The sequence below is a fragment of the Shinella curvata genome (genome assembly GCF_022899935.1).
Classification (GTDB): Bacteria; Pseudomonadota; Alphaproteobacteria; order Rhizobiales; family Rhizobiaceae; genus Shinella; species Shinella curvata.
In genome coordinates this window covers 110949-168619 of sequence record NZ_JALJCJ010000007.1, presented here as the reverse complement: position 1 = coordinate 168619, position 57671 = coordinate 110949, and the positions used below count along the sequence as shown (strand labels likewise).

The window sequence follows — 57671 nt, the reverse complement described above, 5'->3', positions numbered from 1 at the left end:
CGATCTGCGCCGTGCTCGACATGCTGGCCGATGGCTCGCTGCGCGCCGAAGGTTTCGTCCGCCAGGAAGAAATCGCCCTCGACGCCTTCCTCGCGAACCGCTTCGGTCACTACTACGCCCAGGAAAACCGCGGCGCCCACGCCGCCTGATCCTTTAAAGACCTTCGACGCCCCGGCTGAAAAGACCGGGGCGTTTTCGCATCTGTGGCCCAAGGCTGCGGGGAAGCAGAGAACGCCAGAAGGCGCGGACACATAAAAATGGGGCCTCTTTCGAGGCCCCTTTTCTTTTGCCGGATTGTCTTTTGCGGGGCTCAGGCGAGCTTGGCACAGGCGTCAGCGATGCGCTTCAGCGCTTCCGTCAGTTCCGCTTCCGACGTGGCGTAGGAGATGCGGAAATAGGGGGAGAGGCCGAAGGCGGAGCCGGGTACGACGGCGACGTTGGCGTCTTCGAGGAGGTAATCCGTGAAGTCGCTGTCGGCTTCGATGCGCTTGCCCTTGGGCGTCGTCTTGCCGATCACGCCGGCGCAACCGGAGAAGGTGTAGAAGGCACCTTCCGGGGTGCGGCAGGCAAGGCCGGGGATGGCGTTCAAGGCCGAGACGACGAGATCGCGGCGGTGCTTGAAGCTCGCCTGGCGGTCCTTCAAAAACGCCTGAGGACCGTTCAGCGCTTCGACCGAAGCGGCCTGGCTGACGGAGGACGGGCAGGAGGTCGCCTGGCTCTGGATCACGGCCATGGCCTTGATCAGCGCCTTGGGGCCGCCGGCATAGCCGATACGCCAGCCGGTCATGGCATAGGCCTTCGAGACGCCGTTGATTGTCAGCGCGCGGCTTTTCAGGCGCGGCTCGATGGCGACGGGGGTCACGAACTTGAAGCCGTCATAGACGATGTGCTCGTACATGTCGTCGACCATCAGCCAGACATGCGGGTGCTTCAGCAGCACGTCGAGCAGCGGACGGTAGTCGGCCTCGCTGTAGGCGGCACCCGACGGGTTCGACGGCGAGTTGAACAGTACCCAGCGCGTCTTCGGCGTGATCGCCTTTTCCAGCTGCTCGGCCTTCAGGCGGAAGCCGGCCTCGGCATCGCAGGGGATCAGCACCGGCACGCCGCCGCAGATCTCCACGATGTCGGAATAGGAGGTCCAGTAGGGCGTCGGGATGATGACCTCGTCGCCCGGATTGACCGTCGCCATAAAGGCGTTGAACAGGATCTGCTTGGCGCCCGTCGCGACGGTGACTTCGTCGACGGCATAGTCGACGTTGTTTTCGCGCCGAAACTTCTCGGAAATCGCTTTCTTCAGCTCCGGGGTGCCGTCGAGGGCGGTGTATTTCGTGTCGCCACGGTCGATGGCAGCCTTGGCGGCGGCCTTGACGTTGTCGGGCGTATCGAAATCAGGCTCGCCGGCGCCGAGGATGATGACCGGCAGGCCTTCCTTCTTCATGACAGAGGCGCGCGCGCCGATCTGCAGGATTTTTGAGACGCCGATGGCGGCGATGCGCGAGGCGGGCTGAAAGCCCGCCTCCTCTATCTTGGTCTGGTTATTCATAGCGGTTTACTCGATATCGCCCTTATTCGATGTCAAACGAGACGCCCTGGGCGAGCGGCAGGGCCTTCGAGTAGTTCACCGTGTTGGTGGCGCGGCGCATATAGGCCTTCCAGGCGTCGGAGCCGGATTCGCGGCCGCCGCCGGTTTCCTTTTCGCCGCCGAACGCGCCGCCGATTTCAGCGCCGGACGTGCCGATGTTGACATTGGCGATACCGCAGTCCGAACCGTCGGCCGACAGGAAGCGCTCGGCTTCCTGAACGTTGAGCGTGAAGATCGACGAGGAGAGACCGGCCGAAACGGCGTTGTGGTCGTCCAGAACGGCTTCGAAGTCGGAATACTTCATGACGTAGAGGATCGGCGCGAAGGTCTCTTCGAGAACCGGGCCGGCCTGCTTCGGCATTTCGACGATCGCCGGCTTGACGTAATAGGCCGTATCCTTGCCGGCATCGGCAACGCGGTCACCACCGGTGACGGAACCGCCTTCGGCCTTGGCTGCGGCCAGAGCCTTCTGCATGCCGTCGAAGGCCTGCTTATCGACGAGCGGGCCGACGAGGGCCGAGGTTTCCAGCGGGTTGCCGACGGAAACGCTGGTATAGGCCTTCTTCAGGCGCGGCACGAGCTGGTCGTAGACGCTGTCATGCACGAAGAGGCGGCGCAGCGTCGTGCAGCGCTGGCCGGCGGTGCCCATGGCGCCGAAGGCAATGGCGCGCAGCGCCATGTCGAGATCGGCCGAGGGGCAGACGATGCCGGCATTGTTGCCGCCGAGCTCGAGGATCGAGCGGGCGAAACGCTTGGCCAGACGCGGGCCGACTTCCTTGCCCATGCGGGTGGAGCCGGTGGCCGAGACGAGTGCGACTTTGTGGTTGTCGACGAGGGCTTCGCCGATGGTGCGGTCACCGATGAGGACCTGGCTGAGGTTTGCCGGAGCGTCGCCGAAGCGGGCGAGCGCGCGATCGAGGATCGCCTGGCAGGCGAGGCCGGTCAGCGGGGTCTTTTCAGAGGGCTTCCAGACGATGGAGTTGCCGGCGACGAGCGCGAGCGCTGCGTTCCACGACCAGACGGCGACCGGGAAGTTGAAGGCGGAGATGATGCCGACGACGCCGAGCGGATGCCAGGTTTCCATCATGCGGTGGCCGGGACGCTCGGTGGCGATGGTGAGGCCGTAGAGCTGGCGGGAGAGACCGACGGCGAAATCGCAGATGTCGATCATTTCCTGCACTTCGCCGAGGCCTTCGGACGTGATCTTGCCGGCTTCAATGGACACGAGACGGCCGAGATCGGCCTTGGAAGCACGCAGCTCTTCGCCGAGCAGGCGTACGAGTTCGCCGCGCTTGGGAGCCGGCACGAGGCGCCAGGCCTTGAAGGCTTCATGGGCGGCATCGATGGCCTTGTCGGTCTCGGCACCCGAAACGGTCTTCAGCTTGCCGATCTCTTCGCCGCTGACCGGGCTGAAGGAGGCCATGTCGCCACCCTGCCACAGGGCGCGGGCAACGCCGAGCTTGTCGAGAAGGGCCTCGGTTTCCTTTTTCACGTCGACTTTCGTCATGGGGTATCTCCCTGATGTTTATTAGAAGGTGATAGTGCCGAGCGGACCCGGCGAGGTGATGGTTTTCAGCCCGGCCGCCAGCTCGCGGATTTTTTCCGGGGTGTATTGGTCGTAGAAGGCCTGGTTCTTGCGGCCGATGGCGTGTTCCGCGCTGAAGCTGCCGCCGAAGTTTTCGACCGCGACGGTGAAGACCCATTCGCGCAGGTCCGCCTCGAAATCGGGATCGGCCAGGCGCGGATCGTCCTTGGCGACGACGAGATTGAAGTGCACGCCGCCATCGCCGATATGGCCGAAATCGCAGATCGTCACGTCTTCGAAGTGGTCAGGCATGTCCGCCTTCATATGGGCGAGGAAGGGCATGATGTCACCCCGGCGGAAGGACAGATCGAAGGCGATCAATCGCCCGCTATGTTTCACGCCCTCGGAGAGTGCATGGCGCAGCGCCCAGATCTCGTGCGGCGGGCCGACGAAGGCGTCGGCGAGCGGCGCATCCTCGCGTTCCCAGATGGCGGCCAGAACCTCTTCCAGCACCGCATCGAGCGGCTGCTCGCCCTCACGCGGCGGGGTCGAGCGGGAGATTTCGGCGAGGATGACGAAATCGGGCACGATGCCGCCCTGGAAGGGATTGCGCAGCGAGGGAACGTGGTCGAGCGCGGCGCTGATGGCATTGCCGGACATGCCCTCGAAGGCCGAGAGATAGCTGCCGAGCGCATCTTCCATGGCAACCAGCAGCGTCGCGACCTCAGCGGGCGAGGAGGGGACGAGCAGTGCGGTCGCCGACTGTTTCGGCGCGGGCTCGAGATTCAGCACGCACTCGGTGACGATGCCGAAGGCGCCCGACGTGCCGATGAACAGCTGCTTCCAGTCGACGCCGGTATTGTTCTTGCGCAAATCCGAGGACAGGTCGAGCACGGTGCCGGTCTCGTCGGCAAGGACGACCGTAAGACCCAGCGTGTTGCGGCGCACGTCGCCGTAGCGCAGGAAGCGTGAGCCACCGGTGTTCGTCGCGATCATGCCGCCGAGGCGCGGGTCGGCGCCGAGGTCGATCGGGAAGAACAGGCCGGTGTCCTCGAGTTTGCCGTTGAGGTCGGAGAGGCGAACGCCTGCGCCGGCCTTGATGGTGCGGTTGACGCGGTCGAGCGCGAAGGGGGCGGTCAGGCGGTCGAGGCTCAGAATGCCCTGGCTGCCGCTGTCATCGGGCGTCGAGCCGGAGACGAGGCCGGTATTACCGGATTGGGGAATGAGCGCGATGCCGTTCTTCACGCAGTAGGCGACGACAGTAGAGGCCTCGGCGGTCGTTGCCGGACGCGCGACGAAGGCGGCGCGGCCCTTGTCGTAGCGCGCGCCGATCTCGTAGGCGGCCAGATCGGTAGGCTCGGTGAGAAGACCCTTCTCGCCGAGCAGGCTTTTCAAGACCTCGATGTGGCTTGCCTCGATCATGCTTTCGTCCGTCACTCCGCGGCGGCCGCCATGTTGACGATGCCGAGGCACATTTCAAGCGAGGCGCGCTGGATGCCGGCATAATGGGCGAATTCATCCAGAACCGTCGCGCCCAGATCGCGCTCGAACATCACCTGGTTGGGGCTGGCGACGAAATCCTGCGTCGCGTCGTCACCGAGGTTCGACTGGAAGATACCCGCGGCGCTGACCGGCAGGAAGTCTTCATAGACGATCGGGTCGAACTGGATGAGGCCGGCTTCGATGGCGGTTTCCAGATCGGCGTTGCGGCCGGTGACGGACTGGCCCTTTTCCGTCAGCGAATAACGGAAATAGCCGAGGCCGGCCTGGCGAATACCGTTCCACGTATCGGGGAAGGTCTTGAAGACATCGGCAAGTGCAGCCTCGTATTCGGCGGCATTGGAGCCGTCGGCGGCCGGGCGTACACGGGCGCGGGTGTCGTTCAGGAGCTTGTCGTAGAGCGCGCGGCCCTTCGGCGTCACGGCCACGCCGCGCTGTTCGATTTCGCCGAAGCGGGCAGTGTGCGAACCCTTCTGCCAGCTGCCGTCGCTGCCTACGAAGGACACGGCCTCTTCCAGCGCCTTGAACGAGGTCTGGCGCAGCAGGATCGGGCAGTTGCGGGTCGGCGGCCCCTCGACGATGGCCTTGGGCGCGATGCCTTCTTCCGGCATGCGGGCCTGCACCTTGTCGATATCGAGCGTGCGCGGCGTCAGGTGGTTGATGTGCGGGCCCTTGAAGGAGACGACGTCGGCGATCAGGCGATGCGCATCGTGCAGGCGCTTGTACATGTCCGTGCTGACGATGGCATGGTCGTGCCAGCGGAAGGTTTCGAGCACTTCGGTCACGAAACGGGCGGCATCGGCGACATCGAGGCCGCCGTCACGCTCGGCCTTCTCGACCAGCCGGACGGCTTCATCGGTGAAAATCTTGCGGGCGGCCAGCACTTCCGCTGCCTCTTCACGCAGCGCTTCGTCGGCGATCAGGTCGAGACGCAGCAGCGAGGTGAAAACGCGGAAGGGGTTGTGGCTGAGGCTTGCGGCGCCGACCGGACGGAAGGCGGTCGAATGAACTGGAACGCCGGCCGTCGAGAGATCGTAATAGCCGACCGGAAACATGCCCATGACGGCGAAGGCGCGACGCATCATGGAGAGTTCTTCGGGCGTGCCGAGGCGGATGGCGCCGTGGCGCTCTTCCGAGATGCGATCGAGAGAATCGGTGGCTTCGAGGCGCGTCTTCAGGTGCGGGTCGGCGGCGAGCGTCTCGTCGTTGACCTTGGCGACCAGCGCCATCAGCGTGCCATAGGCCGGAACCTCGTCGCGATACATGGCGGACATGGCGGCGGAGAAATCCGAGCGGATCTTGTCGGCGGAAACGTACGAATTTGCTTTCATGGGAAGCGGTCTCATCTTACAAGGGTGGGAGGGCCCTGTTCATTCTCAAAACGGATCATACTGGATCGTTTCCCCAAGCGATTGCGACCGTTCTGACTATGTTGATGCGAGGAAAGAATGAAGCTCAGTCGAAGGCTGATCCCTGACGTCACCACGCTGCAAGCGTTCGAATGCGCCGCGCGCCACGGCTCCTTCACGCAGGCCGCGCATGAGCTGAACCTCACGCAGAGCGCTGTCAGCCGCCAGATAAAAGACCTTGAGGAGCAGCTCGGCGTGCTGCTCTTCGAGCGCGTGCGCCAGCGCGTGGTGCTCTCAGACGACGGCCGGCGTTTTCTGCCGGAGGTGCGCAAGTTGCTGCACCAAACGGAAGAGACCATGCTGCGGGCCATGGCGTCCGCCTCCTCCGAGCACAGCCTCGCCATCGCGACGCTGCCGACCTTCGGCAGCCGCTGGCTGACGCCGCGCATTCCCGGCTTCCTCGCGGAAAACCCCGGCACGATCATCAACATCGCCTCGCGTTCCGCGCCGTTCGATTTCGACGAAGAGAATTTCGATCTCGCGATCCACTATGGCCAGCCCGTCTGGGCGCGCGCGGCCTGCTCCTATCTCTGCAGCGAGATCATCCTGCCGGCGGCCAGCCCGGACCTACTGAAATCCTGGAATCTGACCGACCCCAAGGATCTGGAAAAAGCGCCGTTGCTCCATCTCGCGACGCGCCCGAAATTGTGGGCGCAGTGGTTCGAGCTGAACGGTGCTTCGGCGGATACGGCCTATCGCGGCCATCGCTTCGACCAGTTCTCCATGGTTATCGAATCGGCGGTTGCCGGCCTCGGTTTCGCACTCTTGCCGCAGTATCTCATCGAGCAGGAGCTTGAGAGTGGCCGTCTTGCGCTGGTCTTCGACCGGCCGATGGAGACGGAGAACAGCTATTATCTCGTCGTGCCCGAGGGCAAGCTGGAAAACCCGCTCAGCCAGGCGTTCCGCGCCTGGATTGCCAAGCAGGTTCCGGCGTAGGGTCGAGCGCCCGATCATGCGGACGGGGCATGACCCCGTTCTGATTTTTTGCTTTAGTCGGCGGGCCGCATGGCCGATTGTGCGGCGACTTTCCTCCTATTCCGAAAAGACAGACCACCATGCTCAACGACCCGCGCTCCCATGGCCTCTGGGAGATGACCGCTCCGCCTGCCCCTGAAACGGTCGCCTTTTCGGGCAAGGCCGAGGCGGATGTCGTCATCGTCGGCGGCGGCTACACCGGTTTTTCGACGGCGCTGCATCTCGCCGAGCGCGGCACGCGCGTCATCCTGCTGGAGGGCGCCGAAATCGGCTATGGCGGCTCAGGCCGCAATGTCGGTCTCGTCAATGCGGGCATGTGGGTGATGCCGGACGAGCTGCCGGGCGTTCTGGGAGACCTGCATGGCAGCCGCCTGCTCGAACTGCTCGGCAATGCGCCCCGCGCCGTGTTCGACCTTGTCGCGAAACACGCCATCGATTGTGAGATCAACCCGGTCGGCACCCTGCATTGCGCCGTCGGCCAGTCCGGTCTCGACGAGCTGAAGCAGCGCGCCGAACAGTGGGCGCGCCGTGGTGCGCCGGTGCGTTTGCTCGATGCGGCGGAAACCGCGGTCAAGGTCGGTACGGATGCCTATGCCGGTTCGCTTCTCGACATGCGCGCCGGCACGATCCAGCCGCTCGCCTATGCGCGCGGCCTTGCCCGCGCGGCGATTGCGGCGGGTGCACAGGTCTTCACGGCAAGCCCGGTGACGGGTGCGGAGCGCAACGGCAAACGCTGGACGGTCAACACCGCCCGCGGTTCCGTGACGGCCAACTGGGTGGTGGTCGCGACCAATGCCTATACGGTGGCGCCGTGGAACGAGGTGCGCGCCGAGCTCGTGCACTTGCCCTATTTCAACTTCGCCACGGTGCCGCTTTCGCCGGAGCTTCAGGCGAAGATCCTGCCCGAGAAGCAGGGCGCCTGGGATACCAAGGAAGTGCTGACGTCTTTCCGCTTCGACAAGCGTGGCCGTCTCGTGTTCGGCAGCGTCGGCGCCTTGCGCGGCACCGGCACCGGCATCCACAAGGCCTGGGCACGTCGCGCGCTGAAGAAGCTTTTCCCCGCCATCGGCGATGTCGCCTTCGAGGCGGAATGGTACGGCAAGATCGGTATGACCACCGACAACCTGCCGCGCTTCCATCGCCTCGCCGAAAACGTCATCGGCTTTTCCGGCTACAACGGCCGCGGCATTGCGCCGGGCACCGTCTTCGGCCGCACGCTGGCCGAACTGATTTCCGGCGCAATCGCCGAAAAGGACCTGCCGCTGCCGGTCACCGACCCAGAGGCCCAGTCCTTCCGCTCGGCGCGCGAAGGCTATTACGAACTCGGCGCCCAGATCGCCCATTTCGCGGGCGCGCGGCTTTAAAAAAGCAAAATGCTCCAAACGAAAACGCCCGGCATCGCTGCCGGGCGTTTTCGTTTGCTGGAGGCAAATGGCTCAGTGCTTGGCCGGCAGGCGCGGCAGGAAGATCGTGAGGATGCCGAGCAGCGGCATGTACGAGCAGACCTGGAAGACGAAGTCGATGCCGTGGCTGTCGGCAACGCCGCCAAGCAAAGCGGCACCCAGGCCACCGGCGCCGAAGGCGAAGCCGAAGAAGATGCCGGCGATCATGCCGACGCGGCCCGGTACCAGTTCCTGCGCGAAGACGACGATGTTGGAAAAGGCCGAGGAGAAGATCAGGCCGATCATCACCGTCATCACGCCTGTCCAGAACAGGTTGGCATAGGGCAGCATTAGCGCGAAGGGAATGACGCCGAGGATCGAGAACCAGATGACGAAGCGCGTGCCGAAGCGGTCGCCGATGGGGCCGCCGAGGAAGACGCCGACCGCCGAGGCACCGAGGAAGAGGAACAGCATCAGCTGCGCCTGCTGCACGTCGAGGCCGAAGCGCTCGATGGTGTAGAAGGTGAAATAGCTCGAAATGCTGGCGAGATAGGCGTTCTTGGTGGTGGTCAGCAGCACGAGCACGGCCAGCGCCCAGGCGACTTTTCCACGCGGCAGGGGAAGCGTGCGGCTGGCAGCGGGGCGACCGGCCGAAGAGCGGCGCTCGCCGGCATACCAGTTGCCGACCCAGGTCAGGATGACCATGCCGACGAGAGCGACCGCCGAGAACCACGCGACGCTCGTCTGGCCGAAGGGCAGCACGATGAAGGCGGCGAGCAGCGGCCCGAGCGCCGAGCCGGCATTGCCGCCGACCTGGAACAGCGACTGCGCAAGGCCATGGCGGCCGCCCGAGGCAAGGCGCGCGACGCGCGAGGATTCCGGATGGAAGATCGCTGAACCCAGGCCGATCAGGCAGGCACCGAAGACCAGAACCGGGAAGGAATGCGCGTAAGCCAGCATGATGAGGCCGACAAAGGTGCTGCCCATGCCGACGGGCAGCGAGAAGGGCATTGGCCAACGGTCCGTGACGAGGCCGACAGCCGGCTGCAGCAGCGATGCCGTGACCTGGAAGGCCATGGTCAAGAGGCCGATCTGGACGAAATCGAGCGCGTAGTTTTCCTTGAGCAGCGGATAGAGCGACGTCAGCAGCGACTGCATGATGTCGTTCAGCATGTGGCAGGCGCTGACCGCGACGATGATGGAATAGGTGGTGGTGGCGGCGCGGGACGGCGCGGCCGGGACGACTGTCGACATGGGGAGCCTCGAAATGTTCGCCGCAAGCGGCGCGATTTGTCGTTTCCATACAAGGGTTGCGGGCGGCCTGCTTTTGTGCTGAGGTCCATTTCTTACGCAAGTGGGCCAAAGATGGAAAAATTGACGCCGGCGCGCCTGAAAGCGCTCGATGATGACCACCTCCGCAATCTTTCGCGTATGGAACAGTCGAACGAGGACGTGCTGGTCCACAGTTCGGATATTCCGGGCGGGTATACGGTGCCGCCGCATCGCCATCGCCGCACGCAATTTCTTTGCGTTTTCGCCGGCGTGGTGCTGGTGGAAACCAATCGCGGGCGTTGGATGATCCCGCCCGGCCATGCGCTGCTCATCCCGCGCGGCCTGGAACATTCCGTCGACATGGTGAGCGATGTCAGCATGCGATCGGTCTACATCTATTCGCCGGAAGGGCGTGCGGCGTCGCTGGAGCCGACGGTTCTTGAGGTGACGGATCTGGCGCGCCAGTTGATCGCGGAGGCTCTGAAGAAGGGCGATGATAACGGACGGACGGATCTGGCGCGCCAGTTGATCGCGGAGGCTCTGAAGAAGGGCGATGATAACGGACGGACGGAGCTGGTCATGGCGCTGTTGCTCGACGAGATCGGGCGTCTGGAGGAGCGCCGGCTGGGGCTGCCGTTTCCGGCCAGCGGGCGGCTGGCCGGCCTTTGCCGCGATTTCGTCGAAACGCCGTCGCCGGCTGCGAAGATCGATGATTGGGCAAAGCGCCTCAACATGAGCCGGCGAACGTTTACGCGGTTTTTCCGCGAGGAGATGGGCATCAGCTTCGTCACCTGGCGTCAGCAGGCCTGTCTTTTCGCCTGCCTGCCGCGGCTTGCCGCCGGTGAACCGGTGACGCGCGTGGCGCTCGACGCCGGCTATGAGAGCGTGCCGGCCTTCACCACCATGTTCAAGCGCATGCTCGGCACCTCGCCGCGCGCCTACCTCACCAGCCGCAAAGCGGCGTGAGGCGTCTCAAACAGACCGGCAAAGGACGCGATCCGGGGACTGTTTTCCTGTCGCATTTGAGATTAGGAAGAGATGCGGGACCCACACCGGGCCGCAAACCGGGAGCGCGAGCCGCACGGGAGACGGATTTTGAGAAAGATACTGGTCATCGGGATTGGCGCGGGCAATCCCGAGCACATGACCGTTCAGGCGATCAACGCACTGAACCGGGCGGATGTGCTGCTGATCCCCACCAAGGGTGCTGAGAAGGCCTTTCTCGCCGACGCGCGTCGCGATATCTGCGATCGTTTCCTCAGCAATGACGCCTGCCGTATCCTCGATTATGCCGTGCCGGTGCGCCGCGCCGACGGGTCCTACGAGGACGGCGTTCACGACTGGCACCACGCCATCGCCGCGATCTACGAGCGCACGCTCGCAAACGAGGTGGGTGAGGATCAGACGCTGGGTCTGCTCGTCTGGGGTGATCCGATGCTCTATGACAGCACGCTGCGCATCGTCGAGCATGTGCGCGCCGCCGGGCGCGTGGCCTTCGAGATGGAGGTCATTCCCGGCATCACCAGCGTGCAGGCGCTCTGCGCCGGCCATGGTATTGCGCTCAACCGCATCGGCCTTCCCGTCGAGATCACGACAGGCCGTCGGCTGTCCGAGGGCTGGCCGGAGGGCGCGCGCGATGCGCTCGTCATGCTTGATGGCGTGCAGGCGTTCCGCACCGTGGAGGATCCGGAAGCGGAGATCTGGTGGGGCGCCTATCTCGGCACGCCGCACGAAATCCTGCTCTCCGGCCGTCTTTCCGAAATGGCCGAAACCATTGCCGAGACCCGCCGCACGGCGCGTGAGGAACACGGCTGGATCATGGACACCTACCTGATCCGCCGCCCTGCGTCCGAAAGCGAAGAGGGCGCGGCATGACGACGGCGCTCGCCTGCGATCCCGGTACGTTTCGGCGCGGCGCCTGCCCGTCGCTTGCCGCGCCCATGCGGACCGGCGACGGTTTTCTGGTGCGCCTGCGCCCGGTCGCGGCGGCCCTGACGGCGAATGATCTTCTCGCAATTGCCAGCCTTGCCCGCGAAACCGGCAATGGCCTCATCGAAATCACGGCACGCGGCAATATCCAGCTGCGCGGTCTTACGCTGGAGATGGTGCCGCGTCTTGCCGAGGGGCTCGCGGCCGCCGGCATCCTGCCGCAGACGGGCGTCGCCATCGAAACGCCTGTGCTGTCAGGCATCGATCCCTCCGAGATCACCGACGCCACGCCGGTTGCCGATGCCTTGCGCAACGCTATCGCTGCCGCCGCGCTGACGCTTGCGCCAAAACTCGCTATCGTCGTCGATGGCGGCGGCGTGCTGTCGCTTGCCGATATGGTCGCCGATATCAGGCTCGATGCTGTCGAGGTCGGTGGGGCGGTGGCCTGGCGCCTGTCTGTAGGCGGCGACCGGGAAACGGCGCAGCCTATCGCTTTGCTATCGTCCGAAACGGTGGTTGAAGGCGCGATGACCGTCGTGGCGGCGCTGGCTGCGGCCGGTGCGGGCACACGCGGACGCGATCTCGATGTCGCAGCGCTGGTCGCGTGCTTCAACGCGCCGGCATTGCCCATTGCGGCCACCATTCCGCCCCATCTGATCGGCGTCCACGTCATCGGCGGCCAGTTCGTTCTCGGTGTCTCACCGGCCTATGGTCAGGTGCATGCTGATCGTCTTGCTGCCCTCGTGCACAGCCTCTCGGCCTGCGGTGCCACGGAATTTCGTCTTGCACCACACCGCACGCTGCTGGTGCGCGGCCTGTCCGAGCCTGCGCTTGCCGCCGCGCAGGATGCGGCGCAGCGCGAAGGTTTCTGGTGCACGGACAAGGCGCCCGGCCGCTCCGTTTCGATCTGTGCCGGCGCTGCCGGTTGCGCCTCCGCCAGCTTCGATACCCACGCCGCCGCCGATGCTCTTGTCGCGCATGCAGCCGAATTGCTTGACGGCTCCGCCGATGTGCATGTTTCCGGTTGCCCCAAGGGCTGCGCCCATCCGGCCCGCGCCGCCGTCACGCTGTGCGGCACGGCCGAGGGCGTTGGCCTTGTCCTCAACGGCAAGGCGTCCGACCCGGCGCTGTCCACCATTCCCGCCGACGGCCTCGTGCCGGCGATCCAGCGTCTCGGCAACCTCTCGCGCAATCGCCGTGGCGACCACGAAACGGCGAAAAGCCTGATCGACCGCACCGCGCCCGCCCTTTTTGTTTCCGCATATCAAGGCCAACAATGACCGATTACGACTACATCAAGGATGGCACGGCCATCTATGAAAAATCCTTCGCGATCATCCGCGCCGAGGCCGACCTTGCGCGCTTTTCCGAAGAAGAGGCGGATGTCGCCGTGCGCATGATCCATGCTGCCGGTCTCGTCGAGGCCGCGCCGCATTTCGTCTTCTCGCCGGATTTCGTCGCCTCGGCCCGCAGCGCCCTTCAGGCCGGCGCACCGATCTTCTGCGATGCCGAAATGGTGTCGCGCGGCGTCACCGCCGCCCGCCTGCCGGCCAACAACGATGTCATCTGCACGCTGCGCGATCCGCGCACGCCCGACATCGCCAGGGAGATCGACAACACGCGCTCGGCGGCCGCCATCCGTCTGTGGCTCGAGCGCATGGCTGGCTCCGTCGTCGCCATCGGCAATGCGCCGACTGCGCTGTTCTACCTGCTCGAACTCCTGCGCGACGGCGCGCCGAAACCGGCGGCGATCCTCGGCATGCCCGTCGGTTTCGTCGGCGCGGCGGAATCCAAGGATGCGCTGGCGGACAATTCCTACGGCGTGCCCTTCGCCATCGTGCGTGGCCGCCTCGGCGGCAGCGCCATGACGGCCGCCGCCCTCAATTCGCTCGCACGGCCGGGAGTATGACGATGACGACAGGACGACTTTACGGCGTGGGCACGGGGCCGGGCGATCCGGAGCTTCTGACCCTCAAGGCGGTGCGGGCGATCGGCGAGGCCGATGTGCTTGCCTATTTCGCCAAGGCTGGCCGCTCGGGCAATGGCCGGGCGATCGTCGAAGGCCTGCTGAAGCCCGGCATGGCGGAGCTGCCGCTCTACTATCCCGTGACGACGGAAATCGACAGGGATCACGACGACTACAAGAACCAGATCGCCGCCTTCTACGATGCCTCCGCCGCTGCCGTGGCGGTGCATCTTGCGGCCGGCCGCACGGTCGCGATCCTCTCCGAGGGCGATCCGATGTTCTATGGCTCCTACATGCATCTGCATGTGCGGCTTGCCGATCGTTTCCCGACAGAGGTCATTCCCGGCATCACGGCGATGTCCGGCTGCTGGTCGCTGTCGGGCCTGCCCATCGTGCAGGGCGACGACGTGCTCTCCGTGCTGCCGGGCACGATGCGCGAGGAAGAGCTGTCGCGCCGGCTTGGCGACACCGAGGCGGCCGTCATCATGAAGGTCGGCCGTAACCTGCCAAAAATCCGCCGGGCACTTTCGGACGCCGGCCGCCTCGGTGAGGCCATCTATGTCGAGCGCGGGACCATGGCGACGAGCAAATCCATGCGCCTTTCGGAAAAGCTCGATGACACCGCGCCCTATTTCTCGCTCGTGCTCGTGCCGGGCTGGAGCGAACGGGCATGACCGGCAAACTCTTCGTCATCGGCACCGGCCCCGGCAATCCAGACCAGCTGACGCCGGAAGCGCTTGCTGCCGTTGCCGCATCGACCGAATTCTTCGGCTACTTTCCCTATATCGACCGGCTGAATCTTCGGCCGGGCCAGATCAAGGTCGCCTCCGACAACCGTGAGGAGCTGAACCGGGCGCAGGCCGCGCTGATGCGGGCGGCCGAGGGTGTGAATGTCTGTGTCGTCTCGGGCGGCGATCCCGGCGTCTTCGCCATGGCGGCTGCCGTCTGCGAGGCGATCGATGCCGGGCCGGAGGAATGGAAATCGGTCGATCTGACCGTCGTGCCGGGTGTGACCGCCATGCTCGCCGTCGCCGCCCGCATCGGCGCGCCGCTCGGGCATGATTTCTGCGCCATCTCGCTGTCGGACAATCTGAAGCCCTGGGATATCATCGAGAAGCGCCTGCGTCTGGTGTCCGAGGCGGGCCTGGTGATCGCGCTCTACAACCCGATCAGCAAGGCAAGGCCCTGGCAGCTCGGCCGGGCCTTCGAGATCCTGCGCGAGACCTTGCCGGCCACGACGCCCGTCATCTTCGGCCGCGCCGCCGGCCGGCCGGATGAGCGCATGCTGGTCATGCCGCTGGGCGAGGCCGAAGCTGAGCGCGCGGACATGGCGACCTGCGTCGTCATCGGCTCGCCGGAAACCCGTATCATCGCCCGGCCCGGCTTGGCCGACCTGGTCTATACGCCGCGTTTCCTGAAGGACGCGAGCAAATGATCGGCGAGCCGCACCGCATCCTCGACCGTTTCGGCGCGGTGGTCATCCGCGACCGCCGCCCGCTCGATGAGCAGGACGGGCAGGCCGAGCGCGCGTGCGGCGGTGATTTTCCCCTGCGTGGCCTCGCCACCGGAATTTTTGCTGACGATCACATCGATCCCGTGGGCGCGCAGCAAGGCGATCTCGTCTTCGACGGCGAAGGGGCCGCGGGAGAGCAGGTATTCGACATCGGGTGCATCGAGCGGCGGATCGACGGGATCGACGCTGCGCACGAGATAGTGATGCTGCGGGGCCGCGTCGAAAACCTTCGCCTCCTGCCGGCCGATGGTCAGGAAGACACGGCGCGGCGTCTCGCCCAGCGCGGTTATCGCATCGGAAACCGAGGCGACGCGCGTCCAGCGATCGCCGGGAGCCTCTTCCCAGCCGAGCCGCTCCAGCCGCAGCAGCGGAATGCCGGTCGCGGCGCTGGCTGCTCGGGCATTGACGGAAATTTGTTTGGCGAAGGGATGCGTGGCATCGATCAGCAGATCGATCGCATGCGATCCAAGATAGGCGGCAAGCCCTTCGGCACCGCCGAAACCACCGGTGCGCACCGGCACGGGCTGCGGCGCGGGATCGAGCGTGCGGCCGGCGAGCGACAGCGTGACGGCGAGATCGGCACGCTCGGCAAGGCGGCCGGCCAGATCGCGCGCTTCCGTCATGCCGCCCAGAATGAGGATGCGTCGCTTGTCCACGCCTGATCGATCCCTTGTTTCCGCCGCCCCGTGGCTTTCCATCATCGGGATCGGCGAGGACGGTCTAGCCGGTCTCGGCGACGAGGCCAAGGCCGCGATTAGTCGTGCCGAGATCGTCTTCGGCGGTGCGCGGCATCTGGAGCTGGCGGATGCGGCCATCCGCGGCGAGAAGCATGGTTGGCTCAGCCCTTTCGAACGCTCCGTAGAGGCCGTGCTTGCCGCGCGCGGGCGACCGGTGGTGGTGCTCGCCTCGGGCGATCCCTTTTTCTACGGCGTCGGCGTGACGCTGTCGCGGAGCATCGCGCGGGCGGAAATGCGGGTCTTCCCCGCACCTTCTTCTTTCAGTCTCGCGGCCTCGCGTATGGGCTGGGCCTTGCAGGAAACGGTCTGCGTCTCGCTGCATGGCCGTCCGCTCGATCTCATCCGCCCGCATCTGCATCCCGGTAGCCGCATCCTTGCGCTGACCTCGGACAGCGATGGCCCGGCAGCGCTGGCGGCGCTCTTGTCCGACAGCGGCTTCGGCGGCTCGGCGCTCACGGTTCTCGAAGCGCTCGGCGGTGCGCGCGAGCGGGTGAGCAGCCATCAGGCGCAAAGCTTTGCGCTTGCCGATGCCGATATGCTGAATGTCTGCGCCGTGGAGGTTTCGGCCGACGGCACGGCAGCGCGCGTCCTCGCCTTCACGCCGGGTCTCGACGACGCGCTTTTCGAGCATGACGGGCAGATCACCAAGCGCGAGGTGCGTGCGTTGACGCTTTCGGCGCTGGCGCCGAAGCGGGGCGAACTTCTGTGGGATGTCGGCGGCGGCTCCGGTTCCATCGGCATCGAATGGATGCTGGCCGATTCCTCGCTCCGGGCCATTGCCATTGAAGGCCATACCGAGCGCGGGGCCCGTATGCGGCGCAATGCGCGGAATTTCGGTGTGCCCGGTCTCGTGGTCGTCGAAGGCACCGCTCCCGGTGCGCTCGAAGGCCTTGTGGCTCCCGACGCAATCTTCATCGGTGGCGGCGGCAGCGAAGCTGGGGTGATGGAGGCGGTGTTGGCCGGCCTGAAACCCGGCGGTCGGCTCGTCGCCAATGCGGTGACGACGGAGATGGAAGCAGTGCTGCTTGCCCACCATGCCCGGCTCGGCGGATCGCTTATTCGCATCGATATCGCCCGCGCATCGCCCGTCGGGCAGATGACGGGCTGGCGGCCGGCCATGCCGGTCACGCAATGGAGCTGGGTCAAGCCGGCCGACATATCCGAGGAACAAAGATGACCGTTCACTTCATCGGCGCCGGCCCCGGCGCCGCCGACCTTATCACCGTGCGCGGCCGCGATCTCATCGGCAAATGCCCCGTCTGCCTCTATGCCGGCTCGATCGTCTCGCCGGAGCTTCTGCAATATTGCCCGCCCGGTGCGCGCATCATCGATACGGCCCCGATGTCGCTCGACGAGATCGAGGCGGAATATGTCAAGGCGGCTGCGGCGGGCGAGGATGTGGCACGGCTGCATTCCGGCGATCTCTCGGTGTGGAGCGCCGTCGCCGAGCAGATCCGCCGGCTCGAGAAGAACGGCATCGCCTATACGATGACGCCGGGTGTGCCTTCTTTTGCGGCGGCGGCTTCGGCACTCGGCCGCGAGCTCACCATTCCCGCCGTCGCGCAGAGCCTCGTGCTCACCCGCGTGTCCGGCCGCGCCTCGCCCATGCCGAACCGCGAGACCTTGAAGGGGTTCGGTGCGACAGGGGCGACGCTCGCCATCCATCTCGCCATCCATGCACTCGACCAGGTCGTGACGGAACTTACGCCGCTTTATGGCGTCGATTGCCCCGTCGCGATCGTCGTCAAGGCGTCCTGGCCGGATGAGCGCGTGGTGCGCGGCACGCTCTCCGATATCGCGGCGAAGGTGGCGGAAGAGCCGATCGAGCGCACGGCGCTGATCTTCGTCGGCCGTTCGCTGGCGGCGGAGGATTTTCGCGAGAGCTCGCTCTACGATCCCGCCTATCAGCGCCGCTTCCGCGGCCGCGACGGGTTTTAAGGCAGCATCGCCTCGAAGGCACGCGCGGCCTTGGAGCGGTAGCGCTCCTTGTGCCGCAGCAGGCGGAAGGCCCGTTCCGGCAGGTCGAAGCCGACGGGCATGAGCCGGCCGGCGGCGATGTCGTCCTCCACGACGGCGAAGGACACCGCCGTCAGCGCGCCGCCGCTCAGCACCGCGCTGCGCACCGCCTCGTTCGAGGGGAGCGACAACGCCACATCCAGCGCGTCCTCCCTCACGCCATGATCGGCAAGCGTCGTGGTCAGGGCGCTGCGCGTGCCGGAGCCCGGTTCACGCAGCACCCAGCGGGCTGCGCTCAGCATGGCCGCATCCGCCTGCCGGCCCGCGAACGGATGGCCTGAAGGGGCGACGATCACCACGCGGTCATGGGCGACGACGCGCTGGGCGAGCGCGGGATGATCCACGATACCCTCGACAAAACCGAGTTCCGCCTGCCCCTCGAGAACGGCGTCGGCCACCTGCTCGGTGTTGCTGGCGCCGAGCCTGATATCGATCGCCGGATAGTCCGCCTTGAAGCGCATCAGCCGCGGCGCCAGCCAGGAGCCGGCGACGGTCTGGCTGGCGGCCAGCGTCAGCGTGCCGCGCTTCAAGCCGCCGATCTCGGTGAGGAAGAGATCCGCGCCCGCCGCGCGCGCCAGCGTCGCCTTCGCCTCGGGCAGGAAGGCCGCCCCGGTCTGCGTCAGTTCGATGCGCCGCCCCGTGCGGTGAAACAGCGCGATGCCGTAGCGCTCCTCCAGCACGCGGATCGCGGAGCTGACGGCCGAGGGCGTGAGGTTGAGCGCCTCGGCCGCTTGCGTCAGATGCTCGCGCTCGGCCACGGCAATGAAAATGCGGAGCTGTTCGAGCGTCATCATCTGTTCGATCCAATCGAATGAAATGTCCAATATTTGCCGATGGATCGAACGGATTTTCAAGCGCATTTTTGGCGCATGGAAAATTTGGTCAAGAATCGCAGGAATTTTGGAATTCGGTCCCGGATTTCGGCCCTGTTCCCGGGCATACTGCTCTCGACAGTGGTCTCTGGCGTCGCGCTGGTTGCCGAGCGGCTGGAGCGGTGGCTGACGGGAGGTGCCTGGGTCGAGGCGCTGGTGCTGGCAATCCTGATCGGTGCGCTCTGCCGTCTCGCGCTGCGCCGGCCTGCGGCCTTCGATCCCGGCATCGCCTTTTCGGCAAAGTATTTTCTGGAGATTGCCATCGTGCTGCTCGGTGCAAGCGTGAGTGCGGCGGCAGTAACGGAGATGGGCTTGCCGCTGATTGCGGCCATTGCGGTTGTGGTGGGCATCGCCCTCATCGCAAGCTATGCGATCGGCCGGGGGCTTGGGCTCTCCCGCCCCGTCGCGCTGCTCGTCGCCTGCGGCAACTCGATCTGCGGCAATTCGGCGATCGCCGCGACCGCGCCGGTCATCCGGGCGGATGCGGAGGATGTTGCCTCCTCCATCGCCTTCACCGCGGTTCTCGGCATGCTGACCGTGCTGGCCTTGCCGGTGCTGGTGCCGCTTCTCGGGCTGTCGGCGACGGGTTATGGCGTGATGGCGGGCATGACGGTCTATGCGGTGCCGCAGGTGTTGGCCGCCACCGCGCCGGTCTCGGCGCTCAGCATCCAGATCGGGACCTTCGTCAAGCTGGTGCGGGTGCTGATGCTCGGCCCGGTCATCTTCCTGCTGTCGCTCGTCTCGGGCAAGGCGCGGGGGGAGCGCCCGGCGCTGCACCGGATGGTGCCTTGGTTCATCCTCGGCTTTCTCGCGCTGCTCATGGCCCGCAGCGTCGGTCTCGTCGATGCCACCCTGGCCGCGCGCATGAACGGGCTGGCGACGGGGCTGACGATCCTGTCGATGGCGGCCCTCGGCCTTGGCATCGATCTGCGCCGGGTGATGCGCGCCGGGCCGCGGGTGACGGCTGCCGTCATCCTGTCGCTCGGCGTGCTGGTGGCCGCGAGCTACGCCATGGTGCTACTGCTCAACCTTGCGACGGCCTGAAACGTCAGGCGGCAGCTTCCCGTGCGGTCGTCGGTATGTAGTTGAGTACCGGGCCCAGCCAGCGCTCGACTTCGCCGACAGCCATGCCTTTGCGCCGCGCATAGTCCTCCACCTGGTCGCGCTCCACCTTGGCGACGCCGAAATAGTAGCTTTCGGGCGAAGCGATATAGAGGCCGGAAACGGAGGAGCCCGGCCACATGGCAAAGCTTTCCGTCAACGTCACGCCAATTTCCTTTTCCGCATCGAGCAGCCGGAAGAGCGCCGTCTTTTCCGTATGGTCCGGCTGGGCGGGATAGCCGGGCGCGGGGCGGATGCCGGCATAGGGCTCGCCGATGAGGTCGGTGGGGGCGAAGGTCTCGTCCGGTGCATAGCCCCAGAGTTCCTTGCGGACAACTTCGTGCATGCGCTCGGCAAAGGTTTCGGCAAAGCGGTCGGCCAGCGCCTTGACGAGGATCGAGTTGTAGTCGTCGTTCGCCCGCTCGAAACGCTCGGCAATGGCGATCTCGCCGATGCCGGCCGTCACGACGAAGCCGCCGAGATAGTCGTGTTTGCCGCTGTCGACGGGTGCAACGAAATCGGACAGCGCGACATTCGGTCGGCCATCACGCTTGGAGAGTTGCTGGCGTAGCGTGAAGAAGGTCGCAAGCTCCGTGTCGCGCGCCTCGTCGGTGAAGAGCCTGATATCGTCCCCGACGGTGCCGGCCGGCCAGAAGCCGACGACGGCCTTGGGCGTGAACCATTTTTCCGCGATGATCTTTTCCAGCATGGCCTGCGCATCGGCAAAAAGCTGGCGGGCGGCGGCGCCCTGTTTCTCGTCGTCGAGGATTTTCGGATAGACGCCTTTCAGCTCCCAGGTCTGGAAGAAGGGTGTCCAGTCGATGTAGCGGGCAAGGTCGGCCAGATCCCAATCCTGCCAGACGCGGGTGCCGAGGAAGGACGGCGTCTTCGGCTGGTAGGCGGACCAGTCGGCCTTGAAGGCGTTGTCGCGGGCTTTCGCGAGCGGCAGGCGCTGCTTTTCGGCCTCACTCCTGGCATGGGCATCCGCCACCTTTCGGTATTCCGCCTTCAGCGTTTCGACATAACCCGGCTTCATCTCCGGCGACAGCAGGCTGCCGACGACGCCGACGGCGCGGCTGGCGTCGGTCACATAGACGGCCTGGCCCCGGTCGTAGCGCGGATGGATTTTGACCGCCGTATGGACGCGGCTCGTCGTGGCGCCGCCGATCAGGAGCGGGATGTCGAAACCCTCGCGCTCCATCTCCGTGGCAACATGTACCATCTCGTCGAGTGACGGAGTGATGAGGCCGGAGAGGCCGATGATATCGACCTTCTCGGCCTTCGCGGTCTCGAGAATCTTCGTCGCCGGCACCATGACGCCGAGGTCGATGATCTCGTAATTGTTGCAGGCCAGCACGACCCCAACGATGTTCTTGCCGATATCGTGCACGTCGCCCTTGACGGTCGCCATCAGGATTTTTCCGGCGCTCTGTCGCTCGCCGCTGCCGCCATTGGCGAGCTTTTCCGCCTCCATGTAAGGCAGCAGCACGGCCACCGCCTGCTTCATCACGCGGGCAGATTTCACCACCTGCGGCAAAAACATCCTTCCTGCGCCAAAAAGGTCGCCGACGACGTTCATGCCGGCCATCAAGGGGCCTTCGATGACATGCAGCGGGCGTTCGGCGTTCTGCCGGGCCTCCTCCGTGTCTTGCTCGACGAATTCGGTGATGCCGTTGACGAGTGCGTGCTCCAGCCGCTTTTCCACCGGCCATTCGCGCCAGGCGAGGTCTCGCTCGCGGGCTTCCTTGCCGGCCGCGCCCTTGAAGCGCTCGGCGATGTCGAGCAGGCGTTCGGTGGCGGTGCCGCCGGCCTTCGGCACGCGGTTCAGCACCACGTCCTCGCAGGCTTCGCGCAGCTCCGGCTCGATCGTGTCGTAGACGGCGAGCTGGCCGGCATTGACGATGCCCATGTCCATACCCGCCTGGATGGCGTGGTAGAGGAACACGGCGTGCATCGCCTCGCGCACCGGCTCATTGCCGCGGAACGAGAAGGACAGGTTCGACACGCCGCCGGAAATATGGGCATGCGGCAGTGTCGCGGTGATCTCGGCAGTCGCCTCGATGAAGTCGACACCGTAATTGTCATGCTCTTCGATGCCGGTGGCCACGGCGAAGATGTTCGGGTCGAAGACGATATCCTCGGGCGCAAGGCTCGCGACGTCGGTCAGCAGCTTGTAGGCGCGGGTGCAGATCTCCACCTTGCGGGCCTTCGTATCGGCCTGGCCTGTCTCGTCGAAGGCCATCACGACGACGGCCGCACCATAGGCACGCACCAGTTTCGCATGGTGCAGGAAGGCCTCTTCGCCCTCCTTCAGCGAGATGGAATTGACCAGCGGCTTGCCCTGAACGCATTTCAGGCCGGCTTCGATCACCTCCCATTTCGACGAGTCGATCATCACGGGCACACGGGCGATATCGGGCTCGGCGGCGATGAGGTTGAGATATTCCACCATCGCCTTGCCGGAATCGATCAGGCCTTCGTCCATGTTGATGTCGATGATCTGCGCGCCGTTCGCCACCTGATCGCGGGCGACGTCGAGTGCGGCAGCATAGTCGCCCGCCGTGATCAGCTTGCGGAATTTCGCCGAGCCCGTGACGTTGGTGCGCTCGCCGACATTCACGAAGGGAATGGCCTCCGTCAGCGTGAAGGGTTCGAGACCGGACAGGCGCATGTGGCGCGGGATATCGGGGATGGCACGCGGCTTGTGGCGCGATGCGGCCGCGGCGATGGCGCGGATATGGTCCGGCGTCGAGCCGCAGCAGCCGCCGACCACGTTGACCAGCCCATCGCGCATAAAACCTTCGATCTGGGCGGCCATCTCGTCCGGCGTTTCGTCATACTGGCCGAAGGCGTTCGGCAGGCCGGCATTAGGATAGGCGCAGACGAAGGTCTGCGCGACCGAGGAAATCTCGGCGAGATGGGCACGCATGGCATTGGCGCCGAGCGCGCAGTTGAGGCCGATGGAGAAGGGATCGGCATGGCGCACGGCATTCCAGAACGCCTCGGGCGTCTGGCCGGAGAGTGTGCGGCCGGAAAGGTCGGTGATGGTGCCCGAGATCATGACGGGCAGCTCGATGCCCTTTTCCTCGAAGATTTCGCGCGTGGCGAAGATCGCCGCCTTGGCGTTCAGTGTGTCGAAGATCGTCTCGATCAGGATGATATCGGCGCCGCCGTCGATGAGACCGCGCAGCTGCTCGGCATAGGCGATGCGAAGATCGTCGAAGGTCACGGCACGGTAGCCGGGATTGTTGACGTCGGGTGAGATGGAGGCGGTGCGGTTGGTCGGGCCGAGCGCACCGGCGACGAAGCGGCGCTTGCCGTCCTTCTGCTCGGCGCGCAGGCCGGCGCGGCGGGCAAGGCGCGCGCCGTCGCGGTTCAGCTCATAGACCATGTCCTCCATGCCGTAATCGGCCTGGGCGATAGTGGTGGAGGAGAAGGTGTTGGTCTCGAGGATGTCGGCGCCGGCGAGCGCGTAACGATAGTGGATGTCCTCGATTGCGCCGGGCTGGGTCAGCGTCAGGAGGTCGTTGTTGCCCTGCTGGTGGCAGGCGCAATCGCCGAAACGGTCGCCGCGGAAATCGTCCTCGACCAGCTTCAGTGTCTGGATCTCTGTGCCCATGGCGCCGTCGAGCACGAGGATTCTTTCGCGCGCGGCGGCTTCGAGGGCGGCGCGGATTTCGCGACCGTCCCGCGTCGGCTGTTTTGGGCCGAACAGATCGTCCAGATGGGACTTGGTCATGGGAAAACCCTCCGGTGCAGGCAAGACTGCATCGGAATTCACATAAAGATATCTTTATGTCAATATATCTCTATGCGGATAGGTTTAATGCTTCGGCCCGTCGGCACCCGCAAGCGAAGCGAACAATTCCCGCAGGCGAATGATGTCGGGGTCGGCGCTCTCGCAGCGCGAAAGCTTGTCCACCTCCTTCAGCGCCTCGACCGGGAGGTCGGCGCCACGCGGCTGCCAGAGCAGCCAGGAGATGAAGACGGATTCCGGCTTGCCGGTGCCGGACGGCTGGATATCGGTGAATTGAAACATTGTTTCCCCAATCGAAAATTGGGGGATGACCGGACGCACGCTCATGGAATTCGCCCGAAGGCGACAACAAGCGCACCCTTGGGACACCCCGCCCATGGACGTTACAGACGCGTCAGGGCAGGTCTCCTGGCTTGCGGGTCATTGCCTTTGTCTCGCCTTCCCGGTGGTTCACACCAGTGGCATGGAGCGACATCGGCTCGCCGTTCACAGTTGCGGGGGCAGCGCCGGTCTTGATGCTTTCTGGAGCATCGCACCGGCTTCCCTCTTAGCCTCCGAGCCGCTTTCGACTCGGAAGACCCTGACGCGGCGAAACTGGCTCGGTGCGGCTCTCAAGTCAATGGTGAGGGATCATGGTGCACAGGTCTGGAACTTTTTTCGACGCGGGGCATTTGGGCTTCCGCCTGCCTCCTGCTCCTCGCTCGTCCCGCGGCGAGGGCGTGATTCACCAAAACCGCAGATGAGGGCCGATGCCGAGCCATCCAGACACGCTCAGATGTTGCAAGTCTCTGTCCTTACGGCTAAAAAATGCCGTTTTCATGCACCACGCGGCCAGGATGCCAATCAGCGTGTCGCTTGAGCCATGTTCCCACCCTTCGCGCCATCCGGGTGCCGTATGGTGTCATGGCTGATCGCGGCACAGAGACGAAACCTGCCCGCAAAAACCCTTCCGGCGCACAGGCCTTTGCCGGATGGTTCAACATGGCCGGATCCAGATTAAGAAATATGTCCCTTCACAATACGCCGCACGCCGCCCGCGACGCAGACGCCAAGCAGATCGACTATAACGATTCGATCCGCGCCACCTATCTGACGCTGGAGGAGCTGGCCGATTGCGGCGAGGCTTTGGCGCGCGACAAGACCGCGCTGCTGCCGGGCTATCAGCCCTTCGAATTCCGTCCGCGCCACAAGGAAAACGAAAAGGAAATTTTCCGCGTCTATCAGGCGACGGCCAAGGACGTCGAAGCCGGCGCGCAGATCACGCCCGCCGCCGAATGGCTGCTCGACAATTATTACGTCATCGAAGAGGCCATCCAGGAAGTCCGCCGCGACTTCCCGCGGCGTTTCTACCGCCAGCTCCTGACCATCGAGATCGACGGCAAGCCGGTGCCGCGCACGCTGGTGCTCGCCTGGCTTTATGTCGCCCACACCCAGAGTAACATCTCGCATGAAAGCCTGACGGCCTTCGTGCAGGGGTTCCAGCGGGTCGATGCGCTGAAGATCGGCGAACTCTGGGCGCTGCCCTCGTTCATCCGCTTCGTGCTGCTGGAAAACCTGCGGCGCATATCGAGCCGCGTGGAGCGCTCGCGAAAAATGCGCTTCAAGGCGAACGAGGTGGCCGACGAACTGGTCCGCCTCAACGATCCCGAAAAGGCCATCGCGCATCTGCGCACCATGGAAAGCTTCGCCGAGGACAACACCTTCGTCACCCAGCTGCTCTACCGGCTGCGTGACGGCCTGCAGGCCTCGGGTGCCGTCATCCAGTGGCTGGAGCGCAGGATCGAAAGCCGCGGCAGCGATCTCGAAGAGCTGATCGTCTCGGAAAACAACCGCCTGTCCTCCGGCAACGCCACGATGAGCTCGCTCATCAAGAGCCTGCGCACCGTTGACGACACGGAATGGCCGGTCTGGTTCGAAAGCGTCAGCCGCCTCGACGAGGCGCTGCGCCAGGGCTCGGACTATTCCGACCTCGATTTCGGCTCGCGCAACAAGTACCGCAACACGATCGAGCGTTTCGCCCGCCGCTCCGGCAAGACGGAGCTCGAGGTCACCGAAACCGCGCTCGCCATGACGGCGGAAGATGCCGCCGCCCATGTCGAGGATCTCGACTACGAGGCCAATGTCGCCGCCTTCCTCGTCGGCAAGAAGCGCAAGCTGCTTGAAAAGCGCATCGACTACCGCCCCTCCATCGTGCAGCGCGTCGTGCGCTTCGGCCGCAAGCTCGACTGGTTCGCCATTGCCGGACCGAACATCCTCCTGACACTGCTTGCGATGATCGCGGTCTTCTATTTCCTCGATCAGCTCGATATTCCGAATGGCGCCTGGCTGATCATGCTGGTGCTCTTCGCGCTGCCGGCGTCTGAAGGCGCGTCGGGCCTGTTCAACACGCTCGTTACCTTCTTCGTCACGCCCTCGCGGCTTGTCGGCTACGAATTCAAGGACGGCATTCCCGATGATGCGCGCACGCTCGTCGTCGTGCCCTGTCTGATCGCCAAGCGCGACCATGTCGATGAGCTGGTGCGCAATCTCGAAGTGCACTACCTCGCCAATCCGCGCGGCGAGATCTATTTCTCGCTGGTCAGCGACTGGACGGACGCCCAAGTCGAGGAAACCCCTGCCGACCTCGAAGTGCTCGAATACGCCAAGCGCGAGATCGCGGCGCTTTCGGCGCGCTATGCCTATGACGGCCGTACGCGCTTCTACCTGCTGCACCGCCGCCGCCTCTATAACCCTTCAGAGGGCGCGTGGATGGGCTGGGAGCGCAAGCGCGGCAAGCTGCACGAGCTGAACCTGCTGCTGCGCGGCGATGGCGACACGACCTTCCTGCCAGGCGCCAACATGGTGCCGCCTGACGTCAAATACGTTATGACGCTCGATTCCGACACGCGCCTGATGCGCGATGCCGTGACCAAGCTCGTCGGCAAGCTGCACCACCCGATCAACCGTCCGGTCATCGATGCCGAAAAGGGCAAGGTCACCGCCGGCTACAGCATTCTCCAGCCGCGCGTCACGCCGTCGCTGACGACGGGCAAGGAAGCCTCGACCTTCCAGCGCATCTTCTCCGCCGACCGCGGCGTCGACCCTTACGTCTTCACCGTCTCCGACGTCTACCAGGATTTTGCCGGCGAAGGCACGTTTACCGGCAAGGGTCTCTACCACGTCGATGCCTTCGAGGCCGCCGTGAAGGGCCGCATCGGCGAAAACGAAGTGCTCAGCCACGACCTGCTCGAAGGCTCGTTGTCGCATTGCGCGCTGGTGACGGATGTCGAGCTCATCGAAGACTTCCCGACCCGCTACGGCACGGAAACCTCGCGCCAGCATCGCTGGGCGCGTGGCGACTGGCAGCTGTTGCCCTACCTCTTCAACCCGGCAAACGGCATTTCCATGCTCGGTCGCTGGAAGATGTACGACAACCTGCGCCGCAGCCTTATTCCCATCGGCTGGCTCGTCGCTTCCGTCATGGGCTGGTACTATATGGAGCCGCGCCAGGCGCTGATCTGGCAGCTCGTGCTGATCTTCCTGCTCTTCGTCGCACCGACCCTGTCGCTGATCTCCGGCATCATGCCGCGCCGCGGTGATATCGTCGCGCGTGCCCATGTGCACCGGGTCATCTCCGATATCCGCGCCTCCAATGCCCAGGTCGCGCTGCGCATCGCCTTCATCGCCCATTCGGCCGCACTCATGGCCGATGCCATCCTGCGCTCCGTCTACCGCACCTTCGGCAGCCGCAAGCTGATGCTGGAATGGCGCACGGCCGCCCAGGCCGACAGCGCCGCACGCGGCGGCATCCTCGACCATTACAAGGCGATGTGGCAGGCGCCGGCGCTCGCCGTGCTTTCCGTGGCGCTCGCCATGATCTCCGATACCGGCCTGCCCTTCATCGGCGTGCCTTTCGCCCTCGTCTGGGCGCTTTCGCCGGCCATTGCCTGGTATGTCAGCCAGACGGCCGAGACCGAAGACCAGCTCGTCGTGTCTGACTATGTCGCGACGGAACTGCGCAAATATGCCCGCCGCACCTGGCGCTATTTCGAGGATTTCGTCACCGCCGAGCAGCATTACCTGCCGCCGGACAATTTCCAGGAAACGCCGCAGCCGGTGCTCGCCGAGCGCACCTCGCCGACCAATGTCGGCGTCTACCTGCTCTCGGTCATCTCCGCCCGCGATTTCGGCTGGATCTCGTTCGAGGAGACGGTTCGCCGCCTCGAACAGACCATCGCCACCATCGACGGTATGCCGAAATATCGCGGCCACCTCTACAACTGGTACCGCACCAACACGCTGGAAACGCTCGGTCCGCGTTACGTCTCGGCGGTCGATAGCGGCAACCTCGCCGGTCACCTCATCGCCGTATCCTCCATGTGCCGCGAATGGGCGGAAGCGCCCTCGGCGCATCTGCAGGGCAGCCTTGACGGTATCGGCGACGTTGCCTCCATCCTCTCCGAAACGCTGAAGAAACTGCCGGATGACCGCAAGACCGTGCGTCCGCTGCGCCGCCTCATCGAGGAGCGCATCGTCGGTTTCCACAACGCGCTTGCCGCCGTCAAGCGCGAGCACGAATTCGCCTCGATCCGCGTCATCAACCTCTCGGTGCTGGCCCGCGACGTCAACAAGCTGATCGTCAATCTCGACCATGAGATCAAGTCGGCCGACAGCGGCGAGTTGGCCAAATGGGCGGGCGCGCTGGTCGCGACCTGCGAGGCGCATATCGCCGACAGCGTTTTCGACCTCGGCTCGATCGAAGGCCTGCGCGACCGGCTTGTCGTGCTGCGCGATCGCGCCCGCGACATCGCCTTCTCGATGGATTTCGGCTTCCTGTTCCGCCCGGAACGACGCCTGCTCTCCATCGGCTACCGCGTCGAGACCAACGAACTCGACGAGGCCTGCTACGACCTTCTGGCGTCGGAAGCCCGTCTCACCAGCCTCTTCGCCATCGCCAAGGGCGACCTGCCCACCGAGCACTGGTACAAGCTCGGACGCCCGGTCGTGCCGGTCGGCTCGCGCGGCGCGCTGGTCTCCTGGTCCGGCTCGATGTTCGAATATCTGATGCCGCCGCTCGTCATGCAGGAGCGCCAGGGCGGCATCCTGAACCAGACGAACAATCTGGTGGTGAAGGAGCAGATGAACCACGGCCGCCGTCTCGGCACGCCCTGGGGCATTTCGGAGGCGGCCTTCAATGCCCGCGACCATGAACTGACCTACCAATACACCAATTTCGGCGTGCCGACGCTCGGCCTGAAGCGCGGCCTCGGCCAGAACGCCGTCATCGCGCCCTATGCTTCGCTGCTCGCCGCCCAGTACGCGCCGGAGGAAGCGCTCGAAAACCTCGAGCGCCTGCGCAAGCTCGGCGCTCTCGGCGTCTACGGCTTCCACGATGCCGTCGACTTCACGCCGACCCGCGTGCCGGAAGGCAAGACCTGCGCGGTCGTGAAGAACTACATGGCGCACCATCACGGCATGTCGATTGCCGCCGTCGCCAATGTCGTCTTCAACGGCGCGCTGCGCGAACGCTTCCATGCCGATCCGGTCATCGAGGCGGCCGAACTGCTCTTGCAGGAAAAGGCACCGCGCGACATCCCGGTCATCAATGCCAAGCGCGAGCCGGAAACCGTCGGCAGCACGCAGGCGGACTTGTTGCGCCCGGAAATCCGCATCATCGAAAACCCCTTCGCCAAGGAGCGGGAAACCGTCTTCCTGTCGAACGGCCATTATTCGGTGATGCTGACGGCGAACGGCTCGGGCTATTCGCGCTGGAACGGCCAGTCCGTCACGCGCTGGAAGCCCGATCCGACAGAAGACCGCTGGGGTTCCTTCCTCTTCCTGCGCGATACCGTCTCGGGCGAATGGTGGTCCGCCACGGCGGAACCCAAGCGCGTCGAGGGTGAGAAGACCAAGACGCAGTTCGGCGACGACAAGGCTGAATTCGTCAAGACGATCGGCTCGCTCACCAGCGAGGTCGAGGTCATTGTCGCTACCGAGCATGACGCCGAGGGCCGCCGCCTGACGCTGCTCAACACCGGCACGGAAGACCGCTTCATCGAAGTGACCTCCTATATGGAGCCGGTCATCTCCACCGACGACGCCGACAGCGCCCATCCGCTGTTCTCGAAAATGTTCGTCCGCACCGAGATCGGCAAGCGCGGCGACGTTATCCGCGCGGTGCGCAACAAGCGCAATCCGAACGAGCCCGACATGACTATCGCCCATCTGATCGTCGATAATGCCGGCCCGTCGCGCCGCACCGAGATCGAGACCGACCGCCGCCGCTTCATCGGCCGCGGCCGCACGCTCGCCACCGCCGCCGCCTTCGATCCGGGCGCGCAACTGTCCAGCACAGACGGCTTTACGCTCGATCCGGTTCTGGCATTGCGTCGTGTAGTGCGCGTGCCTGCCGGCAAGAAGGTCAAGGTCATCTTCTGGACGATTGCGGCTCCCAGCCGTGCAGAGGTGGATGCCGCTATCGACCTCTACCGTCATCCCGAGAGCTTCAACCAGGAAATGATCCATGCCTGGACGCGCTCGCAGGTGCATATGCGCCATATCGGCGTGACCTCGCAGGAGGCGGCGAGCTTCCAGACGCTCGGCCGCTACCTGACCTATCCCGACATGCACCTGCGTGCCGATGCCGGCACGATCCAGACGGGGCTGACGGCCCAGTCGGCGCTGTGGCCGCTGGCGATTTCGGGCGATTTCCCGATCTTCGTCCTGCGCATCAACGACGAGATCGACCTCGAGGTTGCCCGTGGCGCGCTGCGTGCACAGGATTATCTACGCCATCGCGGCGTGACGGCCGATCTGGTAATCCTCAACGAGCGCGCGTCCTCCTATGCGCAGGACATGCAGCACACGCTCGACCAGATGTGCGAGAACCTTCGCCTGCGCGGCCAGTCCGACGGCATGCGCCAGCACATCTTCGCGGTACGCCGCGACCTGATGGAGGTCTCCACCTGGCAAGCACTGCTGGCCACCGCCCGCGCCGTTTTCCACGCCCGTAACGGCACGCTGTCCGACCAGATCAACCGCATGGCGATGCTCTTCTCAACGCCACGTGGTGAGGACGATGTGAAGGCCGAGATCGTCGTTCCAAAGCTGCCGGCTCCTGCGGCCGCGGAGCCGGTGACAATCGACGGCGAGGGCTTGACCTTCTGGAACGGTTTCGGCGGTTTCAACGCCGATCGCCGCGAATATGCCGTTCGTCTATGCGGCGGAGCGGCGACGCCCCAGCCGTGGATCAACGTCATCGCCAACAAGAACTTCGGCTTCCACGTTTCGGCGGAGGGCGCGGGCTTCACCTGGAGCCGCAATTCGCGCGATTTCCAGCTGACACCGTGGACCAACGACCCGGTCATCAACCGTCCGGGCGAGGCCTTCTATGTGCGTGATCGCGATCGTGGCACCGTGATCACGCCGTTTGCGGCGCTGTCGCAGCGTCCATCGGTGAAGTTCGAGACCTGGCACGGCCTCGGCTACACCGCCTTCCGCAGCTGGGAGGACGGTATCGAGCTCGATCTCGTGCAGACGGTCGATCCCGAGGATCCGGTCAAATATTCGCGCCTCGTCGTGAAGAACACCGGCGACACGGAACGCAATCTTTCGGTCTTCGGCTATGTCGAATGGGTGCTTGGCAACAATCCCGCCAAGACGGCGCCCTTTATCCTGACCAGTCATGACGAGGAGAGCGGCGCGCTCTTCGCCACCAATCCCTACAGCTTCGATTTCGCCGGCCGGACCAGCTTCTTTGCCGTCGATGCGCCGCTTTCGGGCTTCACGGCCAAGCGCCGCGATTTCATCGGCAAAGGCGATATTGCATCACCTATGGCCGTTGTGACGGGCCTTGCCCTTTCAGGTGCGGCCGACGGCATGGGGGATCCCTGCGCGGCACTGTCCGTCGATATCGTGTTGAAGCCCGGCGAGAAGCGCGAGCTCATCTTCGTGCTCGGCGATACCGCGGATGCGGACAGCGCCAAGGCGCTGGCCGAGAAAAGCCGCGCGGCCGATTTCGACGCCGTCATGGCGGCGGTGCGGGCCTTTTGGGAAGACTTCACCGGCACGCTGCAGGTCAAGACGCCGGATGCCGCGCTCGACCGCATGGTCAATGACTGGCTGCCCTATCAGGCGCTCGGCTGCCGCATCATGGCGCGCTCGGCCTTCTATCAGGCAAGCGGCGCCTATGGTTTCCGCGACCAGTTGCAGGACACGCTCGCCTTCGTGCTGCACCGGCCGGAACTTGCCCGCCGGCAGATCCTCAACGCCGCCTCGCGCCAGTTCGTCGAGGGTGACGTGCAGCATTGGTGGCTGCCCGACAGCGGCGCCGGCGTACGCACCATGATCTCCGACGACGTGGTCTGGCTCGCTCATGCGGTGGAATATTACTGCCGCGCCTCGGGCGACCGTGCCGTGCTTGACGAAAAGCTCGCCTTCATCGAGGGCCAGCCGCTTGCCGAGGGGCAGCACGATTCCTTCTACAAGCCGGGCCGTTCTTCCGAAGAGGCTTCGCTCTACGAGCATTGCGCCCGTGCGCTCGATCTTGCGATCCAGCGGACCGGCGAAAACGGCCTGCCACTCATTCTAGGCGGTGACTGGAACGACGGTATGAACCGGGTCGGCGAAGCCGGCCGCGGCACCAGCGTCTGGCTCGGCTGGTTCCTCACTGGCACCCTGCGCGGCTTCAGCGTCATCGCCCGCGAGCGCGGTGACAATGGTCGCGCCGAAGCCTGGGAAGGCCATCTCGGCGGTCTCAAGCAGGCGCTGGAAACGGCGGGCTGGGACGGCGGCTATTATCGCCGCGGCTATTTCGATGACGGCACGCCGCTGGGCTCCGCTGAGAGCGCCGAATGCCGGATCGATTCCATCGCGCAGAGCTGGAGTGTTCTATCCGGTGAAGGTGATGCGGAACGCTCGCGTCAGGCCATGGATGCGGTCCTCGAAAACCTTGTCGACCGGGAAAACGGCATCATCCGCCTGTTCACCCCGCCGTTGGCCGAGACCCCGCAGGATCCGGGCTATATCAAGGCCTATCCGCCGGGTGTCCGGGAAAACGGCGGGCAATATACCCATGCCGCAACCTGGGTCGTGCTGGCTCTGGCGCGTCAGGGCCGGGCGGACGACGCCTTTGCCTGCTTCGATATCCTCAATCCGGTCAAGCATGCGCTCGATCCGGATGCGGCGGAACGCTATCGCGTCGAGCCCTATGTGGTCGCCGCCGACGTCTATGGCGAAGGCGAGCGTACCGGGCAGGGTGGCTGGAGCTGGTACACCGGCTCGGCCGGCCTGCTCTACCGCGCGGCCGTGGAGGGCATCCTCGGCATCCGCAAGGAAGGCGGTCGCCTCTTCATCAATCCGGTGCTGCCTTCCTCCTGGAACGGCTACGGCGCGACGCTCACCATCGACGGCAAGAAGCTCACGATCCGCGTCGATCGTGGTGACGATGGTGGATGGCTCGCAAATGTGAACGGCAATGTCATCAAATCTTCAAACGAGGGTTATTTGCTCTGATCCACAGATGTGGATCAGACTGACATGACAGACAAAACCGGACTGACGGGCGCCGTGCCGCGGCAACGCGACACGCGCCTTGATGTTTTCAGGGCCATCGCCCTCCTGACGATCTTCGTCAATCACGTTCCGGGCCAGTATCTGGAACACCTGACGCACAAGAATTTCGGTTTTTCCGATTCGGCTGAGGCCTTCGTGCTGATCTCCGGCATGTCGGTGGGCCTTGCCTATGGTTCCCGCTTTGCCGTCGGGGAGCGGCTGGCGGTGACGCTGCGCATCCTGCGGCGGGCGCTGACGCTCTATGTAGCCCATATCATGACGAGCATCCTGACCTTCGCGATCTTCGCGGGCGGCGCCCTGTGGTTCGAGCGGCCGGATCTGATCTCGGAAATCAACCTGCGCGCCGTCGTCGACCGCACGGAACAGGGCGTCGTCAGCATGGTGCTGCTCGGCCACCAGTTCGGCTACAACAACATCCTCTCGATGTATGCCGTGCTGTTCCTGATGCTACCGGTCTTCCTCTGGCTCTATCGGCAAAGCGCGCTGCTGCTGCTCGCCGTCTCCGGCACGCTCTGGCTCTGCGCCGGCATCTGGCAGATCGCGCCGTCGAACTTCCTCGATGATGGCAAGTGGTTCCTAAACCCGCTGTCCTGGCAGTTCCTCTTCGTCATCGGCTTCGTCGGCGTGCTCAGGGCGAAACGGACGGGCATCCCCCGCAACAGCATGCTCACTTTGCTGTCGGCCGCCTATATCTTCGTCTCGATGCTGTGGGTCGTGTTCTCCTGGTGGAACATCGATTTCTCCTATGGCCTGCCCGCCGTGCTGACCGGCTTCGACAAGACTTTTCTCTCGACCACACGCCTCCTGCATGTGCTGGCCGGTGCCTATCTGGTGGCGACGATCCCGGTTCTGTCGAACTGGGCGGCGTTGCCGCTTTCGCATCCCCTGGTGGCCGTCGGCCGGCATTCGCTTGCCGTTTTCATCTTCGGCACGATCCTCGCCATGGTCGGGCAGGTGATGATGTTCGTCACGGGCAAGAACCCCGTCCTGGGCACGCTCTATGCGCTGGCCGGCATCGCGCTGCATTTCGTCTATGCGCGCTATCTCGACTGGCAGGCCGCCGTGATCGCCAGCACCAATGCAAAACGGCAGGGCGTGCGAGGCCCTGCCGGTTAGAAGGGGCGTTAGCCCGAAGTACGGGGCCTGACGCTCAGGCCGCCGTGTGGCTCTTGCGCACGTCGTCATCCGTCAGAATGCCGCTGGCGCGCAGCAGGGCGGCGAAGCGGCCGTTGCTCTGGCTGAGATCGTTGAATGTGCCCATCTCGGCGATCTTGCCGTGATCCATAAAGACCACGAGATCGGCTTCGCGGACCGTCGACAGGCGGTGCGCGATGATGAAGGTCGTGCGGTTGCGACGTAGCTGGTCGATTGCCGCCTTCACGCGGGCTTCCGTCTCCACGTCGAGTGCGCTGGTCGCCTCGTCGAGCACCAGGATCGGTGCGTTCTTGAGGATGGCGCGGGCAATCGCGATACGCTGGCGCTCGCCGCCCGACAGGCGGTTGCCGCGTTCGCCGACATGGGTGTCGTAGCCGCTCTGGCGCGAGACGATAAAGTCGTTCGCCGCCGCTGCTTCCGCCGCCGCCATGATCTCCTCCTCCGTCGCACCCTCGCGGCCGAGACGGATATTGTCTGATATCGAGCGGTTGAGCAGGCCAGCATCCTGGAAGACGGTGGCGATCGAGCGGCGCAGCGACTTGCGCGTCACCGTCGAAATATCGACGCCATCGATGAGAATCTGGCCGGACTGCGGCTCGTAGACGCGCTGCAAGAGATTGACCAGCGTCGTCTTACCGGCACCGGTCGGGCCGACGATGGCGACCGTCTGGCCGGCTTCGGCGGTGAACGACACGTCGCGCACGCCCTGGGTGGCATTGGCGAAGTCGAAGCTGATATTGCGGAACTCGACTCGGCCCTTGACCTCGCCGAGATCGCTCGCACCGGCCGGCTCCTCGCGTTCCTTGACGGCGTCTTCCAGCGTGAAGAAGTCCTCGAGCTTCGACCGGGCCTCGAAGATCTGCGTGACGAAGGCCTTCATCTGGTCGAGGCGGCCGATGAGCAGGCCGGCGAAGCCGATGAAAGCGATGACGTCACCCACCTTGATCTCGCCGCGTTGCACCAGAACCGTGCCGATGACGAGGATAGTCATCATGGAAATGGTAGAGGCAATGCGGTTCAGCGCACTGGCCAGCGCCCACCAGTCGAGCACGGGATACTGGGCATTGATCAGCCGCTCGGCAAAGCGCTTCAGCTCGCGCGTCTCCGCCTCGATGCGGTTGTAGCTGTGCACGACCGAAACGTTGCTGATGGAGTCCGACACATGCGAGAACACGGTGTGATAGTGGTTCTCGACCGAGGCCTGGCCCTCGCGGGTGCGGTTCATCACCACCTTGCCGATCAGCACGTAGAGCGCGCCGAGCACGACCAGAACCAGCGAGAGACGGTAGTCCATCACGAAGGCGGTGGGCACGAGCAGGACGAGTGCCACGGCGGTCGCCAGATGTGTGCGCATGAATTCGAGCCAGAGGCCGAACAGCGTCTCGCAGGCGCGCAGCAGCGTATGCAGGGCGTTGGAGGTGCCGCGCTGGCTATGCCAGGCGAGCGGCATGGAAATAATGCGGCCGAAGGCTTCCGTCAGCAGGCTGGCGCGGCGGCCATGGGCCAGCCGGTCGGCCTCGCGGGCGACGAGCACGAAGGCGATGGTGTTAAACAGGCCGAAGCCTGCCCACATCAGCAACATCGGCGTGACATTGCCCTGGGAGGAGATGGCATCGATGATACGACCGAACAGGATCGGTTCGGCAATGGCGATCACGGCGAGCACGACGTTGGCGGCAACGACCGAGCCAACCCTGAGCTTGTAGACGCTCAGATAGCTGAGCGCCCGTGCATAGACCTGAAACAAAGACACGAATGCGGCCTTTCCGGGCAAAACCTTTTGTGCGGTGCGATACACGCACCCTCGATCCCTTCGCTACAGGCATTAAGCAGCGCAAGGGGCGAAAGTTCTCCACGGCCGCGCAAATTTCATGACTCGTGTGAAATGTTGCGTGATGTCTTGAGATTTGCGCGCCGGGACGTCCTTATCCGATTGATTTTCATCATTCGATCCTGCCAAGTGTAAGCGGGGTAACATGAATGGGACATGACTGGCCGAAGCAAGGCGGGTTATATCTCGGAATTCGGATTGGGGCGCTTCCAGCGCAGGGCATATGAAGATCAACTTGCTGGTGCAGTTTCTTGCACTGATCGACGAGTTGCGCGGTCGTGACGAGACGACAGCCGAATTCGAGCGTCTGCTGGCGCTGTACGGTTTCGACTACTACTGGCTCAATCAGGCGCCGAAGCCGGTAGAAACCCTTTCCGGTCTCATTCTTGCCGGGCGCTGGCCGCAGGACTGGCTGGAAACCTACCTTCAGAAACGCTACATGCAGGTCGATCCGACCGTGCGCTATCTCGGCCATGCGCAGACCGGCTTCCGCTGGCGCGATACGCTGAGCGCCTTCCGCACCAGTCCGCATCGCAAGCGCATGGAACGCATGATGGTGGATGCGCGGCAGAACGGGCTGGAGGATGGCTATATCTTTCCCGTGCACGGCCGGCGCGGCCTTGTCGGGAGTCTCAGTTTGGGTGGCAAGCCGGTCGAGCTTGAAAGCGTCGAACTCGGTATTTTCGACAGCATTGCCCGGCGGCTCTACTGGAAGCTGATCCATATCGCCGATCCCGACATGGCGGCGCGGCTTTCGTCGATCGTCGACGTCGAATTGACGCGCCGCGAAATGGAGGCGCTGAGCCTGCTGGCGGAAGGCATGACATCGCCTGACATCGGCCGGGTACTCGGCATCTCCAGCCATACGGTCGACTGGTACATGAACGGCATCCAGGAAAAGCTCGGCGCGCGCAATCGCCACCACGCCGTCGCCATCGCCTTCCGGCTCGGGCTCGTCTCATAGAGGCCAGTTTTTCGCCTCTGGACAGCAACTGCTTGTTTTAAAACAATCTATGGCGGAAAATCGTCGTGGATTGGCCATTCGATTGTTTCCAGCGACGCAAATCTTCTGTTCCGTGACGACTCCAAAATTGCACTTTGGAAATTAGCCGCTAATAATTCTCTTCGCGGGTGCAGCATTTCCCGTTTTTCCAAGTCTTGAGGAGTTCGACTTGCCCATTTCCAAGATCCTTGTCGCCAACCGATCCGAAATTGCCATCCGTGTGTTCCGCGCGGCCAATGAACTCGGTCTGAAAACAGTTGCGATATGGGCGGAAGAGGACAAACTGGCGCTGCACCGGTTCAAGGCGGACGAGAGCTACCAGATCGGCCGCGGCCCGCATCTGGCGCGCGATCTCGGCCCGATCGAGAGCTATCTGTCGATCGAGGAGGTCATCCGCGTCGCCAGGCTTTCCGGCGCCGATGCCATCCATCCTGGTTACGGCCTGCTCTCGGAAAGCCCGGAATTCGTCGATGCCTGCGATGCCGCCGGCATCACCTTCATCGGTCCGCGCCCGGCCACCATGCGCCAGCTCGGCAACAAGGTTGCCGCGCGCAACCTCGCCATTTCCGTCGGCGTGCCGGTCGTGCCGGCCACTGACCCGCTGCCGGATGATGAAGCCGAAATCCACCGTCTCGCTGCCGAGATCGGCTATCCCGTCATGCTCAAGGCCTCCTGGGGCGGCGGCGGGCGCGGCATGCGCGCCATCCGCGACCCGAAGGACCTGATCCGCGAGGTGACGGAAGCCAAGCGCGAGGCCAAGGCCGCCTTCGGCAAGGACGAGGTCTATCTCGAAAAGCTCGTCGAGCGCGCCCGTCACGTCGAAAGCCAGATTCTTGGCGATACCCACGGCAATGTCGTGCATCTCTTCGAGCGTGACTGCTCCATCCAGCGCCGCAACCAGAAGGTCGTCGAGCGCGCACCGGCCCCCTATCTGACGGAAGTGCAGCGCCAGGAACTGGCCAACTATTCGCTCAAGATCGGCCAGGCCACCAACTATATCGGCGCCGGCACGGTCGAGTATCTGATGGATGTCGAGAGCGGCAAGTTCTACTTCATCGAGGTGAACCCGCGCATTCAGGTCGAGCACACCGTCACGGAAGTCGTGACCGGCATCGATATCGTCAAGGCGCAGATCCACATTCTCGACGGTGAGGCGATCGGCACGCCGGAATCGGGCGTTCCTGCACAGGAGAACATCCGTCTCAACGGCCACGCGCTGCAGTGCCGCATCACCACGGAAGACCCGGAGCAGAACTTCATCCCCGACTATGGCCGCATCACCGGCTACCGCTCGGCGGCAGGCTTCGGCATCCGCCTCGACGGCGGCACGGCTTATACGGGCGCCTATATCACCCGCTATTACGATCCACTGCTCGTCAAGGTCACCGCCTCGGGCAGCACGGCGGCGGAAGCCATCACCCGCATGGACCGCGCATTGCGCGAATTCCGTATCCGCGGTGTCGCGACCAACCTCACCTTCCTCGAGGCGATCATCGGCCATGAGGCCTTCCGCGACAACAGCTACACGACCCGCTTCATCGACACGACGCCGGAACTCTTCCAGCAGGTGAAGCGTCAGGACCGTGCGACGAAGCTCCTGACCTACATCGCCGACGTCACCGTCAACGGCCATCCGGAGGCCAAGGGCCGTCCGAAGCCGCCGTCGGATGTCGCCAAGCCCGTCGTGCCCTATATCAACGGCGATATCCCCGACGGCACCAAGCAGAAGCTCGATGAACTCGGCCCGACGAAATTCGGCGAATGGCTGCGCGGTCAAAAGCAGGTTCTGCTGACCGACACGACGATGCGTGACGCGCACCAGTCGCTCTTGGCGACCCGCATGCGCACGAATGACATCGCGCGCGTGGCCGGCACCTATGCCCGCGCGCTGCCGCAGCTCTTCTCGCTCGAGTGCTGGGGCGGTGCGACCTTCGACGTTTCCATGCGCTTCCTGACGGAAGATCCGTGGGAGCGTCTCGCCCGCATCCGCGAGGATGCGCCGAACCTGCTGCTCCAGATGCTGCTGCGCGGCGCCAACGGCGTCGGCTACAAGAATTATCCCGACAATGTCGTGAAGTATTTTGTCCGCCAGGCGGCCAAGGGCGGCATAGATGTCTTCCGCGTCTTCGACTGCCTGAACTGGGTCGACAACATGCGCGTCTCGATGGACGCGATTGCCGAGGAGAACCGCATCTGCGAGGCGACGATCTGCTATACCGGCGATCTCCTGAATTCCGCCCGCCCGAAATACGATCTGAAATACTACACCAATCTTGCCGGCGAGCTGGAAAAGGCCGGCGCGCACATGATCGCGCTGAAGGACATGGCGGGCCTGCTGAAGCCCGCCGCCGCCCGCGTGCTGTTCAAGGCGCTGCGCGAGGCGACCGATCTGCCGATCCACTTCCACACGCATGACACGTCGGGTATCGCGGCCGCGACCGTGCTTGCCGCCGTCGATGCCGGCGTTGATGTGGTGGATGCAGCAATGGACGCGCTGTCGGGCAACACGTCGCAGCCCTGCCTCGGCTCGATCGTCGAGGCGCTGCGCGGTTCGGAGCGCGATCCGGGTCTCGACCCGGAATGGATCCGCCGCATCTCCTTCTACTGGGAGGCCGTGCGCTTCCAGTACGCCGCCTTCGAAAGTGACCTCAAGGGACCGGCTTCAGAAGTCTACCTGCATGAAATGCCGGGCGGCCAGTTCACCAATCTCAAGGAACAGGCCCGTTCACTCGGTCTGGAGACCAAGTGGCACAAGGTCGCCCAGGCCTATGCCGATGCCAACCAGATGTTCGGCGATATCGTCAAGGTGACGCCGTCCTCCAAGGTGGTCGGCGACATGGCGCTGATGATGGTGAGCCAGGATCTCACCGTCGCCGATGTCGAAAATCCGGCGCGCGACATCGCCTTCCCGGATTCGGTCGTCTCCATGCTCAAGGGCGATCTCGGTCAGCCTCCGGGCGGCTGGCCGGCCGCCCTCCAGAAGAAGGTGCTGAAGGGCGAGGAAGCCTACACCGCCGTTCCCGGCTCGCTTCTGCCGCCGGCCGATCTCGACGCCGAGCGCAAGGCGATCGAGGACAAGCTGGAGCGTCCGGTCGACGACTTCGAGTTTGCCTCCTACCTGATGTATCCGAAGGTCTTCACCGACTATGCGCTGGCCGTCGATACCTACGGTCCCGTCAGCGTTCTGCCGACGCCGGCCTATTTCTACGGTCTGGCGGCGGGCGAAGAGCTGCAGCCGGAAATCGAGAAGGGCAAGTCGCTCGTCATCCTGCACCAGGCGACCAGCGAGCCGGATGCCCAGGGCATGGTCAAGGTGTTCTTCGAGCTGAACGGCCAGCCGCGCCTCATCAAGGTGCCGGATCGCAACCGCGCCGCAACCTCGGCCGTCCGCCGCAAGGCCGACAACGGCAATGCCGCCCATCTCGGTGCGCCGATGCCGGGCGTCATCTCGACGGTCTCGGTTTCTGCCGGACAGGCGGTCAAGGCCGGCGACGTGCTGCTCTCCATCGAGGCGATGAAGATGGAAACGGCGCTGCACGCCGAAAAGGACGGCATGATCTCGGAAGTGCTGGTGCGCGCCGGCGACCAGATCGACGCCAAGGACCTGCTGATCGTTTACGGCGCGTGAGCGTCGCAAATATCGAAGCCTGACTGAAGGGGATGGGGATTAACCTCATCCCCTTTTTCGCCTTGCTTTCCGGCAAGGGCGGACGCAAAACGCGCCGGAATTGTTCAACAAATGTTGGCTTCCATGAGCTTCGTCATCCGCACTGCCGACCTTGGCGACATCGCCGCCTTTACCGAAATCTATCGTGAGTCCGTCCTCAACGGGGTCGCGAGCTACGAGATCGATCCGCCCTCGCTCGACGAGATGGAGACGCGCTTCACAACGATCACCGGTAAGGGTTATCCCTATATCGTCGCCGTCGAGCAGACCGGCCTCATCCTTGGCTACGCCTATGCGTCCGCCTTCCGCACGCGGCCGGCCTATCGCTGGCTCGTCGAGGATTCGGTCTATCTGGCGCCGGAAGCGCGCGGCAAGGGCGTCGGCAAGGCACTGCTCGCCGAGCTCATCCGCCGCGCGACCGACCTCGGCTTCCGCCAGATGGTGGCGGTCATCGGCGGCGCGCATCCGGCCTCGATCGCCGTCCACACCGCCGCCGGCTTCGAACACTCCGGCCGCATGACCGCGACGGGTTTCAAGCACGGGCGCTGGCTGGATACGGTGTTCATGCAGCGCGCGCTGGGCGACGGCGCCGAAAACGAACCGTCGGCAACGGATTATCCGGGCACGATGGCCTGATCACGTCTCGACGAGGCGCAAGACCTTGTCAAAGACCTTCAGCACTTGCTTCAGCTCGTGGCCGCGCTTTAAAATCGTGCCGTGCTGGTTGATGACGCTGTAGGCACCCTGCTTGGCGGCGAGCTTGGGGTCTTTCTCGATGCGGTAGAGCGGCATTTCGCCGGAACGCTTGAAGACGGAGAACACCGCCTTGTCGCGCATATGGTCGATGGCGTAGTCGCGCCATTCGCCCTCGCCGACCATGCGGCCATAGACCCAGAGAATCGCATCAAGTTCGCGTCGATGGAAGGTTATGGGCAGCGGGTTCTTGCTGCTCCGGTAGTCCCTGAGGTCGATCACGACATCGGGCGCCTGCAAATCCGGCTGATCAGTCATCGAATCTCCGCACCTTTTCTGTGACGGCACGGTGACAGTGTGCCTGACCGGAGATGAAATGCAAGGCTGAGGGGAAAGACAGGGGAGCGGATTTGCGATTTCGCAAAAATCCGTCCTGCCGCATTTCAGACAAACAGACGCCCAAATTTAAAGAGAGAGTCCGCCCGTCGCCGCCTGTCCCGGCCATCCGCCTCACGCGGAACTCTGGCCGAACCGGCGAGCGTCTGTCGAGGTTGCCCTGTATTCCGTTGCCGGCAGCTTCGTCCCGGTCCGGTCCGTCTCCTTCGAACCCTCAAGCCCCAGCCCCTCGAAGAAGCCGGACCGGATCTCCCCCAAACGGGGGGAGGGGAGGTTACCGGGTCGCCTTTTCCCCGGTCAGCACCGTCGCGCCCAGAATGGCGCCGGGCGTATCGGCCGTCTTCATGCGTTGCAGCAGGATGGCGCAGCCGCCGGCTTTCTTTTTCTTCTTCAGCATATCGGCAGGAAGCACGAGGTTCGTCTCCTTGCCCTCCCACATGCCGATCGTCTCCATATCGGTGACGGCATGCCAGTAGTTGATCGTCTTGCCGAGATTCTCACCCTTGTCGATGTTAATGGTGCGTTCGCGCTCGAAATAGGCGATGACGATATTGGCTTTGCCTTCGCCGGGGCCGACACGGATGCGCAGCTCGTCGTTCTTCACCTCGACGTCAACAGGCACGCTCAGCCCCTTGCCTTCGTTCGGCATGGCGCCGAGGCGGGAGCGGATGCCGCTGATATCGGCGCCGTTGATGTGCTCGCGGCCGTTCAGCACGGCCTGGGGCGTATAGACACCGTTGCGGCCGAACATGCGCGCATAGGCATATTGCCGGTCGGTATTGTCCTTGGAGGCGAGCGTATCGGCCCAGCCGAGATAGTTCCAGTAGTCGACGTGATAGGAGAGCGCCACGACCTTGCCTTCGCGGGCCAGCGTTTCCAGCGCCTTGTCGGCCGGCGGGCAGGAGGAGCAGCCCTGGCTGGTGAAGAGCTCGACGACGCCCTTGGGCTTGAGGCCTTCCTCAGCGGCGGCGGTGCTGGCCCCGAGCGCAAGCAGGATCGCCAGACATTCCGGTCTATACAGTCTCGGCATGATCATTTCCAATGAAGCGTCGGCAAAGGCCAGCCTTTTGAAGCCGTCATACGCGCTTGCCGCTTCAACAGGAAGTCACGATGGAGTGAGATTTTTTCCTTCAGGAATGGAAAATGCCGGGGTTTGGGGCCCCGGCATTTCTTGTTTCGCGCTGAAAAGAATCAGGCGGCGAGGTCGCGAAGAACGGTCTGCAGGATGCCGCCGTTGTTCATGTAGGTGACCTCGTCGAGCGTATCGATGCGGCAAAGCAGCGGAACATCCTTCACCGTGCCGTCGGAGTAGGTGATCTTGGCGATCTTCCTCTCGCGCGGCTTGATGTCGCCTTCCAGGCCCTCGATCGTAACAATCTCGTCGCCCTTGAGGTCGAGCGAAGCCCAGGTCGTGCCGTCCTCGAAGACGAAAGGCACGATGCCCATGCCGACGAGGTTGGAGCGGTGGATGCGCTCGAAGGACTGCGCGATCACGGCCTTGACGCCGAGCAGGTTGGTGCCCTTGGCCGCCCAGTCGCGCGACGAGCCGTTGCCGTATTCGACGCCGGCGAAGATGACGAGCGGAACGCCCTCGGCCTTGTACTTCATGGCCGCATCATAGATCGAAAGCTCTTCCTTCGTCGGGTAATGGATGGTGTAGCCACCTTCCTTGCCGTTCGGGCCGAGCATGTGGTTGCGGATGCGGATATTGGCGAAGGTGCCGCGCATCATGACTTCATGGTTGCCACGGCGCGTGCCGTACTGGTTGAAGTCCGCCACCGCAACGCCGTTGTCGGTGAGGTAGGCACCGGCCGGCGACGCGGCCTTGATCGAACCAGCCGGCGAAATGTGGTCGGTGGTGATCTTGTCACCGAAGAGACCGAGGACACGGGCGCCTTCGATGTTCTTGAGGCCGGAGCCCGTCTTGCCCATGCCGACGAAGTAGGGCGGGTTCTGCACATAGGTCGACTTGTCGTCCCAGGCATAGGTCTGGCCTTCCGGAACCTGCACGGCCTGCCAGTTCTCGTCGCCCTTGAACACGTCGGCATACTTCGTGGCATAGAGCTCACGGGTGACGTATTTCATGATGAACTCCTGGATCTCCTTGGAGGAGGGCCAGATGTCCTTGAGGTAGACGGGGTTGCCGTTCTGGTCTTCGCCGATCGGCTCCTTGGTCAGGTCCTTCTGGACCGAGCCTGCGAGCGCATAGGCGACGACGAGCGGCGGCGAGGCGAGGTAGTTCGCCTGCACGTCCGGCGAGATGCGACCTTCGAAGTTGCGGTTGCCGGAAAGAACCCCGGCGGCAATCAGACCCTTATCGTTGATCGTCTTGGAGATCGGCGCCGGCAGCGGGCCGGAATTGCCGATGCAGGTCGTGCAGCCGAAGCCGACGAGGTTGAAGCCGAGCTTGTCGAGATCGGCCTGGAGGCCGGACTTTGCGAGGTATTCGCCGACGACTTGGGAACCAGGTGCCAGCGACGTCTTGACCCACGGCTTCGTCTTCAGGCCCCTGGCGACCGCATTGCGGGCAAGAAGGCCGGCGGCGATGAGGACCGACGGGTTGGACGTGTTGGTGCAGGAGGTGATGGCGGCGATGGCGACGTCGCCGTGGCCGATATCGTAGTCCGTGCCTTCGACCGCGTAGCGGTTCGAAAGCTGGCCGGGCTTTTTGTAGTCGTTCTCAAGGGCCGTCGCGAAGTTCGGCGCGATGGTTTCCAGCGGAATGCGGCCTTCCGGACGCTTCGGGCCGGCCATGGCGGGAACGACGTCGCCGAGGTCGAGTTCCAGCGTGTCGGTGAAGACGAGGTCGGAGCCGTCGTTGTCACGCCACATACCCTGAGCCTTCGAATAGGCTTCGACCAGCGCGATGCGCTGTTCTTCGCGGCCGGACATGGTGAGGTAGTTTACGGTTTCGCCATCGACCGGGAAGAAGCCGCAGGTCGCGCCGTATTCCGGGCCCATATTGCCGATCGTCGCGCGGTCGGCGAGCGTCATGTTGTCGAGGCCGGGGCCGAAGAATTCGACGAACTTCGAGACCACGCCCTTCTTGCGCAGCATCTGCACGACCATCAGCACGAGGTCGGTCGCGGTCACGCCTTCCTTGAGCTTGCCGGTCAGCTTGAAGCCGATGACTTCAGGCAGAAGCATGGAGACCGGCTGGCCGAGCATGGCCGCTTCTGCCTCGATACCACCCACGCCCCAGCCGAGAACGCCGAGGCCGTTGATCATGGTCGTGTGGCTGTCCGTGCCGACACAGGTATCCGGGTAGGCGATGATCTCGCCGTCTTCTTCCTTGGTCCATACCGTCTGGCCCAGATACTCCAGATTGACCTGATGACAGATGCCGGTGCCGGGCGGCACGACGCGGAAGTTCTGGAACGCCTGCTGGCCCCACTTCAGGAAGCGGTAGCGCTCGCCGTTGCGCTGGTATTCCAGCTCTACGTTGCGGGCAAAGGCGGTCGGCGTGCCAAATTCGTCGACGATCACGGAATGGTCGATGACGAGGTCGACGGGAACGAGCGGGTTGATCTTTTCCGGATCACCGCCGAGCGACACCATCGCGTCACGCATGGCCGCGAGGTCAACGACGGCGGGAACGCCGGTGAAGTCCTGCATCAGCACGCGCGCCGGGCGATAGGCGATCTCGTTTTCGACCGTGCCCTTGTTGGTCAGCCAGTCGACGACCGAGAGGATCTGCTCCTTGGTGACCGAGCGGCCGTCCTCGAAGCGCAGCAGGTTCTCAAGAAGCACCTTCATCGAGTAGGGCAGCTTCGAGACGCCGGCCAGGCCGTTCGCTTCGGCCTTGGGCAGGCTGTAATACACATAGTCGGTGCCATTGACCGTAAGGGTCGACCGACAATTGAAACTGTCTAGGGATTTGGACACTTTATACCCCGTCTCGTCTGGCGCCAGAAATCTGACGTACGAACGTCCCTGCGCCCGTGAAGCGCGTTATGGGATGCGGGTGCGGCCATTTCCGCTGTCCGTACGCGGAAATCATTCCGGTTCGGCGCTTGGATGAAATTCACGCCGACCGCTGGCGTGTTGAAGGGTATATAGATAATTTCCGGGAAACGTTCCAGAGCGCCTGACGGTAAATTCGGGACAATTTTTTGCAGTGCGACCAAGGTCGTAAAGGGAAAGTGAAACACCATGCGGCTCGTCGCCGAAGGGTTGAGCGCCAGGCGCGGCGAAGACCTGATTTTCCAAGATGTTTCCTTTGAAATCGCAGGCGGCGAAGCCCTGGTGGTCAAGGGTGCCAACGGCTCGGGCAAGTCCACCCTGCTGCGCGTACTGGCCGGTCTCCTGCCGGCGGAAAAAGGCACGGCAAAACTCCTTGCTGCAGCGCAACCGGTGGAACGCCTGAGCGAGGCCGCACACTATCTCGGCCACCGCAATGCGATGAAGCGCGAACTGACCGTCGACGAAAACCTGTCCTTCTGGAAAGCTTTTTTCGGTGATTTCGCCGGCGGCACCGGCGTGTCCGCGGATGAGGCTGCCGAATCGGTCGGCCTGGGCGGCATCGTGCATCTGCCCTTCGGCTATCTCTCCGCCGGCCAGCAGCGCCGCATGGCCATGGCCAAGCTCCTCGTCGCCTGGCGCCCGGTCTGGATCCTCGACGAGCCGACTGCGGCCCTCGATGCCGCCGCCGAAGCCATGTTCGCCGGCCTCGTCACCGCCCATCTCGCGCACGGCGGCATCGCAATTGCCGCGACGCATCAGCCTTTGGGGCTGGAGGGCGTGAAAGAACTCAGGATGAAGGGCTTCGAATACAGCTCTCTGGAGACCTGGGCGTGATCGCAATGCTCCTTCGCGACCTCAAACTCTCTGTCCGCGCCGGCGGTGGCGCCCTCATCGGCGTCCTGTTCTTCATGACCGTCGTCGCCGTCATTCCCTTCGGCGTCGGGCCGGATCTCAATCTTCTCGCGCGCATCGGCCCGGCGATCCTGTGGATCGGTGCGCTTCTCGCCTCGCTGCTCGGCCTCGACCGGCTGTTCCAGGCGGAGCGCGAGGATGGTTCGCTCGATCTCATCCTGATGCAGGAAACGCCGCTGGTGCTGACGGTCTTCGTCAAATGCGTCGCGCACTGGATCGCGACCGGTCTGCCTCTGGTCATCGCCTCGCCGCTGCTCGGTCTCTTCATGAACATGGATGAGGTGGCGATCGGTGCGACGACATTGACGCTTCTGGCCGGCACGCCCGCCATCACCTTCATCGGCGCGGCCGGAGCAGGCATTGCCGTGGCGCTGCCGCGTGGCGGGCTGCTCGTCTCCATCCTCGTTCTGCCGCTCGCCATTCCCGTGCTGATCTTCGGCGTCAGCGCCGTCTATGCCGCGATCCAGGAGCCGGCGCCCTTCCTGCCGCCGTTTCTCATCCTCGTGGCGCTCAACCTGTTCTTCGCCGTCATCGGCCCAGTCGCCGCTGCTGCGGCACTTCGCCTTTCCAGCGACTGACACAAATGTGATTGCGGCAGATCAATTGAAGCCGGCTGGCTTCCGCGTTAAAGAACCATCATGAGCGAACCGAGCCTTGCCATCCGCAAATTCAGCGACCTCGCCAACCCGACGCGGTTTCTGGGGCTGGTCGCCACCGTCTGGCCGTGGCTTGCCGGACTGACACTCTGTCTGTTCGCGGTCGGGCTCTATCTTTCCTTCACGACAACAGGCGATTACCAGCAGGGCGAGACGGTGCGCATCATGTATGTGCATGTGCCGGCCGCCTGGCTTTCGATGATGTGCTACACGGTCATGGCGCTCTCGGCACTCGGCACGCTCGTCTGGCGCCATCCGCTCGCCGATGTCTCGGCCAAGGCCGCGGCCCCGATCGGCGCCGGCTTCACCCTCGTCGCGCTCATCACCGGTTCGCTGTGGGGCAAGCCGATGTGGGGTACCTGGTGGGTGTGGGATGCGCGGCTGACGTCGGTCTTCGTACTGTTCCTGATGTATCTCGGCCTGATCGCGCTCAACCGCGCTATGGACGACCCGACGCGCGCCGCCAAGGTCAGCGCCGTCCTCATCCTCGTCGGCTTCGTCAACATCCCCATCATCAAGTTTTCCGTCGAATGGTGGAACACGCTGCACCAGCCGGCCAGCGTCGTGCGCATGGATGGCCCGACCATCGATTCGGAATTCCTGTGGCCGCTTCTGGTCATGGCGATCGCCTTCTCCATGCTGTTCTTCACGCTGCATATCCTGGCGATGCGCAACGAAATCCTGCGCCGCCGCATCGCCGTGCTGCGCCGTCATGCCGCCCGCTCGGCGGGAGGTGCCGCATGAGCCACGCCTTCTACGTCACGGCCTCCTATATCGCCGCCTTTGCCATCACCTTCGGCCTTATCGGCTGGGTCTTCATCGACCATCGCGGCCGCCATCGCGAGCTGGAGCGTCTGGAAGCCGCCGGCATCCGCCGCCGTTCGGCGCGCGCAGAGGAAGCCCGATGAGCGAGACGGAAGGCAATGCCGAAGGCGCCGGCACGCGCACGCGCCTCATTCTCGCCGCGCTGCCGCTGGCGATCTTTCTGGGTCTGGCGCTGATCTTCTGGACGCAGCTCAATTCCGGCCGCAATATTTCGGAAATCCCCTCCGCGCTGATCGGCACCAAGGCACCTTTCCGCGATCTCGATCCGCTCGTTGGAGCCACAAGGGATGGCGTGCCCGTTCCGGCGCTGACCAGCGACACCGGCAAGGGCAAGCTGACGCTCGTCAATTTCTGGGCTTCCTGGTGCGTGCCCTGCCGGCAGGAGCATCCTGTTATCCTCGAGCTCTCCAAGGATCCGCGTCTCACCGTCGTCGGCGTGAACTACAAGGACGGCAACGAAAACGCGCTGCGCTTCCTCGGTGAGCTCGGCAACCCCTTCTCTGCCATCGGTCTCGATCCCGTGGGAAAAATGGCGATCGACTGGGGTGTCTACGGTATCCCGGAAAGCTATCTCGTCGGCCCCGACGGCACGATCCTCTACAAGCGCGTCGGCCCGTTCGACGACAAGAGCCTCAAGGACGGGCTTTATCCGGCCATCGAAAAGGCTCTGGGCATGCCGGCGCAGGCCGGCTGAGTCTTCCTCTTTATTTTCGGTGATGTGATTCGCTCGATGCGATGAAGGGCGCTTGCGCTCTTCGAGTAATGCATCGATCGGCAAACAAGCATGATTTTCCGCATTCATTGACGTTGTTGCCGGGTTGTGCGCATTATGGCGCAATCGTGCATGATTTGGTGGTGGCGGTGTCGATACAGGATCTTCTTCTCGGCGAACGACAGGCGCTCATCCGCACGCGGCTTGACCTTTCGGGGCGGGTGATCGCGGCGGAGCTGGCGCAGGAACTGGGCGTGTCGGAAGACACGATCCGGCGGGACCTGCGCGAGATGGCCTCGGCCGGTCTCTGCCGCCGGGTCTATGGCGGCGCCCTACGCATCTCGCAGTCGCAGGTCTCGATGACCGAGCGCATCGCGATCGGCGGCGAGCGCAAGGCGGCGCTGGCGATGGCGGCTGCGGAACGCATTCCGACCGGCTCCAATGTGTTTCTCGATGCCGGTAGCACCAATCTCGCCCTCGCCCGTGCGCTGCCCATCGGCGCCGACCTGACAGTGGTGACAAATGCGCCGGCCATCGCTGCGGCCGTGCTTGAGCGCGATATCAGGACGATCCAGCTCGGCGGGGTGATCGATCCGTCCGTCGGCGGTGCGGTCGGTGCCAAGGCGCTGCGTGATGCGGAGGCCTTCCGCCCCGATATCCTGGTGCTCGGCGTCTGCGGCATCGACGCGGAAGCAGGCGTTACCGCGTACTCCTTCGAAGACGCCGAGTTCAAGCGCTTCCTTGCCTCGCGCAGCAAGTCCGTGCTCATCGCCGTCACCAACGACAAGCTTTCCACCGCGGCGCCCTATTCCGTCGTGCCGCTCTCCCGCATCACGTGCGCCGTCGTCGAGGCCGATGCGGATGAGGCGGAAGCCGCAGCGCTGGCGAGTGCCGGCATCGAAACCATCCGGGCCAGCTAGCCCTCCCAAGCAATGGACCTCCCATGACAACGCCCGACACCGCCATTTCCGGCAAATCCCTCGCAAAGACCTATTTCCCCTCGACGCGGCTTGCCGTCTCGGGCCTGTTCCTTCTGAACGGCACCTTTGCCGGTGCCTGGGCGCCAAAAATTCCGGAATTCGCCAGCCGGCTCGATCTCTCCGAATCGGGCCTCGGCCTGATGATCATGTGCTTCGGCATTGGCTCGCTGGTGCTGATGCCGATCGCCGGCATCCTGATTGCGCATTTCGGCACGACGCGCACGGTGAAGGGTGCGACGATCCTCTTCCTTTCGACCATGCTGCTGCTCTCTATTGCGCCGAGCATTCCGGTCGGTGCCGTCGCGATCTTCTTCTTCGGCGGTCTGATGGGCGCGATGGACGTCTCGATGAACGGCAATGCCGTCGAGGTCGAAAAGTCGATGCGCCGGGCGATCATGTCGTCCTGCCACGCCTTCTGGAGCCTCGGCGCCTTTATCGGCGCGTCCACCGGCGGTTTCCTCATCGAGGCGATGGGCGTGATGGGCCATGCGCTGCTGCTGACGGGGCTCGGTATCGTCGCGCTCGTCTTTATCTGGCCCTTCGTGTTGCACGATGCGCCGCATCCGAGCGAGGAGCGCCAGAAGGTCCGCCTGCCGATGACCCTGCTGCCCTGGCTGATCGGCATCATGGCGCTGTTTTCCATGGTGCCGGAAGGCGCGATTCTCGATTGGGGTGCGCTCTACATGCGCGATGAGCTCGGTGCGTCGCTGGCGCTTTCCGGCTTCGCCTTCGGCGCCTTCTCGCTCACCATGGCCGTCATGCGCTTTGCCGGCGACCATGTGCGTGATCGTTTTGGCGCCGTGAAGACGCTGCGTTTCTGCACGGTCACGGCGATGGTCGGCATGATCATCGCGGGGCAGGCACCGAATGCCTACATTGCGATGGTCGGTTTCGCACTCTGCGGCGTCGGCATTTCAAACATGGTGCCGATCGCCTTCTCCGCCGCCGGCAACCTGCCGGGCTTCGCGCAGGGCGTTGCGCTGTCGGTCGCCACCGTGATGGGTTATTCCGGCTCGCTCTTTGCGCCGTCGGTCATCGGCTTCATCGCCGAGCACACCGGCTTTGCCATCATCTTCACGCTCCTGCCGGTGCTCTTCATCGTCGTGCTCCTCCTATCGCGCCATGCGATCCATGCGGATGTGCGCGAGCATCATTGAGACTGATGGCGCGCGGCGATCAAATCGTCGCGCGTGCCCGCCCTTCCAGTTGACAAGCCCCATTTCCTGATCCACCTGAGGGCAAAGGCCGCGCGCTTGCGGGCGCGGGCCGCTTTTCGAGCAAGAGGCTCCAAAATGTCCTTTTCCTTCGACTTTGAACCGAAGCCGCGGCGCCAATCCGTCGGTGTCGATGTCGGCGGCGTGCTTGTCGGCGGCGGCGCGCCCGTCGTCGTCCAGTCGATGACCAATACGGATACGGCCGATATCGACGGCACGGTGGCGCAGGTCGCCGCCCTGCATCGCGCCGGCTCCGAGATCGTCCGCATCACCGTCGATCGCGACGAGAGTGCTGCGGCCGTGCCAAAGATCCGCGAGCGCCTGGAGCGTCTGGGCCTCGACGTGCCGCTGGTTGGCGATTTCCACTATATCGGTCACAAGCTGCTTGCCGATCACCCTGCCTGCGCCGAGGCGCTGGCGAAGTATCGCATCAATCCGGGCAATGTCGGCTTCAAGGACAAGAAGGACAAGCAGTTCTCTGCCATCGTCGAGACGGCGATCCGCTACGACAAGCCGGTGCGCATCGGCGTCAACTGGGGCTCGCTCGACCAGGAACTGCTGACCCGGCTTATGGACGAAAACCAGGACAAGGGTTTTCCGCTGACGGCCCAGCAGGTCATGCGCGAGGCGATCTGCCAGTCGGCGCTGCTCTCGGCGGAACTGGCGGAAGAAATCGGCCTGCCGCGCAGCCGCATCATTCTCTCGGCAAAGGTCTCTGCCGTGCAGGACCTCATCGCCGTCTATGCGATGTTGTCATCGCGCTCCGACCATGCGCTGCATCTCGGCCTCACCGAGGCCGGCATGGGCACCAAGGGTGTCGTCGCCTCCTCGGCCTCGCTCGGCATTCTCATGCAGCAGGGCATCGGCGATACGATCCGTATCTCGCTGACGCCGGAGCCCGGCGGTGACCGCACCCGGGAGGTGCAGGTGGCACAGGAACTGCTACAGGTCATGGGCTTCCGCCAGTTCATCCCCGTCGTCGCCGCCTGTCCGGGTTGCGGACGCACGACCTCGACGGTCTTCCAGGAACTGGCGCAGAAGATTCAGGACGACATCCGCAAGAACATGCCGGTCTGGCGGGAAAAATATCCCGGCGTCGAAGGCCTCAAGGTTGCCGTCATGGGCTGCATCGTCAACGGGCCGGGCGAGAGCAAACATGCCGATATCGGCATTTCGCTTCCGGGCACCGGCGAACTGCCGATCGCGCCCGTCTATGTCGACGGCAAGAAGGCGATGACGCTGCGCGGCACCAATATTGCCGGCGAATTCGAGACGCTGGTCAACGATTATATCGAGAAGCGCTACGGGCAGGGCCAGGCCGCCGCCGAGTAAGCTTTCCAGCCGCCGCGCCGGACGGGAAACCGCGTGACAGTTTTGCTGGCGCGGCTCAGAGCCGTGTCGTCAAAAGTTTGAACCCGGCAAAGGCAAAGAAGGCGGCCATGACGCCTTCGATAGCGCGGCGCGACTTCAGATAGGCCCGGTGCACCGGGCCTAGCGAGAAGACCAGCGCGAAGCCGAGGAAGACGCAGATCCCCAGAACCATGCAGCCGGCGATGAAGGTCGCCATGACGCCGCCCGGCGGCATGCCGAGCGATGTCAGCATGATCCAGTTGAAGATCGCCTTGGGATTGGTGATGTGGATGCCGAGGCCCTTGAGATATTGCCGGCGCGGTGACAGCGCGGGCATCGCCGCCATCTGGGCGCGGTAGGTTTCCTCGCTCCTGCGGGCGGCGCGCCAGGCATTCCAGGCAAGCCACAGCAGGTAGCAGCCGCCGACGATCTTCAGGACGATCAGCGCTTCGCCATAGGTACGGATGAGGGCCGACAGGCCTGAGGCGGTGAGGATCGCCCAGATATAGGAGCCGGTCAGCACGCCGGAGGCGAGCGCCAGGCCCGCCCGCCGTCCCCGGCTGATCGAGGTCGCGATGATCGCGATGATCGCCGGCCCCGGCGAGGCCGTCGCGATGAAATAGGCCGTCCAGGCGACGGCGAGTTGCGGCAGGTAGGGCGTGAGATCGGTCATGGTTCACCGCTGCTATTTCAGCGAACGATAATCGATCGTTTTTCCCGCTCCAAGCCGGAGAATTGCACCACATGTCCCTCTCATCCGGCCTTTCCAGGCCGAATGAGAGGACGCTATCCGAAAACCTCAGACGATCTCTTCGATCGCCGCGATCAGACGGTCGCATTCCTCGGCCGTGCCGATGGTGATGCGCAAAAAGTCCGAGATGCGGGGCTTGGCGAAGTGGCGCACCAGCACGGCGCGGTCGCGCAGGCCCTTGGCGAGCGTCTCGCCGCTGTGGCCGGGGTGACGGGCGAAGACGAAGTTGGCCTGCGAGGGCAGCACTTCGAAGCCGCGCTGGCGCAACGCGCCGGTGACGCGCTCGCGGGTCTCGATGACCTTGCCACGTGTCTCGTCGAACCATTCGCGGTCGTCGATGGCGGCTGCGGCGCCCGCCTGCGCGACGCGGTCGAGCGGATAGGAGTTGAAGCTGTCCTTGACGCGCTCCAGCGCATCGATCAGCGGGCGCTGGCCGATGGCGTAGCCGACGCGCAGGCCGGCCAGCGAGCGGGACTTCGACAGCGTGTGCACGACGAGCAGGTTGTCGTATTTCCTGGTCAGCGGGATCGCACTCTCGCCGCCGAAGTCGATATAGGCCTCGTCGACGACGACAGGCTGGTCCGGGTGTTCGGCGACCAGTCTCTCGATGGCGGAGAGCGGCAGGCCGATACCGGTCGGCGCATTCGGGTTCGGGATGATGATGGCGCCGCAGGGGCGCTCATAGTCCGCAAGATCGATGGTGAAATCGTCCTTCAGCGGGATTTCGACCGATTCGATGCCGAACAGCCGGCAATAGGTCGGGTAGAAGCTGTAGGTGATATCGGGATAGGCGAGCGGCTTGTCGTGCTTGAGAAGTGCTACGAAGGCGTGCGCCAGCACCTCATCCGAACCGTTGCCGACGAAGACTTCGTCAGCGTCGACGCCGTAGAAGCGGGCGATGGATTGGCGCAGCGCCAGCGCCGACGGGTCGGGATAGAGCTTCAGGCTGTTGGCGACGGCGGCCTGCATGGCGGCGATCGCCTTGGGCGAGGGGCCATAGGGATTTTCGTTGGTGTTGAGCTTGGTGAGGTTTTGAATGCGCGGCTGCTCGCCTGCGACATAGGGCTTGAGCGTGGCGACGATCGGCGACCAGAATTTGCTCATGACGTCAGTTCCTGCGATTGGCTATGAAATGGGCGGTTTCGATCAGGATTCCGGCCCGATGGCTGAACGGCGCAAGAAGCGCCTCGGCCTCCGTCACAAGCGCCTGAAGGCGGTCTTCCGCCCAGGCCTGGCCGCGGCGCGACACGAGCGTCGCCTTGCCGCGATCGGCATCCTTGCCCGTCGCCTTGCCCATCGTCGCGGCATCGGCGGTGAGATCGAGCAGATCGTCGGCGATCTGGAAGGCGAGGCCCACGGCCTCGCCGTAGCGGCGCAGCGCCAGCCGTTCACCATCGGACGCGCCGGCGATGATCGCACCCGCTTCGCAGGCGAAGCGCAGGAGCGCACCGGTCTTCATCGCCTGAAGCGTGATGATGCCGTCCTCGTCCGGGGCCGTTTTCTCCGCCGCGAGGTCGAGCATCTGGCCGCCGGCCATGCCGCCGATGCCGGCGGCGCGCGCCAGCGCCAGAATGAGCGCCATCTTGGTGGCGTCGGACAGGCGCGTCTCGGGCGCTGCGACGATATCGAAGGCGAGCGTCAGCAGGCTGTCGCCGGCGAGGATGGCGGCCGCCTCGTCGAAGGCGATATGCACGGTCGGCTGGCCGCGGCGCAGGTCGTCGTCGTCCATCGCCGGCAGGTCGTCATGCACCAGCGAATAGCAGTGGATGCATTCGAGTGCCGCACCGATGCGCAGCGCCGTTTCGCGCGCGACGTCGGGAAAGAGGGCCGCCGATTCGATGACAAGGAAGGGCCGCAGGCGCTTGCCGCCGTTCAGCACGCCATGGCGCATGGCGGCCATCAGGCGCTCGGGGCGGGCGATCTCGTCCGGCTGCCTGTCGGCGGAGAGCAGTGCCGCAAGCAGCTTTTCCACGGCTTCGGCATTGTCCTTCAGACGGGACTGGAATTCCTGGTGACGTTCGCTCATGGCCGCTCTTTGGCATGGGTGCCCGAAGGAGGCAACGGGAATGCCGGGATGATGGTAAAGAATCGCGGCGAAGCGCTGGTTTTTGGTGAGCCGTGACGGTATGAAGGCGCAACGACGCAAGGATGGGCGCCGGCACTTGGACATCGTACCGGAAACACGGGCAGACACGGTCAATTCGGAGGCAGACGCCGGTGGCAAGGATGGTTGGATGACCCGCCTCCGCCGGAACTGGCGACGGATCGTTCTCGCCGTTCTGGCCTTCGTCGCGCTGCCCTATGTGCTGATCCTGTTTTATGCGGTCGATTTTGTCCGCCCGGTTTCCACCCTCATGCTGCGCGACCTCGTTCTGCTGCGTGGCTACGATCGGCAATGGGTGGCATTCGAAGATATCTCTCCCCACCTGGTGCAGTCGGTGATGATGTCGGAAGACGGCCAGTTCTGCCGCCATTCCGGCGTTGATTGGGGCGAGATGCGGGCCGTGGTCAACGAGGCGCTGGCCGGAGAACAGACGCGCGGCGCCAGCACGATCCCCATGCAGACGGCCAAGAACCTGTTCCTCTGGAACGGGCGCTCCTTCCTGCGTAAGACGATGGAGCTGCCGCTCGCGGTCGTTGCGGACTTCGTGTGGAGCAAGCGGCGGCTGATGGAGATCTATCTCAACATCGCCGAATGGGGCCCGGGCATCTATGGCATCGAGGCGGCTGCCCAGCACCATTTCAATGTGCCGGCGGCAAAGCTTTCGCGCCGGCAGGCGGCCCTTCTCGCCGTCTCGCTGCCCAATCCCTACGAGCGCAATGCTGGCAAGCCGGGGCGCGGGCTGCAGCGGCTGGCGCGGCTCATCGAGCGGCGGGCGAGCGGTTCTGGCGATTATATCAAATGCCTTTATGAGTGACTTCAGGGCTTTTCATTGGCGCTCCAGCCGCTGAACCCCTACGGTTCGTCGCGCGCAAGGAGCATCATATGTCGGACCTCATCCTCTATGTCGGCAACAAGAACTATTCCTCCTGGTCCTTCCGGCCTTGGATCGCGCTGGAAGCGGCGGGCGTGCCCTTCACGGATAAGGTGATCCCCTTCGATTTTGCCGCTGGCAACCCGCAGTTCCGCGACCTCTCGCCGACGGGCAAGGTGCCGGTACTGCATCACGGCGCGGTCAGGGTCTGGGAATCGCTTGCGATCATCGAATATGTCGCCGAGCTTTTTCCCGAAAGAGGCCTCTGGCCTCGGGATGCAGCGGCCCGCGCCGAGGCGCGGGCAATCTCGATGGAAATGCTCTCGGGCTTCCGCGCCATCCGAAATGCTTGCCCGATGAACATTCGCCGCAAGCCGGGCAAAATCGATCTTCCCGATGGCGTGAGGGATGACGTCGCGCGCATCGAGACGATCTGGAAGGATGCGATCGCCCGCTCCGGCGGCCCGTTCCTGTTCGGCGCGTTTTCGGCGGCGGATGCGATGTATGCACCCGTGGTCAGCCGCTTCGAGGCCTATTGCCTGACGCAGGACGAAACGGTACTCGCCTATATGGCGCGCGTGAAGGCGCATCCGGCCTGGCAAAAGTGGCAGGCGGCGGCGGAAGCCGAGCCCTGGATCGTCCCGGAAGACGAGGTCTGAGGGTCAGAGTCGAAAAAAACGGCACGAGGACTGGTCAAGCAGGCTTTTGCTGTGTATAAGCCGGCCCAATTTCCGAAATAACGACATATTCTTGTCAGCCATTCGGTGGCGTGAGGATGTGTTTGCCCGATAAGTGGAGTTAGTGAAATGGCTGTACCGAAAAGAAAAACGAGCCCGTCCAAGCGCGGTATGCGCCGTTCCGCAGACGCTCTGAAGGGTTCGACCTACGTCGAAGACAAGAACTCGGGCGAACTGCGCCGTCCGCACCACATCGACCTGAAGACCGGCATGTACCGCGGTCGCCAGGTTCTGACGCCGAAGGAAAGCGCATAATCTGCGCTTCGGCATCTGCTGAGATCAAGGCCCGGGAAACCGGGCCTTTTCTTTTGGCCGCATCCTTTCCGGCCGGCGTGACATTTTCTCGAACCGAATCTTCCGCTAAGACGACGGGAACGCCGCCAGATCCGTGCGGCCACTGGAGCCCTTGCCGATGCTTTTGGCCATACCGCTGCTGATCATCCCCCTCGCCATCTATAACCTCGCCATGACAGGGCTGTTCGGCGATGGCGGCATCGCCGTGCTCGACAACGAGGTGATGGCGGTCAACATGCTCTCGGGCACGACCTGGACCATGGCCTTCGGCGACCTGCTCATCTTCATCGCCCTTGTGCTGCTCTTCGTGGAAATCCTGAAGGCCACGCGGCCGGGTTCGCGGGCTCTCCTCGACCATATGCTGTCGATGGTGCTGTTCGTGGCCGCACTGGTCGAATTCCTGCTGGTGCAGGCCGCAGCGACGCAAATCTTCTTCATTCTCATGACGATCTGCTTCATCGACGTCATT

45 protein-coding genes and 1 riboswitch (2 of these 46 cut by a window edge) are annotated in these 57671 nt (G+C 64.2%); of the genes, 29 read left to right on the top strand and 16 right to left on the bottom strand.

The window, feature by feature from the left end:
* Positions 1-149: the final stretch of a saccharopine dehydrogenase family protein gene (locus MUU55_RS23900; RefSeq protein WP_244763293.1), read on the top strand. The gene continues 952 nt to the left of window position 1, outside the view; the window shows 149 of its 1101 coding nt (coding positions 953-1101); the start codon falls outside the window, past its left edge; its stop codon occupies positions 147-149.
* A gap of 161 nt (positions 150-310) precedes the next feature.
* On the opposite strand, the gene MUU55_RS23895 is transcribed toward MUU55_RS23900, so the two are convergent.
* From MUU55_RS23895 to hglS, 4 genes are read right to left on the bottom strand one after another with little or no spacing between them, the layout of a single operon-like run.
* Positions 311-1543 carry a pyridoxal phosphate-dependent aminotransferase gene (locus MUU55_RS23895; protein ID WP_244763292.1) on the bottom strand — a complete coding sequence of 411 codons (1233 nt, stop codon included), beginning with the start codon at positions 1541-1543 and terminating at the stop codon, positions 311-313.
* A gap of 22 nt (positions 1544-1565) precedes the next feature.
* The gene (gene amaB, locus MUU55_RS23890) at positions 1566-3089 is read right to left on the bottom strand and encodes an L-piperidine-6-carboxylate dehydrogenase (RefSeq protein WP_244763291.1); all 1524 of its coding nucleotides are present in this window, start codon (positions 3087-3089) and stop codon (positions 1566-1568) included.
* A 21-nt stretch (positions 3090-3110) separates the two neighbouring features.
* Positions 3111-4529, bottom strand: a complete 1419-nt coding sequence (locus MUU55_RS23885) for an FAD-binding oxidoreductase (protein ID WP_244763290.1) — start codon at positions 4527-4529, stop codon at positions 3111-3113.
* Between the two features lie 11 nt (positions 4530-4540).
* A complete protein-coding gene (gene hglS / locus MUU55_RS23880; RefSeq protein ID WP_244763289.1) occupies positions 4541-5938 on the bottom strand; it encodes a 2-oxoadipate dioxygenase/decarboxylase HglS in 1398 nt (465 codons plus the stop codon).
* A gap of 117 nt (positions 5939-6055) precedes the next feature.
* On the opposite strand from hglS, the gene MUU55_RS23875 reads away from it, so the two are divergent.
* Together MUU55_RS23875 and MUU55_RS23870 are read left to right on the top strand one after the other, a co-directional pair.
* Positions 6056-6952 carry a LysR family transcriptional regulator gene (locus MUU55_RS23875; protein WP_244763288.1) on the top strand — a complete coding sequence of 299 codons (897 nt, stop codon included), beginning with the start codon at positions 6056-6058 and terminating at the stop codon, positions 6950-6952.
* Between the two features lie 119 nt (positions 6953-7071).
* A complete protein-coding gene (locus tag MUU55_RS23870) occupies positions 7072-8355 on the top strand; it encodes an NAD(P)/FAD-dependent oxidoreductase (protein WP_244763287.1) in 1284 nt (427 codons plus the stop codon).
* A 72-nt stretch (positions 8356-8427) separates the two neighbouring features.
* Here the strand turns inward: MUU55_RS23870 and MUU55_RS23865 are convergent, their stop codons facing one another.
* The gene (locus tag MUU55_RS23865; protein WP_244763286.1) at positions 8428-9627 is read right to left on the bottom strand and encodes an MFS transporter; all 1200 of its coding nucleotides are present in this window, start codon (positions 9625-9627) and stop codon (positions 8428-8430) included.
* A gap of 111 nt (positions 9628-9738) precedes the next feature.
* Here MUU55_RS23865 and MUU55_RS23860 point away from each other — a divergent pair, with 111 nt between their 5' ends.
* The 6 genes from MUU55_RS23860 to MUU55_RS23835 all read left to right on the top strand — a co-directional run bounded on the left by MUU55_RS23860 (position 9739) and on the right by MUU55_RS23835 (position 14975).
* Entirely contained in the window at positions 9739-10611 is an 873-nt protein-coding gene (locus MUU55_RS23860; RefSeq protein ID WP_244763285.1) for an AraC family transcriptional regulator, read from the top strand.
* Between the two features lie 129 nt (positions 10612-10740).
* On the top strand, positions 10741-11520 hold the full coding sequence (gene cobF, locus MUU55_RS23855; protein ID WP_244763284.1) for a precorrin-6A synthase (deacetylating): 780 nt from the start codon (positions 10741-10743) through the stop codon (positions 11518-11520).
* Positions 11517-12854 carry a precorrin-3B synthase gene (cobG, locus tag MUU55_RS23850; protein ID WP_244763283.1) on the top strand — a complete coding sequence of 446 codons (1338 nt, stop codon included), beginning with the start codon at positions 11517-11519 and terminating at the stop codon, positions 12852-12854. The genes cobF and cobG overlap by 4 nt, the downstream gene beginning before the upstream one ends.
* Positions 12851-13483 (top strand): precorrin-8X methylmutase, encoded by a 633-nt coding sequence (locus MUU55_RS23845; protein WP_244763282.1) that lies wholly within the window; start codon positions 12851-12853, stop codon positions 13481-13483. The genes cobG and MUU55_RS23845 overlap by 4 nt, the downstream gene beginning before the upstream one ends.
* 2 nt (positions 13484-13485) lie before the next feature.
* Positions 13486-14214 carry a precorrin-2 C(20)-methyltransferase gene (locus tag MUU55_RS23840; RefSeq protein ID WP_425314225.1) on the top strand — a complete coding sequence of 243 codons (729 nt, stop codon included), beginning with the start codon at positions 13486-13488 and terminating at the stop codon, positions 14212-14214.
* Entirely contained in the window at positions 14211-14975 is a 765-nt protein-coding gene (locus tag MUU55_RS23835; protein WP_244763280.1) for a precorrin-3B C(17)-methyltransferase, read from the top strand. Before MUU55_RS23840 ends, MUU55_RS23835 begins: the two co-directional genes overlap by 4 nt.
* On the opposite strand, the gene MUU55_RS23830 is transcribed toward MUU55_RS23835, so the two are convergent.
* A complete protein-coding gene (locus MUU55_RS23830; protein ID WP_244763279.1) occupies positions 14939-15709 on the bottom strand; it encodes a cobalt-precorrin-6A reductase in 771 nt (256 codons plus the stop codon). The two genes, MUU55_RS23835 and MUU55_RS23830, sit on opposite strands and share 37 nt — an antisense overlap.
* Between MUU55_RS23830 and cbiE the strand changes: the two genes are divergently transcribed.
* Both cbiE and cobM read left to right on the top strand, forming a co-directional pair.
* Entirely contained in the window at positions 15693-16967 is a 1275-nt protein-coding gene (cbiE, locus tag MUU55_RS23825; RefSeq protein ID WP_425314224.1) for a precorrin-6y C5,15-methyltransferase (decarboxylating) subunit CbiE, read from the top strand. The two genes, MUU55_RS23830 and cbiE, sit on opposite strands and share 17 nt — an antisense overlap.
* Entirely contained in the window at positions 16964-17728 is a 765-nt protein-coding gene (cobM, locus tag MUU55_RS23820) for a precorrin-4 C(11)-methyltransferase (RefSeq protein ID WP_244763277.1), read from the top strand. The genes cbiE and cobM overlap by 4 nt, the downstream gene beginning before the upstream one ends.
* Here the strand turns inward: cobM and MUU55_RS23815 are convergent.
* A complete protein-coding gene (locus tag MUU55_RS23815; RefSeq protein ID WP_244763494.1) occupies positions 17725-18597 on the bottom strand; it encodes a LysR substrate-binding domain-containing protein in 873 nt (290 codons plus the stop codon). The two genes, cobM and MUU55_RS23815, sit on opposite strands and share 4 nt — an antisense overlap.
* Positions 18598-18675: 78 nt before the next feature.
* Here MUU55_RS23815 and MUU55_RS23810 point away from each other — a divergent pair, with 78 nt between their 5' ends.
* Positions 18676-19722: a YeiH family protein gene (locus tag MUU55_RS23810; RefSeq protein ID WP_244763276.1), complete on the top strand. Its 1047-nt coding sequence runs from the start codon at positions 18676-18678 to the stop codon at positions 19720-19722.
* A 4-nt stretch (positions 19723-19726) separates the two neighbouring features.
* Here MUU55_RS23810 and metH read toward each other — a convergent pair whose 3' ends face one another.
* Both metH and MUU55_RS23800 read right to left on the bottom strand, forming a co-directional pair.
* Positions 19727-23518: a methionine synthase gene (metH, locus tag MUU55_RS23805; RefSeq protein WP_244763275.1), complete on the bottom strand. Its 3792-nt coding sequence runs from the start codon at positions 23516-23518 to the stop codon at positions 19727-19729.
* An 84-nt stretch (positions 23519-23602) separates the two neighbouring features.
* Positions 23603-23818 carry a hypothetical protein gene (locus MUU55_RS23800; protein ID WP_244763274.1) on the bottom strand — a complete coding sequence of 72 codons (216 nt, stop codon included), beginning with the start codon at positions 23816-23818 and terminating at the stop codon, positions 23603-23605.
* A 99-nt stretch (positions 23819-23917) separates the two neighbouring features.
* A riboswitch (cobalamin riboswitch) is annotated at positions 23918-24134 on the bottom strand.
* Between the two features lie 407 nt (positions 24135-24541).
* Between MUU55_RS23800 and MUU55_RS23795 the strand changes: the two genes are divergently transcribed.
* On the top strand, positions 24542-33028 hold the full coding sequence (locus tag MUU55_RS23795) for a glycoside hydrolase family 94 protein (RefSeq protein ID WP_244763273.1): 8487 nt from the start codon (positions 24542-24544) through the stop codon (positions 33026-33028).
* Positions 33029-33052: 24 nt separating this feature from the next.
* Complete coding sequence (locus MUU55_RS23790; protein ID WP_244763272.1) at positions 33053-34204, top strand: OpgC family protein; 1152 nt, start codon at positions 33053-33055, stop codon at positions 34202-34204.
* Positions 34205-34238: 34 nt separating this feature from the next.
* On the opposite strand, the gene MUU55_RS23785 is transcribed toward MUU55_RS23790, so the two are convergent.
* The gene (locus MUU55_RS23785; protein ID WP_244763271.1) at positions 34239-35996 is read right to left on the bottom strand and encodes a glucan ABC transporter ATP-binding protein/ permease; all 1758 of its coding nucleotides are present in this window, start codon (positions 35994-35996) and stop codon (positions 34239-34241) included.
* A 301-nt stretch (positions 35997-36297) separates the two neighbouring features.
* Between MUU55_RS23785 and MUU55_RS23780 the strand changes: the two genes are divergently transcribed.
* The 3 genes from MUU55_RS23780 to MUU55_RS23770 all read left to right on the top strand — a co-directional run bounded on the left by MUU55_RS23780 (position 36298) and on the right by MUU55_RS23770 (position 41380).
* Positions 36298-37038 carry a helix-turn-helix transcriptional regulator gene (locus MUU55_RS23780; protein WP_244763270.1) on the top strand — a complete coding sequence of 247 codons (741 nt, stop codon included), beginning with the start codon at positions 36298-36300 and terminating at the stop codon, positions 37036-37038.
* 208 nt (positions 37039-37246) lie between these two features.
* On the top strand, positions 37247-40705 hold the full coding sequence (gene pyc / locus MUU55_RS23775; RefSeq protein ID WP_244763269.1) for a pyruvate carboxylase: 3459 nt from the start codon (positions 37247-37249) through the stop codon (positions 40703-40705).
* 123 nt (positions 40706-40828) lie between these two features.
* Positions 40829-41380, top strand: a complete 552-nt coding sequence (locus tag MUU55_RS23770; protein ID WP_244763493.1) for a GNAT family N-acetyltransferase — start codon at positions 40829-40831, stop codon at positions 41378-41380.
* On the opposite strand, the gene MUU55_RS23765 is transcribed toward MUU55_RS23770, so the two are convergent.
* The 3 genes from MUU55_RS23765 to acnA form a co-directional block, all read right to left on the bottom strand.
* A complete protein-coding gene (locus tag MUU55_RS23765; protein ID WP_244763268.1) occupies positions 41381-41755 on the bottom strand; it encodes a DUF2794 domain-containing protein in 375 nt (124 codons plus the stop codon).
* Between the two features lie 352 nt (positions 41756-42107).
* Complete coding sequence (locus tag MUU55_RS23760) at positions 42108-42866, bottom strand: DUF1223 domain-containing protein (protein ID WP_425314230.1); 759 nt, start codon at positions 42864-42866, stop codon at positions 42108-42110.
* A 158-nt stretch (positions 42867-43024) separates the two neighbouring features.
* Entirely contained in the window at positions 43025-45718 is a 2694-nt protein-coding gene (gene acnA / locus MUU55_RS23755) for an aconitate hydratase AcnA (RefSeq protein ID WP_244763266.1), read from the bottom strand.
* A gap of 267 nt (positions 45719-45985) precedes the next feature.
* On the opposite strand from acnA, the gene ccmA reads away from it, so the two are divergent.
* The 8 genes from ccmA to ispG all read left to right on the top strand — a co-directional run bounded on the left by ccmA (position 45986) and on the right by ispG (position 52427).
* On the top strand, positions 45986-46630 hold the full coding sequence (gene ccmA / locus MUU55_RS23750; protein WP_244763265.1) for a heme ABC exporter ATP-binding protein CcmA: 645 nt from the start codon (positions 45986-45988) through the stop codon (positions 46628-46630).
* A complete protein-coding gene (ccmB, locus tag MUU55_RS23745) occupies positions 46627-47286 on the top strand; it encodes a heme exporter protein CcmB (protein ID WP_244763264.1) in 660 nt (219 codons plus the stop codon). Before ccmA ends, ccmB begins: the two co-directional genes overlap by 4 nt.
* 60 nt (positions 47287-47346) lie before the next feature.
* Entirely contained in the window at positions 47347-48108 is a 762-nt protein-coding gene (locus tag MUU55_RS23740; protein ID WP_244763263.1) for a heme ABC transporter permease, read from the top strand.
* Positions 48105-48272: a heme exporter protein CcmD gene (gene ccmD / locus MUU55_RS23735; RefSeq protein ID WP_244763262.1), complete on the top strand. Its 168-nt coding sequence runs from the start codon at positions 48105-48107 to the stop codon at positions 48270-48272. Before MUU55_RS23740 ends, ccmD begins: the two co-directional genes overlap by 4 nt.
* Positions 48269-48883: a DsbE family thiol:disulfide interchange protein gene (locus MUU55_RS23730; protein ID WP_244763261.1), complete on the top strand. Its 615-nt coding sequence runs from the start codon at positions 48269-48271 to the stop codon at positions 48881-48883. The genes ccmD and MUU55_RS23730 overlap by 4 nt, the downstream gene beginning before the upstream one ends.
* Before the next feature lie 173 nt (positions 48884-49056).
* Complete coding sequence (locus tag MUU55_RS23725) at positions 49057-49821, top strand: DeoR/GlpR family DNA-binding transcription regulator (RefSeq protein WP_244763492.1); 765 nt, start codon at positions 49057-49059, stop codon at positions 49819-49821.
* Between the two features lie 23 nt (positions 49822-49844).
* On the top strand, positions 49845-51038 hold the full coding sequence (locus tag MUU55_RS23720; protein WP_244763260.1) for an MFS transporter: 1194 nt from the start codon (positions 49845-49847) through the stop codon (positions 51036-51038).
* Positions 51039-51173: 135 nt separating this feature from the next.
* Positions 51174-52427, top strand: a complete 1254-nt coding sequence (ispG, locus tag MUU55_RS23715) for a flavodoxin-dependent (E)-4-hydroxy-3-methylbut-2-enyl-diphosphate synthase (RefSeq protein WP_244763259.1) — start codon at positions 51174-51176, stop codon at positions 52425-52427.
* A 55-nt stretch (positions 52428-52482) separates the two neighbouring features.
* Here ispG and MUU55_RS23710 read toward each other — a convergent pair whose 3' ends face one another.
* The 3 genes from MUU55_RS23710 to MUU55_RS23700 all read right to left on the bottom strand — a co-directional run bounded on the left by MUU55_RS23710 (position 52483) and on the right by MUU55_RS23700 (position 55222).
* Entirely contained in the window at positions 52483-53118 is a 636-nt protein-coding gene (locus MUU55_RS23710; protein ID WP_244763258.1) for a LysE family translocator, read from the bottom strand.
* Positions 53119-53244: 126 nt separating this feature from the next.
* Positions 53245-54300 (bottom strand): histidinol-phosphate transaminase, encoded by a 1056-nt coding sequence (gene hisC / locus MUU55_RS23705; RefSeq protein ID WP_244763257.1) that lies wholly within the window; start codon positions 54298-54300, stop codon positions 53245-53247.
* Positions 54301-54304: 4 nt separating this feature from the next.
* On the bottom strand, positions 54305-55222 hold the full coding sequence (locus tag MUU55_RS23700; protein WP_244763256.1) for a polyprenyl synthetase family protein: 918 nt from the start codon (positions 55220-55222) through the stop codon (positions 54305-54307).
* Between the two features lie 136 nt (positions 55223-55358).
* Here MUU55_RS23700 and mtgA point away from each other — a divergent pair, with 136 nt between their 5' ends.
* The 4 genes from mtgA to MUU55_RS23680 form a co-directional block, all read left to right on the top strand.
* The gene (gene mtgA / locus MUU55_RS23695) at positions 55359-56114 is read left to right on the top strand and encodes a monofunctional biosynthetic peptidoglycan transglycosylase (protein WP_425314223.1); all 756 of its coding nucleotides are present in this window, start codon (positions 55359-55361) and stop codon (positions 56112-56114) included.
* 68 nt (positions 56115-56182) lie between these two features.
* Positions 56183-56830 carry a glutathione S-transferase family protein gene (locus MUU55_RS23690; protein ID WP_244763254.1) on the top strand — a complete coding sequence of 216 codons (648 nt, stop codon included), beginning with the start codon at positions 56183-56185 and terminating at the stop codon, positions 56828-56830.
* 147 nt (positions 56831-56977) lie between these two features.
* On the top strand, positions 56978-57163 hold the full coding sequence (gene rpmF, locus MUU55_RS23685; protein ID WP_024271259.1) for a 50S ribosomal protein L32: 186 nt from the start codon (positions 56978-56980) through the stop codon (positions 57161-57163).
* Positions 57164-57320: 157 nt separating this feature from the next.
* On the top strand, positions 57321-57671 hold the 5' portion of the coding sequence (locus tag MUU55_RS23680; protein ID WP_244763253.1) for a hypothetical protein. 57 nt of this gene lie beyond the right edge of the window; only the first 351 of its 408 coding nucleotides appear in the window; its start codon is at positions 57321-57323; its stop codon lies off the right edge, out of view.

What these genes read in the sequence shown, in the direction of transcription:
- MUU55_RS23895 (WP_244763292.1), bottom strand. Translation starts at nt 1,543, where the DNA reads ATGAATAACCAGACCAAGATAGAGGAGGCGGGCTTTCAGCCCGCCTCG.
- amaB (WP_244763291.1), bottom strand. Translation starts at nt 3,089, where the DNA reads ATGACGAAAGTCGACGTGAAAAAGGAAACCGAGGCCCTTCTCGACAAG.
- MUU55_RS23885 (WP_244763290.1), bottom strand. Translation starts at nt 4,529, where the DNA reads ATGATCGAGGCAAGCCACATCGAGGTCTTGAAAAGCCTGCTCGGCGAG.
- hglS (WP_244763289.1), bottom strand. Translation starts at nt 5,938, where the DNA reads ATGAAAGCAAATTCGTACGTTTCCGCCGACAAGATCCGCTCGGATTTC.
- MUU55_RS23875 (WP_244763288.1), top strand. Translation starts at nt 6,056, where the DNA reads ATGAAGCTCAGTCGAAGGCTGATCCCTGACGTCACCACGCTGCAAGCG.
- MUU55_RS23870 (WP_244763287.1), top strand. Translation starts at nt 7,072, where the DNA reads ATGCTCAACGACCCGCGCTCCCATGGCCTCTGGGAGATGACCGCTCCG.
- MUU55_RS23865 (WP_244763286.1), bottom strand. Translation starts at nt 9,627, where the DNA reads ATGTCGACAGTCGTCCCGGCCGCGCCGTCCCGCGCCGCCACCACCACC.
- MUU55_RS23860 (WP_244763285.1), top strand. Translation starts at nt 9,739, where the DNA reads ATGGAAAAATTGACGCCGGCGCGCCTGAAAGCGCTCGATGATGACCAC.
- cobG (WP_244763283.1), top strand. Translation starts at nt 11,517, where the DNA reads ATGACGACGGCGCTCGCCTGCGATCCCGGTACGTTTCGGCGCGGCGCC.
- MUU55_RS23845 (WP_244763282.1), top strand. Translation starts at nt 12,851, where the DNA reads ATGACCGATTACGACTACATCAAGGATGGCACGGCCATCTATGAAAAA.
- MUU55_RS23840 (WP_425314225.1), top strand. Translation starts at nt 13,486, where the DNA reads ATGACGACAGGACGACTTTACGGCGTGGGCACGGGGCCGGGCGATCCG.
- MUU55_RS23835 (WP_244763280.1), top strand. Translation starts at nt 14,211, where the DNA reads ATGACCGGCAAACTCTTCGTCATCGGCACCGGCCCCGGCAATCCAGAC.
- cbiE (WP_425314224.1), top strand. Translation starts at nt 15,693, where the DNA reads ATGCGTCGCTTGTCCACGCCTGATCGATCCCTTGTTTCCGCCGCCCCG.
- cobM (WP_244763277.1), top strand. Translation starts at nt 16,964, where the DNA reads ATGACCGTTCACTTCATCGGCGCCGGCCCCGGCGCCGCCGACCTTATC.
- MUU55_RS23815 (WP_244763494.1), bottom strand. Translation starts at nt 18,597, where the DNA reads ATGACGCTCGAACAGCTCCGCATTTTCATTGCCGTGGCCGAGCGCGAG.
- MUU55_RS23810 (WP_244763276.1), top strand. Translation starts at nt 18,676, where the DNA reads ATGGAAAATTTGGTCAAGAATCGCAGGAATTTTGGAATTCGGTCCCGG.
- metH (WP_244763275.1), bottom strand. Translation starts at nt 23,518, where the DNA reads ATGACCAAGTCCCATCTGGACGATCTGTTCGGCCCAAAACAGCCGACG.
- MUU55_RS23800 (WP_244763274.1), bottom strand. Translation starts at nt 23,818, where the DNA reads ATGTTTCAATTCACCGATATCCAGCCGTCCGGCACCGGCAAGCCGGAA.
- MUU55_RS23795 (WP_244763273.1), top strand. Translation starts at nt 24,542, where the DNA reads ATGTCCCTTCACAATACGCCGCACGCCGCCCGCGACGCAGACGCCAAG.
- MUU55_RS23790 (WP_244763272.1), top strand. Translation starts at nt 33,053, where the DNA reads ATGACAGACAAAACCGGACTGACGGGCGCCGTGCCGCGGCAACGCGAC.
- MUU55_RS23780 (WP_244763270.1), top strand. Translation starts at nt 36,298, where the DNA reads ATGAAGATCAACTTGCTGGTGCAGTTTCTTGCACTGATCGACGAGTTG.
- MUU55_RS23770 (WP_244763493.1), top strand. Translation starts at nt 40,829, where the DNA reads ATGAGCTTCGTCATCCGCACTGCCGACCTTGGCGACATCGCCGCCTTT.
- MUU55_RS23765 (WP_244763268.1), bottom strand. Translation starts at nt 41,755, where the DNA reads ATGACTGATCAGCCGGATTTGCAGGCGCCCGATGTCGTGATCGACCTC.
- ccmA (WP_244763265.1), top strand. Translation starts at nt 45,986, where the DNA reads ATGCGGCTCGTCGCCGAAGGGTTGAGCGCCAGGCGCGGCGAAGACCTG.
- MUU55_RS23740 (WP_244763263.1), top strand. Translation starts at nt 47,347, where the DNA reads ATGAGCGAACCGAGCCTTGCCATCCGCAAATTCAGCGACCTCGCCAAC.
- ccmD (WP_244763262.1), top strand. Translation starts at nt 48,105, where the DNA reads ATGAGCCACGCCTTCTACGTCACGGCCTCCTATATCGCCGCCTTTGCC.
- MUU55_RS23730 (WP_244763261.1), top strand. Translation starts at nt 48,269, where the DNA reads ATGAGCGAGACGGAAGGCAATGCCGAAGGCGCCGGCACGCGCACGCGC.
- MUU55_RS23720 (WP_244763260.1), top strand. Translation starts at nt 49,845, where the DNA reads ATGACAACGCCCGACACCGCCATTTCCGGCAAATCCCTCGCAAAGACC.
- ispG (WP_244763259.1), top strand. Translation starts at nt 51,174, where the DNA reads ATGTCCTTTTCCTTCGACTTTGAACCGAAGCCGCGGCGCCAATCCGTC.
- MUU55_RS23710 (WP_244763258.1), bottom strand. Translation starts at nt 53,118, where the DNA reads ATGACCGATCTCACGCCCTACCTGCCGCAACTCGCCGTCGCCTGGACG.
- hisC (WP_244763257.1), bottom strand. Translation starts at nt 54,300, where the DNA reads ATGAGCAAATTCTGGTCGCCGATCGTCGCCACGCTCAAGCCCTATGTC.
- MUU55_RS23700 (WP_244763256.1), bottom strand. Translation starts at nt 55,222, where the DNA reads ATGAGCGAACGTCACCAGGAATTCCAGTCCCGTCTGAAGGACAATGCC.
- MUU55_RS23690 (WP_244763254.1), top strand. Translation starts at nt 56,183, where the DNA reads ATGTCGGACCTCATCCTCTATGTCGGCAACAAGAACTATTCCTCCTGG.
- rpmF (WP_024271259.1), top strand. Translation starts at nt 56,978, where the DNA reads ATGGCTGTACCGAAAAGAAAAACGAGCCCGTCCAAGCGCGGTATGCGC.